General features: G+C 65.8%; 37 protein-coding genes and 2 pseudogenes. 12 read left to right on the top strand and 27 right to left on the bottom strand.

The window, feature by feature from the left end; genetic code table 11:
- The coding region (locus IG65_RS39445) for a hypothetical protein (protein WP_030518588.1) at positions 1-191 on the top strand (191 nt) is incomplete at its 5' end.
- A 371-nt stretch (positions 192-562) separates the two neighbouring features.
- Here IG65_RS39445 and IG65_RS0131455 read toward each other — a convergent pair.
- Positions 563-817: a MerR family transcriptional regulator gene (locus IG65_RS0131455; protein WP_051757262.1), complete on the bottom strand. Its 255-nt coding sequence runs from the start codon at positions 815-817 to the stop codon at positions 563-565.
- 542 nt (positions 818-1,359) lie between these two features.
- Here IG65_RS0131455 and IG65_RS0131450 point away from each other — a divergent pair.
- Complete coding sequence (locus IG65_RS0131450) at positions 1,360-1,563, top strand: cold-shock protein (RefSeq protein ID WP_030518586.1); 204 nt, start codon at positions 1,360-1,362, stop codon at positions 1,561-1,563.
- Positions 1,564-1,967: 404 nt separating this feature from the next.
- Here IG65_RS0131450 and IG65_RS0131445 read toward each other — a convergent pair whose 3' ends face one another.
- From IG65_RS0131445 to IG65_RS38735, 4 genes are all read right to left on the bottom strand, one after another.
- Positions 1,968-2,201: a DUF6374 family protein gene (locus IG65_RS0131445; RefSeq protein WP_030518585.1), complete on the bottom strand. Its 234-nt coding sequence runs from the start codon at positions 2,199-2,201 to the stop codon at positions 1,968-1,970.
- Between the two features lie 258 nt (positions 2,202-2,459).
- Positions 2,460-5,063 (bottom strand): S8 family peptidase, encoded by a 2,604-nt coding sequence (locus tag IG65_RS0131440; RefSeq protein ID WP_030518584.1) that lies wholly within the window; start codon positions 5,061-5,063, stop codon positions 2,460-2,462.
- Positions 5,060-6,016, bottom strand: a complete 957-nt coding sequence (locus IG65_RS0131435) for an AAA family ATPase (protein WP_030518583.1) — start codon at positions 6,014-6,016, stop codon at positions 5,060-5,062. Before IG65_RS0131435 ends, IG65_RS0131440 begins: the two co-directional genes overlap by 4 nt.
- 75 nt (positions 6,017-6,091) lie before the next feature.
- Positions 6,092-6,328 (bottom strand): hypothetical protein, encoded by a 237-nt coding sequence (locus IG65_RS38735; RefSeq protein ID WP_197039988.1) that lies wholly within the window; start codon positions 6,326-6,328, stop codon positions 6,092-6,094.
- On the opposite strand from IG65_RS38735, the gene IG65_RS0131425 reads away from it, so the two are divergent.
- Positions 6,329-6,661 carry a hypothetical protein gene (locus tag IG65_RS0131425; protein ID WP_156055875.1) on the top strand — a complete coding sequence of 111 codons (333 nt, stop codon included), beginning with the start codon at positions 6,329-6,331 and terminating at the stop codon, positions 6,659-6,661.
- Positions 6,662-6,704: 43 nt separating this feature from the next.
- On the opposite strand, the gene IG65_RS0131420 is transcribed toward IG65_RS0131425, so the two are convergent.
- From IG65_RS0131420 to IG65_RS0131375, 10 genes and pseudogenes are all read right to left on the bottom strand, one after another.
- A complete protein-coding gene (locus IG65_RS0131420) occupies positions 6,705-7,115 on the bottom strand; it encodes an arsenate reductase ArsC (protein ID WP_030518580.1) in 411 nt (136 codons plus the stop codon).
- A 16-nt stretch (positions 7,116-7,131) separates the two neighbouring features.
- The gene (locus IG65_RS0131415) at positions 7,132-7,497 is read right to left on the bottom strand and encodes a low molecular weight phosphatase family protein (RefSeq protein ID WP_231509556.1); all 366 of its coding nucleotides are present in this window, start codon (positions 7,495-7,497) and stop codon (positions 7,132-7,134) included.
- Between the two features lie 68 nt (positions 7,498-7,565).
- Positions 7,566-8,540 (bottom strand): annotated as a pseudogene (arsB, locus tag IG65_RS0131410) (ACR3 family arsenite efflux transporter); the annotation flags it as partial.
- The gene (locus IG65_RS0131405; protein ID WP_030518577.1) at positions 8,537-8,908 is read right to left on the bottom strand and encodes a helix-turn-helix transcriptional regulator; all 372 of its coding nucleotides are present in this window, start codon (positions 8,906-8,908) and stop codon (positions 8,537-8,539) included. The pseudogene arsB and the gene IG65_RS0131405, both read right to left, overlap by 4 nt.
- A gap of 321 nt (positions 8,909-9,229) precedes the next feature.
- Positions 9,230-10,045: an alpha/beta fold hydrolase gene (locus tag IG65_RS0131400; RefSeq protein ID WP_051757261.1), complete on the bottom strand. Its 816-nt coding sequence runs from the start codon at positions 10,043-10,045 to the stop codon at positions 9,230-9,232.
- A gap of 37 nt (positions 10,046-10,082) precedes the next feature.
- A complete protein-coding gene (locus IG65_RS0131395; RefSeq protein ID WP_030518575.1) occupies positions 10,083-11,642 on the bottom strand; it encodes an AMP-binding protein in 1,560 nt (519 codons plus the stop codon).
- A 10-nt stretch (positions 11,643-11,652) separates the two neighbouring features.
- Positions 11,653-12,585, bottom strand: a complete 933-nt coding sequence (locus IG65_RS0131390; RefSeq protein WP_030518574.1) for a nitronate monooxygenase family protein — start codon at positions 12,583-12,585, stop codon at positions 11,653-11,655.
- 47 nt (positions 12,586-12,632) lie between these two features.
- Complete coding sequence (locus tag IG65_RS0131385; protein ID WP_030518573.1) at positions 12,633-13,682, bottom strand: NAD(P)/FAD-dependent oxidoreductase; 1,050 nt, start codon at positions 13,680-13,682, stop codon at positions 12,633-12,635.
- A complete protein-coding gene (locus IG65_RS0131380; protein WP_081879894.1) occupies positions 13,679-15,004 on the bottom strand; it encodes an MFS transporter in 1,326 nt (441 codons plus the stop codon). The genes IG65_RS0131385 and IG65_RS0131380 overlap by 4 nt, the downstream gene beginning before the upstream one ends.
- Before the next feature lie 11 nt (positions 15,005-15,015).
- On the bottom strand, positions 15,016-16,353 hold the full coding sequence (locus tag IG65_RS0131375; RefSeq protein ID WP_030518571.1) for an NAD(P)-binding domain-containing protein: 1,338 nt from the start codon (positions 16,351-16,353) through the stop codon (positions 15,016-15,018).
- Between the two features lie 100 nt (positions 16,354-16,453).
- On the opposite strand from IG65_RS0131375, the gene IG65_RS0131370 reads away from it, so the two are divergent.
- On the top strand, positions 16,454-17,293 hold the full coding sequence (locus IG65_RS0131370; RefSeq protein ID WP_030518570.1) for a metalloregulator ArsR/SmtB family transcription factor: 840 nt from the start codon (positions 16,454-16,456) through the stop codon (positions 17,291-17,293).
- Between the two features lie 253 nt (positions 17,294-17,546).
- Here IG65_RS0131370 and IG65_RS0131365 read toward each other — a convergent pair whose 3' ends face one another.
- From IG65_RS0131365 to IG65_RS0131360, 3 genes are all read right to left on the bottom strand, one after another.
- A complete protein-coding gene (locus IG65_RS0131365) occupies positions 17,547-17,993 on the bottom strand; it encodes a hypothetical protein (protein WP_030518569.1) in 447 nt (148 codons plus the stop codon).
- Positions 17,921-18,181 (bottom strand): NAD(P)-binding protein, encoded by a 261-nt coding sequence (locus tag IG65_RS38150; protein WP_156055874.1) that lies wholly within the window; start codon positions 18,179-18,181, stop codon positions 17,921-17,923. Before IG65_RS38150 ends, IG65_RS0131365 begins: the two co-directional genes overlap by 73 nt.
- A gap of 66 nt (positions 18,182-18,247) precedes the next feature.
- Positions 18,248-18,766: an ArsI/CadI family heavy metal resistance metalloenzyme gene (locus IG65_RS0131360; RefSeq protein WP_036526284.1), complete on the bottom strand. Its 519-nt coding sequence runs from the start codon at positions 18,764-18,766 to the stop codon at positions 18,248-18,250.
- Between the two features lie 96 nt (positions 18,767-18,862).
- On the opposite strand from IG65_RS0131360, the gene IG65_RS0131355 reads away from it, so the two are divergent.
- Together IG65_RS0131355 and IG65_RS0131350 are read left to right on the top strand one after the other, a co-directional pair.
- Positions 18,863-19,222: an Rv2640c family ArsR-like transcriptional regulator gene (locus tag IG65_RS0131355; RefSeq protein WP_030518567.1), complete on the top strand. Its 360-nt coding sequence runs from the start codon at positions 18,863-18,865 to the stop codon at positions 19,220-19,222.
- A 182-nt stretch (positions 19,223-19,404) separates the two neighbouring features.
- Positions 19,405-19,716, top strand: a complete 312-nt coding sequence (locus IG65_RS0131350; protein WP_156055873.1) for a hypothetical protein — start codon at positions 19,405-19,407, stop codon at positions 19,714-19,716.
- A 10-nt stretch (positions 19,717-19,726) separates the two neighbouring features.
- On the opposite strand, the gene IG65_RS35335 is transcribed toward IG65_RS0131350, so the two are convergent.
- Positions 19,727-20,122: a hypothetical protein gene (locus IG65_RS35335; RefSeq protein ID WP_036526277.1), complete on the bottom strand. Its 396-nt coding sequence runs from the start codon at positions 20,120-20,122 to the stop codon at positions 19,727-19,729.
- 135 nt (positions 20,123-20,257) lie between these two features.
- Here IG65_RS35335 and IG65_RS0131340 point away from each other — a divergent pair, with 135 nt between their 5' ends.
- Both IG65_RS0131340 and IG65_RS0131335 read left to right on the top strand, forming a co-directional pair.
- Positions 20,258-20,602, top strand: a complete 345-nt coding sequence (locus tag IG65_RS0131340) for an HIT family protein (protein ID WP_030518565.1) — start codon at positions 20,258-20,260, stop codon at positions 20,600-20,602.
- A 191-nt stretch (positions 20,603-20,793) separates the two neighbouring features.
- Positions 20,794-21,459: a class I SAM-dependent methyltransferase gene (locus IG65_RS0131335; RefSeq protein ID WP_197039989.1), complete on the top strand. Its 666-nt coding sequence runs from the start codon at positions 20,794-20,796 to the stop codon at positions 21,457-21,459.
- Between the two features lie 165 nt (positions 21,460-21,624).
- Here the strand turns inward: IG65_RS0131335 and IG65_RS0131330 are convergent, their stop codons facing one another.
- The 4 genes from IG65_RS0131330 to murJ all read right to left on the bottom strand — a co-directional run bounded on the left by IG65_RS0131330 (position 21,625) and on the right by murJ (position 25,817).
- The gene (locus IG65_RS0131330) at positions 21,625-22,059 is read right to left on the bottom strand and encodes a DinB family protein (RefSeq protein WP_051757264.1); all 435 of its coding nucleotides are present in this window, start codon (positions 22,057-22,059) and stop codon (positions 21,625-21,627) included.
- Between the two features lie 357 nt (positions 22,060-22,416).
- Positions 22,417-23,100, bottom strand: a complete 684-nt coding sequence (locus IG65_RS0131325; RefSeq protein WP_030518562.1) for a GAP family protein — start codon at positions 23,098-23,100, stop codon at positions 22,417-22,419.
- 170 nt (positions 23,101-23,270) lie between these two features.
- Positions 23,271-24,086, bottom strand: a complete 816-nt coding sequence (locus IG65_RS35330) for an SMP-30/gluconolactonase/LRE family protein (protein ID WP_231509554.1) — start codon at positions 24,084-24,086, stop codon at positions 23,271-23,273.
- Positions 24,087-24,251: 165 nt separating this feature from the next.
- A complete protein-coding gene (murJ, locus tag IG65_RS0131315) occupies positions 24,252-25,817 on the bottom strand; it encodes a murein biosynthesis integral membrane protein MurJ (RefSeq protein ID WP_255359496.1) in 1,566 nt (521 codons plus the stop codon).
- 893 nt (positions 25,818-26,710) lie between these two features.
- Between murJ and IG65_RS38730 the strand changes: the two genes are divergently transcribed.
- The gene (locus IG65_RS38730; RefSeq protein ID WP_197039987.1) at positions 26,711-28,084 is read left to right on the top strand and encodes a hypothetical protein; all 1,374 of its coding nucleotides are present in this window, start codon (positions 26,711-26,713) and stop codon (positions 28,082-28,084) included.
- A 717-nt stretch (positions 28,085-28,801) separates the two neighbouring features.
- On the opposite strand, the gene mobF is transcribed toward IG65_RS38730, so the two are convergent.
- The 3 genes and pseudogenes from mobF to ssb all read right to left on the bottom strand — a co-directional run.
- A complete protein-coding gene (mobF, locus tag IG65_RS0131300) occupies positions 28,802-34,360 on the bottom strand; it encodes a MobF family relaxase (protein ID WP_051757259.1) in 5,559 nt (1,852 codons plus the stop codon).
- Positions 34,361-34,816: 456 nt separating this feature from the next.
- Positions 34,817-36,238 (bottom strand): hypothetical protein, encoded by a 1,422-nt coding sequence (locus tag IG65_RS0131295; protein ID WP_030518558.1) that lies wholly within the window; start codon positions 36,236-36,238, stop codon positions 34,817-34,819.
- Positions 36,239-36,645: 407 nt separating this feature from the next.
- Positions 36,646-37,161: pseudogene (gene ssb, locus IG65_RS37335) on the bottom strand (single-stranded DNA-binding protein); the annotation flags it as partial.
- Positions 37,162-37,668: 507 nt separating this feature from the next.
- On the opposite strand from ssb, the gene IG65_RS0131285 reads away from it, so the two are divergent.
- The 3 genes from IG65_RS0131285 to IG65_RS0131275 all read left to right on the top strand — a co-directional run bounded on the left by IG65_RS0131285 (position 37,669) and on the right by IG65_RS0131275 (position 40,416).
- The gene (locus tag IG65_RS0131285) at positions 37,669-38,400 is read left to right on the top strand and encodes a tyrosine-type recombinase/integrase (RefSeq protein ID WP_231509552.1); all 732 of its coding nucleotides are present in this window, start codon (positions 37,669-37,671) and stop codon (positions 38,398-38,400) included.
- Between the two features lie 22 nt (positions 38,401-38,422).
- A complete protein-coding gene (locus IG65_RS0131280) occupies positions 38,423-38,722 on the top strand; it encodes a helix-turn-helix domain-containing protein (protein WP_369801626.1) in 300 nt (99 codons plus the stop codon).
- A gap of 305 nt (positions 38,723-39,027) precedes the next feature.
- The gene (locus IG65_RS0131275; RefSeq protein WP_156055872.1) at positions 39,028-40,416 is read left to right on the top strand and encodes a hypothetical protein; all 1,389 of its coding nucleotides are present in this window, start codon (positions 39,028-39,030) and stop codon (positions 40,414-40,416) included.
- Positions 40,417-40,461: 45 nt separating this feature from the next.
- On the opposite strand, the gene IG65_RS0131270 is transcribed toward IG65_RS0131275, so the two are convergent.
- Positions 40,462-40,977, bottom strand: a complete 516-nt coding sequence (locus tag IG65_RS0131270; RefSeq protein ID WP_030518553.1) for a single-stranded DNA-binding protein — start codon at positions 40,975-40,977, stop codon at positions 40,462-40,464.
- Positions 40,978-41,311 lie beyond the last annotated feature (334 nt).

Genomic DNA, 41,311 nt, shown 5'->3' with positions numbered 1-41,311 from the left:
AGCAGGACTCGCTGGAGAAGGTTCGGGTCACCCGATTTGCCCTCGCGCTCGCCAAGTGCCCCGAATGCGACGCCGTATGGCCTGTGGACGGCCCGAAGTTGAGTGTGAACTTCGTGCAGTTCCAGCTCTTCCTGGATCTGCTGGGTGAGACCGAGATGACTGTCCCCTACGAAGTCTTGGGGATGCTCTAGCCGACATCCAGTCACGCGCGTAGGGCCATGATGACGGGTTACCGCCGCACCCTGAATCAGGGAACCGAACCGGCGCTGCGGCTGCGTCGATGCCGCGGTCTTCTGGTCCTGTCCTACGGGGACTAGCCGAAACGCCGCCAGGTGATACCTGGCGGCGTTGGTGTTGGTGAGCCGACGTCCAACATGCGCCTCTCGGCGAGTGGTCGCTCGAAGCGACGAATGGAGTGCGGCCCGGGGCTGTCCGGACGCCGACAGCGCATACAACCTGGCAGACCGGCGAACTATTCCACCGGCTGCAGGCCGCCCATCCTGTCGACCTGGGCTGCACTCCCGGCGCCACAGCCGGGACCGTGCTGTCAGGTCAGCCGGGGTCAGTCTTGTTGGGTGAGTTTGGCGTTCAGTTCGAGAGCTTCGGTGAGCTGATCTTCGAGGATGATGATCCGGCACGCCGCCTCGAGCGGGGTGCCGTGGTCGACGAGTTCGCGGGCGCGAGCGGCGATACGCAGCTGGTAGCGCGAGTAACGGCGGTGCCCGCCGGCAGAGCGTTGCGGGGTGATCAGTTTCGCCTCGTCCAGGCTGCGCAGAAACGCTTGGGTAGTGCCGAGCATGTCCGCGGCCCGGCCCATCGTGTAGGCGGGGTAGTCGTCATCGTCGAACTTCTCGTTCGCGGTGGGTGATTCAGAAATCGTGCGGCCTCCATACGCCGAAGCGCCCCGGTGTCATGGGACACCGGGGCGCTGAAAGGGGGGAATGTACTTTCGTCTTCCGACATGTAACCGAAGCGTCGGAGATCACACGGACCAAATGTGCTTCCGAGTGACCCGACGGGCAACTCCTCCCTTCTCCTCACGGGGTTACTTCTTTCCGTTGCACTTCATTTCTTGCCCGGCGGGCGGCGAGACCGTCGTAGTTGCTGGTCCCGCAATCGCGCCCGCCGTCTTTCCTCTCACGGGCAGTTCATCTTCTCCCGTGCCATCTGGACACTTTCTTTGCTTCCGACAACATAGAAGCTACCGCACCATTCGATGAATGTCTACTGTCTCCGCTACAGATTTTTGGGTCCGCCTCGCGGGCATCGCGCTGGTTCACGGGGTGTGGCATGGTGGAGGGTGGGTACGGGTTGTTGCAGTGATCGCCCCGGCTCGCAACAGGAAGTTACGAAAAGTACATGTCACAAGGCACCGTGAAGTGGTTCAACGGCGAAAAGGGCTTCGGGTTCATCGCCCAGGATGAGGGCGGCCCCGACGTTTTCGTCCACTACTCCGAGATTTCCGGCTCCGGCTTCAAGTCCCTGGATGAGGGCCAGCGAGTCGAGTTCGAGGTCGGTCAAGGCCAGAAGGGCCCCCAGGCCCAGAGCGTCCGCGCGATCTAGAGCCGACAAAGAGTGAAGCCCGCACCGATGGTGCGGGCTTTCCTGCTTTCCGGACCCAGTACCGGCGGCTCACGCTGGGCGGATCTGACCGGCGCGGGCCGTATCGACTCGGGTAGGTGGCTGTTGACCGGCAGGTTTCAGGTCAGGGCACGGTCCTGCGGAGCAGTGTTCGCGTGTGGTCTGGGTGTCGTGCCGTGCGCGGTGGCCGTTGGATAGCCACCGCGCACGCCGAGCGAGCTGTGGTCGGCCGAACGTGCGCGCCAGCAGATTTGACATTCGAGCTTGAGTCCACCGGTCCGCCACGGCGGCGCGCTGCTCGCTGGTCATATCCCGTGGAGTGCTCATGCGAGATAGGACGGCACCACGAGCGGATTGGTTGCACCGCAACGGCAGCCGCACCCCGTTCAGCGCGCCGGCCGTTTCGCTCCCCGGTAGTCGATACACGCGGCGCCGGGCGGGCCGGCATCGGCGGGCTCGGTCTCCTCGCGGTAGATCCGCAAGCCTTCGCCGATCTTCCGTGCAGCATGTTCGAGCTGTTCGGGCGGCAGATACTTCGCGAACGCGGCGGCGTCGAGTAGCTGGGCTCTGACCTGCTCGAGGTTCGTCCGCGCCCATTCCAGACGTGTTTGTTCGGGCATGCTCAGCAGACTACTCGATATCGAACATACTTTCGATATCGGTCGGTCTCAGTTGGGGATTATCGGCGGCCAGAACGTGTCGGAAGCTACTGATTGAGGTTCGCCGCGAGGTCGCGGCGTTCGGTGACGATCTGCTCGAGTTCAGCGGAGGCCGAGGATTTCGGCTAGCAGCACCGTACGACATGGGCCGAGAACGGTGTGGACGCACATCCGCCCCGCGAGGAAGACTGGGGTGGCGCTGCGATGCAGTTCGATCGGTCAGAAGCGCACTCGCGCTGGCGCCTGCGCTCTGGCTTGTGCCTGAAGTCTCGTACGGATCTCGTGGTGGATCGTTGTTGAAGTGGTGGCTGCGGTTTCCACGGAAACAACCAAGCCATAGCGAATCGCGTCATCCTTGCGCAGGTTCTTTGCGTCGTTCATACACTCCACGTGAACCGGCAGGGACGAATCCCGACCGATCACCATCGCTTTCGCGCCGTCGATGACCTCATGTTGGCAGCTTCCGCGGCGCACGGCCCTGTAGTCGGCCTGGGCACGGGCTCCCATCGCTGCATTGAGCTCGATATCGGTGTATATCTTCGCACCGCGGTAACGGCTGAGGTGGCCTTCGGTCGGCGCCATGTAGGCGAGAGTGACTGTCAGCCTGCGCCATTGGGCCTGCGCATGAAGTGATTGTGGGAGCGGAATGCGGTGAGTATGGCGTTGATCGCGGCCGATCGAGCCTGCTGCTACAAGCACCGCTCGGTTTGTCGCCGCGAGACCCAGACGTGCCGGGTCCAAAGGCCCGTACCCGAGAAGGGTCGTCAGTTCCTTTCGCGCGTTTTGCGCGCTGAGGTTGAGGATTCGGCGCAGCTCACTCGCAAGGCGGTCCCAGTTTCCGGTATGGACAAGCAGTGCTTTCACCAGGACAGGATGATATTGCGGATCGGGGAACGGAAGGTCGCCGAGTTCTGTCGGCCCGCTTTCGAGCACGTCGAACAGCCGGCTGGCCTCTCTGCTGACCAGGGCGGTCGCATTGCTTGTTCCATGGGTGAACATCGTCGCATCGGTCGCACCGAACCGCCCCGGCGCGGCGACGAGGTTGCCGGGCCCCATTTGTTCGGTAGGAGCCAAGGGCACATCGATGTCACCGTCGCCGTGGGACCCGGTTGGCGGCCGAACATAGAGGGCCCGGCCTCCGGCGTGATAGATCTCGGGCTTGATCGAGCGCCCTACCCCGGGACCTACTCCTCCATACAAGGCGGGCATCCCGGGATCGACGATGTCTACAACGGTGTCGGGTATTGGAATGTCGCCTGCGGCGTCGGCGTGTGTGGCGCCGACGGTCAAGCAATTGAGTGCGTCGCCGGGAGGCAGTATTCCCCGGTACCTGGCAGTTTGCCGAGCGGCGCGTAGCGCTTCATCGCGCATGTCTCGTTCGTTCTCGAAACATGTCGCGGGGACGGTGATTGGCATCGCGGGGTGGTTACCAGCGCTGACGATGAACAGTACGTTGTACTTCACCGCGAGCCAATCCAGCAATCGCCCGACGGGGCTGATGCGACGAACAAGGGCACGGGAGCTGGACCCGATCGACAAATTGACGATTCGGACGCTGGGGGCGGTGGCTGGTTGGCTGCCCTCTCCGTCGTACATGCGCCGTATCGCACGGTGCACCAGATCGGGAAAGAGCGCCTTCGCTAGGACCTGCTCTCTCCCGAAGTCGTTGGGCTGCATGATCGGGCGAACATATAATGGCCGATCCAGAGCTGGGCCAGGGTTGGACAGGTCTCCATGGATGATGAGCGAGGCCATGTGGGTGCCGTGGCGGCGGCTCATAACCCCGTAGCCAGAAGCGAGATTGTCGGGATCATCGACGCCCAGCCGACCAGCCAAAACATCATGGTTGACGAACGGAAGCCCGTCGAGTAGGGCGATACGCGGCTTGCCTTCAACTCGGCCGCCTGCGGGTGCGCCAGGAAGATTCGGCGTCCGCAGAGGTTCGATTGTCGGGTCGGACACGCTCATCGGAGTGTACGGGCTGACGAACATGATCTCTTCAGCGGAGAGGAGCTGAATTGTGCCGGCACCCTCGCGGACGACTGATTGGACTTGCTGGATGGAAATCGTCGCGAGTATCGCGTGGTAGCCGATCTGAGGGATCTGCGAGGTGGAGACAACTGTGCCGTTCGCTGCCTCGATGAGCTGCTCGACGTGAGCCTGCGCGGCAGCGCGCTGCTCGCCGTTGTGTCGGAACCACAGTTCGATCTCCACGGCAGCGGGGCTATAGGACTGGCCGGCAAGCTCCAGCCGCTGTTCCCAATCGTCGATGAGGCCGGTGTCGCGAATCCGGTCGGACACATCCCATCGTCGGACCGACCGTAGCTGCTCGAACGCGGATTTGAACTTCCCAAGGCCATGGTCGAACTTTGCCTGCGGGTTGCGTGTCCATCGCTCGAATAAACTCAGCAGCTGCCCGACTGCTGCTGCATTGGACATGACCAGATACAGCGAATGGGGCACCCGGCCGTCGTCGCCTTCGACGAAAAAGTCCTCGTCCGGGTCAGTGTCCTCGTCCAGGTACTCGGCAAGGAACTCGAGCCCCTCGACCTTTGCGACCGCGTTCTGAAAGTCTTTGACGCTGCCTGCGAGGTCGAAGACGACGACGAGCTCCGGATCCAGTTCCTTGACTGGCCCGTCCGACAAGCGAGCCCGCTGACCGTCGAACGCTTCCGCGAGCGCGTTGAACTGGGGCGACAACCGGTCGCCTTGGCGCTGGGCTCCAGGCTTTTTCAGCCGCAGCCCCGGATTGGGGGATCCTGTCGAGCGAGGACCGACCTCAGGAACCGGTAATGCCAGCAGTGGACGATGATCCGTGGTCACTCCGCCGCCTGATTTCGGCGGTGTTCGAGTCTTTCTTGGACGATCCGGCGCAGGTCAGTGTCGGGTAGCTCCAAGATTGCGCGCCGTCGCACATCGAGAGCGAACTCTTCCAGCTCGGCGAAGCTCGCTCCGGCGAGCTTGTCAGCGATGGTCCGTGGCGCAAAGCCGAGGTCGCCGCCGAGTCTCGCGGCCAGCGCCTCGAGATATTTCGTTGCCTGTGCGCGACTCGGGCAGCGAAGTTCGGCGCGCACCTGGAATCGCCGCCACGCTGCGCGGTCCAGCAATTCCCCATGGTTAGTGGCCCCGATCAAGATGACGTGGGGTGGCAAGTGGTCGACCTGAAGCAACAGTGTAGAGACCACACGTTTGATCTCGCCGGTTTCGTGCTCGTCGGATCGTTCCTTGGCGATTGTGTCGAGTTCGTCGAAGAACAGGACGCAGCGGCGGGTGCGCACGAATTCGAAGGCGCTGTCGAGCCGCGCTGCTGTCTCGCCGAGGAAGCTGGAGACAACTCCCTCATACCGAATGACGTAGAACGGCAACATCAATTCGGCGGCGATGGCTTCGGCCACACTGGTTTTGCCATTGCCCGGCGGCCCTGCGAGCAACAGGCGGTTACGCGGCTCGATCCCGTAACTTCGCAGCAGCTCAGCCCGCTTCTGCTCCTCGACCAACTCGTTCAGCACGCGTCGAGTGGCCGGTTCGAGTTCGAGTTCGATAAGGCGCCGCTGTGGAACGATCTCATGCACGAGATCACGGACCGAAGTTGCGTGATCGTCGCGAGGCTTGCTCTGTCCCGTAGTTGTAATCAACTCGGACAGGCGGTCGGCTAGCAAATGGTGCTGATTGGCTCGCTCCTCAGCAATCACAGCTTCGACCAACAACCGGAACCGGTCACGGTCACCGCGACGTTCAGCCTCTACCAAGTCCAGCAGAAGGTCGGAACGAGCCATCTCCCCACCGCCTCCCTAGACCAGTTGAATGAGTTTACCTGTCAACGACATCCGTCGAGCGTCAGCTGATGTTACTCAGGCGCGTTTTTCGTGTGCGGTCTGCGCTGTAGGAAGGGCGATGCAGCTCGCAGACTTCAGACGGCGCGAGATTTTTGGCGTGCTGCGGTGTCCGGACCGGTCGTAGACGGAAAGTTCGGCGCTGGGTGGGGCGGTGGCCAGTTCGTACGCGGTGTCCACGGGACAGCTCAGGTCCAAGTGGCCGTGTACCAGGACGCCGGGGATATCGGCCAGGGCGCCGGCGTTGGCGCTCACTTGGTCGTCATCCTGCTGCGGATCCGACATCTGCCCGACAGCCCACCCGCGTCGGTGATCACACATCGACGTGTCAGTGCAGAGTGTAATAGCGCCGGTATGGGCGAAGAGTTCGTGGTGGGCGATCGCATCGAGTGGTGGCGCGACATCGACGGCCGCCCCGTCGCGCCCGGCGACCCCGAGGCGAAGAAGTACAGCGGTACGGTCGAGAGCGTGCATCGGCGTCCGAGCGATGACAGCCCGATCATCGCGTACCTCGTTTCCTGCCGGGACGGCGTCGCGGGTGCTGGTAGGGCGACATATCAGATCGTGTCGGATGGGTGGCTTTGTTGAAAGCCACTGGTTCTCCGGTTGCGTGGTCGGGCAGCCGGGAGGGTCAGGCTGGGGATGGCAGTAGTTCGGCGATGAGTTTTTCGACGCGGCTGCGGATTTCGTCGCGGATGGGTCGGACGGCGTCGACGCCGAGGCCGGCGGGGTCGTCGAGTTTCCAGTCGCGGTAGTCGACGCCGGGGAAGTAGGGGCAGTTGTCGCCGCAGCCCATGGTGATGACGATGTCGCTGGTCTGGACGGTGTCGGGGGTGAGGACTTTCGGGGTTTGGGCGGTGATGTCGATACCGATTTCGGCCATGGCTTCGATGGCGGCGGGATTGATCGCCTCGGCGGGTTCGGTTCCGGCGGAGCGGACGTCGATGCGGTCGCCGGCGAGGTGGGTAAGGAAGCCTTGGGCCATTTGTGAGCGTCCGGCGTTGTGGACGCACACGAATAGGACGCTGGGGGTGGATGCCATGTCGAGGGATGGCCTTTCAGGAGACGGGTGAGCTGGTGAGCTCGGCGTGCAGGGCGTTGACGCGGGTGGCGAGGTCGTCGCGGATCAGGCGCATCCGCTCGATGCCGTCGATGCCGCGTTGGGATGGTTCGTCGGTGTCCCACACCAGCATTCGCGGCCCGGGTGGCGGGTCGAGGTGGGCTTGGCGGCCGATTACCACGATCACGTCCACGTCGGCGGCGAGGGCGGGGTCGATGGGTTTGGGGTGCTCGCCATAGACATCGATCCCGGCCTCGGTGAGGGTCTGTACCGAGAGCGCGTTGAGGGCTTCGCCGGGCTGGGTGCCGGCCGAGTGCACCTGGATCTCGTCATGGGCGCGGTGGCGCATGAGCGCGGCGGCCATCTGTGATTTGCCGCTGTTTTTCACGCACACGAACAACACGGACGGCGTCGCGCTCACCGAGTCACCTCGAGGGCTTGGCCGGAGGTGGCGCCGTAGGTGGCGATCGCGACGGCGATGGCGAGTTCGAAGTTGTTGCCCGCGGCGGTGAACGCGAGGGTGGTGGTGCGTTCGTAGCCGAGACCGGCGAGGCGTCCGTAGAGGTAGCCGCCGCCCCACATGATCGCGAAATAGGCGAGCAGCGGGACAGCGATCCGCACGACATCCCATGGATGTGAGGTGATTTGGTGGCCTTGCAGGGCGAACAGGATCACGATCGTGAACAGCAACCCGTACAGCGCCCAGGGCCCGATCCGTGGGATCAGTTTCGACTCGTACCAGTCCCGGCCGCGCGCCTTTTCGCCGAGGCGGCGGGTGAGGAATCCGGCGACCAGTGGGATGCCGAGGAAGATCAGCACCGATTTCGCGATCTGCCACGGCGAGGTGTCGATGGTGGTTTGTTCCAGTCCGAGCCATCCGGGCAGGACCGAGAGGTAGAACCAGCCGAGGACGGCGAACATGACGACCTGGAAGATCGAGTTCAAGGCGACGAGCACGGCGGCGGCTTCGCGGTCGCCGCACGCGAGGTCGTTCCAAATGATCACCATGGCAATGCATCTCGCGAGGCCGACGATGATCAGCCCGGTGCGGTACTCGGGCAGATCCGGTAGCAGCAGCCACGCGAGGGCGAACATGAGCGCCGGCCCGATCAGCCAGTTCAGGATCAGCGAGCCGATGAGCAGGCGGCGGTCGCCCGTGACCGAATCGAGGCGGTCGTAGCGGACCTTGGCGAGTACCGGATACATCATGACCAGCAGTCCGATCGCGATCGGCAGGCTGATCCCGTCGACCTCGACCGCAGAGAGTCCGTCGCCGAGGCCGGGGATCAGGCGCCCGAGCAGCAGACCGGCGGCCATGGCGACACCGATCCACACCGGCAGGAACCGGTCCAGTGTCGACAACTTCCCCACCACCGCGGGGTGGGTGTCGTGTTCGGTGGTCGTCACGCGAACACCTCCATTCCCGCGTGGCGGCTCAGCACCAGCGACAGCCGCTCCAAGGCCTGCGGAACGACGCGGTAGTAGACCCAGGAGGCGCGGCGTTCGCTGGTGACCAGCCCGGCCTCGCGCAGCACCTTCAGGTGGTGCGAGATCGTCGGCTGGGTGACGTCCAGGCCGTCGGAGACGTCGCACACGCACGCTTCCCCACCGTCGCGGGCGGCGATCGCCGAGAGCACGCGCAACCGCACCGGGTCGGCGAGGGCTTTGAATATCACCGCCAGCTCGGTTGCTTCCGCACCGGTCAGCGCGTGCCCCACCGTGGGGGTGGGCGCGCAGCCGGCCGGCGCGGCCAGCGCTACCTCTGGTTTAGACATACCTCGATATTGACTGTTGTCGATACCATTGGGCAAGCGAACAGCCGGTGAACATGCTCACCTGGGCCAATGGGCTGAGGTGACAGGTGCCTGTACTTCGGACGGGGAGCACCTCGACCGGAAACTCGACGACCTCGTGATCGCCGCGCCGGTGGCGGATTCAGGCGGGAGACCGACGCTGCTGGGCAGAGTGGACGGTGTGTGTCCGATCCATGACGGAATCCGCTCTCGCGCCGGAGAGTTCAGAACTGTTACCGGCTCGTGTGTGGGGGTGGCCGGCCGCCGAGCCGGGATTTCGATGCGTGGTGTGAAATGTCTGGGCTACTCGGCGTGGAGGAATGTGCGTAACGATTGCGCGAGGAGTTGGTGGTCGACGTGATGACCTTGCCCGTGCAGGGTTTCACGCGTGAGGTTGGGCAGGGCATCGGCGAGCAGGTCGGCGCCGGCCAGGATGTAGGGGGCGCTGGTGGTGCCGACTATGAGTTTCGTGGGGGTGGTGACCTCGCTGTATTGGTCGACCGTTGGCGCAAGGCTGGCGAGGACCTGCATTGTCGGGACGAGTGTGGGTGCGTGGGCGATCTTGGACAGCCAGAGTGGGTCCTCGCGGATCGTGGCTAGTTCGGTATCGGACAGTCCGCCGCTGCCTGGTGTGGCGTCCAGCAGTAGTTGTTCGTAGAGTCCTGCGGTGATGGCCTTTTCGATCAGTGCGGGGTCCGGTATCGGATAGGTGACCGGCAGGGGCGGCTCGTAGAGAGCGAGCGCTGGGATCAGATCGGGTGCGGCGAGTGCGGTTTCCAGAGCCAGCACTGCACCGAAGGAATAGCCGAACAACGCACCGATCGGCCCGACGGCGTCGCAGATGGTCAGGATGTCGTCGATTTCGTGGGTGATGTGTGGCGGAGACTGGCCCCATTGGCTGGTCCCGTGACCTCGCAGATTCACGGTCACGACTTCGAACTCGCCAGCGAGGTGATCGGCGAGCGGTGCCAAGCTCAGGGCGCTGCCCAGGCCGCCGTGCAGGCACACGATGACCGGTCCACTTCCGCGGGCCAGATAGCTGATCATGGTTCCATCGGTTGAGTGGACACGGCCGCCGCGTACGAGGTTTTCGTGGCGGGCCGGCGTGGTGAGGGGCATGTCGGGTTCTCCCTGGGATCGCGGTGGCGTGGAGTGGTCAGTGCACTTGGCGGGCTTGGCCGTCCCAATGGCGTTGGCGCAGAGTCTTTTTGTCGACTTTTCCGGACGGGTTGAGTGGCAGGTCGGTGACGAGTTCGATGGATTTAGGTGCCCATACGCTGCCTTTGGCGTCGCGGACGAGCTGGATGATTTCGTCTGCGGTGACCGGGTTTTCGGAGTCGGTGACGATGTAGGCGTGGACGGCTTCGCCCCATTTCGGGTCGGGTATGCCGATGACCGCGCTGTGCCGCACGGCGGGGTGGGTGTCGAGGACGTCTTCGATCTGGCGGGGGAAGACGTTGAAGCCGCCGGTGATGATCATGTCTTTTTTGCGGTCGACGATGAACAGGAAACCGTCGTGGTCGAGGTAGCCGATGTCTCCGGTGCGTACCCACCCGTCGTGGATGGTGTCGGTGTTCAGTGCGGGGTCGAGGTAGCCGGTCATCTGCCCGGCTTGGCGCACCCAGATCTCGCCGGGCTGCCCGGTCGGCATCGGGTGGTCGGTGTCGTCGCGGATGTCGAGGTCGACGTGATACATCGGGCGCCCTGCTGAGGCCAGCCGTGCCCGCTGAGCGGGTGTTTCGGTTTGGTGATCGTGTTTGCGTAGGCAGCTGATGTAGCCGGGCTCGGTGCCGGCATATGCCTGGGCGAAGATCGGCCCGAATACCCGTAGCGCGTGGTCGAGTTCGGAGGGGGCCATGGGGGATCCGGCGTAGATGATCGTGCGCAGCGAGGACAGGTCGTAGTCGGTGAGATCGGTGCGCGCCAGCAGCAGATAGATGATCGTCGGGACCACGGCAGTGGCGGTGACTTTGTGAGTGCTGACCGCGGTGAGCAAGGTGTCGATGTCGAGGCCGGGAAGGATCAGGTTGGTGCCGCCGCGCATCAGGGTGGGCATGATGAAGGTCTGGGTGAAATGGGTCAGCGGGGCACCGTGGGCGAACACCTCGCCGGGGCGGGTGTCCCCGATTTCCAGGCCCGCGGTGACGCTGTAGTGCAGCCATGTGGCGTGGCTTTGCAGCACACCTTTCGGGATGCCGGTGGTGCCGGAGGTGAAGCCGATGAACGCCAGATCGCTGTCCTCGATCTGTAGGCGCGGCGCCGCGGAATCGGCCTCCTCGAACACTGCGGTGTAGTCGAGGATGTCGTCGCCGCTCGGTCGGGATCCGAGCCGAATGACCGTGTCGAGGGCTGGGCAGTCGTCACGAATGCCGGTCAGGGCGGTGTCGAAGCTGTCGTGGTGGATCAGGGTGGTCGCGGCAGCCGAGCCCAGGAAGTAGCGGAAGTCCGATGCCGATGCGCGGGCGGGCATTTGGGTGACCACCCCGCCGGCACCCCAGATCCCGTAGATGGTAGGGATGTATTCCAGGCAGTTGGGCATGAGCACACCGACACGGTCTCCGGGGCGCAGTCCGGCAGCGAGCAGGCCGTTGCTGACTCGGTTGGTCGCGGCGGCGAGTTCGGTATAGGTCAGTGATCGGTCGCCGTCGATGAGAGCGGTGCGGTCGCGATGATCGGCGGTGACGCGCTGCATCAGCCTCGGCAGTGTTCCCCACATGGTCACTCCTTCAGTGGGTTTGGATCGGTGGTGTCGCAGTCCTGACGCCCGCCTCGCGGGCCGCGTGATACTGCTGGGCAAGCTGCGCGACGAGAGCGGCGGTGGACTGTTCACCTGTCACCGCGCTCACGCTGTGCCCGGCGCTCCACACGTTCTTGTGGGCGAACAAGCGTCGTTGGTGGTAGCTGCCGGTGGTGTCGGGCTCGATGTCATGGGCGGCGAGCCATTCGCGCAGGAAGTTCGCGGGCAGCCCGCTCGGGCCCGAGGTGGTGACGATGTCGTCGAGGGTCGCGCCGATGAGCGCGGCCTTGAATTCCGGTGCGGCGAGGCTTTCGTGGGTGGTGATGAACGAGGTGCCCAGATATCCCAGGTCGGCGCCGAGAACCTGTGCCGCCCACAGTGCCCGGCCGTCGGCGATCCCACCGGCCACGGCGATCGGGCCGTCGAATCGGGCACGGACAGCGGGCACGAACGCCAGCGGGCTCGCGGTGCCGGTCTGGCCACCGGCGCCGCTGCACAGCAGCACGAGCCCGTCGACACCGGCGTCGACCGCGCGCTGGACGTGGCGCAGGCTGGACACATCGGCGAAGACCAGTGCGCCCGCGTCGTGGAGGCGGTCGAGTACCGGCACCGGGGATCCGACGCTGGTGATGACGATCGGTACCCGATGCTCGATCAGCACATCCAGGTCCGCGTCGAGCCGGTCGTTGCTTCGGTGCACGATCAGATTCACCGCCAACGGCGCCGAGCCCGCAGTGGCAGCCCGCGTGATGGCGCCGAGCCAGGAGTGCAGCTCGGGCGTCGAGGCGGCATTGTGGGCGGGAAAAGCTCCCACGACACCGGCCCGGCAGGCCGCGATCACCAGCTCGGGTCCGGACACATCGGTCATCGGCGCCGCGATGACCGGTAGCGCAAGAGAATTCAGCAAGTCGGGGACAGTCATCGGCGGTTCCTCGGTTCGGTCGATCCACGAACGCGCGCTCGGGCGGGTCACGGCAGGCGTTTGGCGACGTAGGTGGCGTCGCGGCCGACACCGCGCAGCGACGCCGACGACAGCGAGCGCTGCCATTCCAGCCCCACGAACCCCAGGCCGGGATGGGTGGTGGACAGACCGCGCCGCTGGCGCGGGTGACCGGTGTCGTCGAGCGCGCCCAGCGGCGCCAGATAATCGAGGTCGGGCAGATAGCCGGTCGCCAGCACCACCGCGTCGACGTGCTCACGACTGCCATCGGCCCACACGACATCGTGGCCGTCCACGCGCGTGAACATCGGGCGGCGATCCGGACGGGCGGCAGTGATCGCGGCCCGGTAGCGGCCGGTGTCGAACACCGGTGCCGTGGGCGGGCGTCGCAGCCATGGTCCGACCGGCGCGGTGTCGATCCCGGATATCGTGAACCAGAAGTGCATGTCACGGCCCAGCGGGCGTTGCGGCACATAGTTGATCGGACGGCGGGTGGCGAGACTGACCTCGGCGACGTCGGCGAGTTCGACAGCGATCTGGATCGCGGAATTACCGGCACCGACGACCACGATCCGTTGTCCGGCAAAAGGACTCGGTTCCCGGTAGTCGCTGGCGTGCAGCACCTGCCCGCCGAAGCCGTCCAGGCCGGGAAGGGCGGGGCGGTGCGGGCGCGCGAATCCGCCGGTGGCCGCGATCACTCGCCGGGCCGGTAGCTCACCGCCGTCGTCGGTGGTGACGGTGAAACTGTCGCCGGTGCGGTGCACGCCGGTTGCCCGAGTGGCAGTGAGAATTTGCGCATCGAGTCCCTTGGCGTAGGCGCGCAGATAGTCGACCACTTCGTCGCGATGCGGGTAGTGCTCGGGGTCGCCGGGAAACGCCATCCCGGGCAGAGAGCTGTAGCGAGCCGGGCTGAACAGGGTCAGGCTGTCGTAGTAGTGCGGCCAGGACCCGACCGGCTCGGGACCGGCTTCGAGCACGATCGGTGCGAGCCCGCGCCGGCGCAACGCCCAGGCAGCCGCCAGGCCGGATTGCCCGCCGCCGATGACGACCGCGGAATGGAAAGGACTGTCGGTGTTCATCGCGATTGTTCCTTCTCAGATCTCGCGCCGACCGAGTCGGGCGCCGGGTGTGACGATCCGGACTCCACTATCGAAGCCCCAGGTGTGGTGGGTTGCGAATAGTGTTGTGGTGCCGGATGTTTCGGGATAGTGGCCGCTGACAAGGCGGCGCCGATGGCGGCGAGAATACCGAGGATGACGAAGGTTCTCGCATATCCGTGCAGCAGGTCTGCCATAGCGGTCGCGGCGAATGGTGCCAGCGCCATGGAAATGGTCAGCGGCGCCGACAGCAACGCGGTGAGGTGCCCGTAGTGGGACGCGCCCCACCGGTCGGTGATCGCTGTGGCTTGCAGCAAGGTGAACACGCCTCGCGCCATCCCGGCCAGGATCGCGGCGCCGATCAGCGCAGCCGTCGTGGTCAAGATACCGAGCAGCGCGGTGGTCGCCGCGACTCCGGCCACGATCACTACTGTGCGGGCGCGCACGCTGGTACGCGCGGCGAAGCGGGTATAGCCGATGCGACTGGCGACCTGCCCGGCACCGCCGAGGCCCAGTGCCACCGCTGCGGTTCCGGTACCGACGCCGCGTTCGGTCATCAACCCCACCATGGTGACCACCACGGCGAACGAGGCAAGCGCGGCGATCGCCAACGACACCGCCAGCACGAGAAATTCCCGACTGCGCGCCACCGAGCCCGGCGCGGCGAGATACGCGTGTCCGGGCTCGGGGGCCGGTCGCGGCGGCCACGGCAGCCGCAATCCGAGCCAGTGACCGGGAACGGTCACCACCGCCAGGATCGCCGCCAGCACCACGTAGGTGCCCCGCCATCCCAGGTGCGCCGACAGCGCAGCGGTCAGCGGCGCGAACACGGTGCTGGCCAGACCGGCTGCCAACGTCACAACCGTCAACGCGCGCACCGGGTGCGGGCCGTGCCAGCGGGTCAGTGCGGCGAACGCTGGCGGGTAGAGCACCGCACCCATCGCGACACCGATCAACATCCACCCCGCCGCGAACCACACCAGGCTCTGGGCTGTCGCCACGATCACCACTGCGGCGACCGCGAGCAGCGAGCCCGCGCCCATCACCGTGCGAGGTCCGTGCCGGTCGAGATACCGGCCGACGGGGATACCGACCAGCGCCGACAACAGTTGCGCTCCCGAGAAAACGGCGGTCAACACGGTGGCCGACCAGCCGGTCGAGGCGCGCATGTCATCGAGCAGGACCGGGAAGGCGTAAAACAGCACACCCCAGCTGGTGATCTCGGTGACACACAGCACCACCAGCACCCGCCCCACCCCCGCTCGGGCGGAACCAACTGCGGTCGACGTCGACACGGTATGCATCGCTCCGGGTCTCACCGCACCGGCGTCGGCGATAGCGTCAGATCCTGCACCGCTGCAGGGGTCGCGCAGCATCCACCGGCGGAGTCCTCGGCGGGAACGTCGAACAGTCCCGACCCGCCGCACACGCCGGTCTCGGGCAACCTCAATTCCACCCGCTCAGCAGCCTCGTGGTCTCCGGCCAAGAACGCCGCGATCGACCGGACCTGCTCGTAACCGGTCATAGCCAGAAACGTCGGGGCCCGCCCGTAGCTCTTCATCCCAGCTACGAACACTCCCGGTTCCGGATGCGAGAGTTCCTTCACCCCATGGGGATAGACCGTCCCACACGAGTGCATATTCGGATCGATCAACGGCGCCAACGCAACCGGTGCCTGTAAAGTCGAATCCAGACCGAGCCGGATCTCCGACAGCCACGACAGATCCGGGCGGAAACCGGTCGAGACCACCACTTCGTCCACCTCGGTGATCGGATCGCCGACAGTAGGAACCAGTGCCATGCGCCCGTCCTCGGTGTGGTTCACTGCCTCGGTACGGAACCCGTTGACCACGCGGACGTTCCCGTCCTGCACCGCTGCTCGGGCCCGCAACCCCAACGCGCCGCGCGCGGGTAGCTCATCGGCGTCACCGCCACCGAAGACCGACCCGGCCTCCCCGCGTCGCAACAACCAAGTGATGCGAGTGGATGGGTGCTCGGCCGCGAGGGCGGCCAGACCGGCCAACGCGGTCAGCGCCGAATGCCCACTGCCCGCGACCACTACATGCTTATCCACATACCGGGCGGCAACCGCAGGATCGGCGAGGTCGGGAACCCGATAGGAAATCTGCTGCGCGGCAGCGTGTTCCCCGATCGCAGGCAACCCGTCGCCGCCGAGCGGGTTCGGTGAGGTCCACGTCCCGGACGCATCGATGACCGCACGAGCAGCGAGCCGATACTCCATCCCGTCTGCGGTACGGACATGCACCGTCAGCGGTTCAACCTCGCGCCCGGCGTCGACAACCCGGTCACGTCCGCGTCGTGCAACGCCAACGACCTCGCTGTCGAGCCGGACCCGCTCACCGAGGGCATCGGCGAGCGGGCGCAGATAGTGCTCGAACCAATCGTGGCCGGTCGGATAACCATCGGGATCGGGATGAGACCAGCCTCGCGGCTCCAGCAGTCGCGCTGCTGCGGGAGTCACCAACTCCGCCCATCGTGAGAACAAGCGCACATGCTGCCACTGAGTCACCGCCGCACCGGCATGGGCGCCACGCTCGACGACCAGGACCGGTACCTCACGACCTGCCAGTTCAGCCGCTGCGGCCAACCCGATCGGCCCCGCCCCGACGACAACGACAGGTAGCTCATTCATCCCCACACCTCATTCATCGATCATCTTCGATTAATGGAGGCGACTCTATCGACCGGCATCGATGAAAGCAACCATCGATCCAGATCGATATAATGAGGTCATGCCCATCGCGTTACCCCTCGCCCAGGTCCTGCCCCAAGACGAGGCCACGACCTACGCCGAATGGTTCGCCTGCCTCGCCGAACCTGTGCGAGTGCGGCTGCTGCACGCGATCGCGACCACCCCCAAGGGCCTCACCGTCGGCGCACTGACCGAGGTCTTGGGCACCAGTCAATCCACCACCTCGCACCACCTGCGAAAACTCGCCGAGATCGGATTCGTCCACCTGCGCAGAGAAGGCACCACCACCATCGTCACCATCAACGAAGCCTGCTGCGCCGGGCTACCCCACGCCGCCGACGCCGTCATGGGACTGCTCGCCCCACGGCCCTGCTGCCCCTCCGACATCCCCGCCAACGTCACCGTGCGAGCCATGAAGCCCGGCGACTGGGACGCGGTCCGACGCATTTACCGCGAGGGCATTGCCACAGGGGTCGCCACCTTCGACACCGAGGTGCCAAGCCGTGAAACTCTCGACAACGAGTGGCTGCCGAACCATCGCTGGATCGCCGAGATCGACGACACCATCGTTGGCTGGACCGCCGCCAGCCCGATATCGACCCGCGACCAGTACTCGGGCATCGCAGCGACCGAGGTCTACGTCGCCGAGGGCCACCGCGGCCGTGGCGTAGGTAAAGCGCTGCTGTTCAAACAGGTCATCGCCGCAGACGAAGACGACCTGTGGACTCTGCAGACCTCGATACTCACCGAAAACCGCGCCGCACTCGCCCTACATCACAGCGCCGGCTACCGCACCGTCGGCATCCGCGAACGCATCGCCCAACGCGACGGCATCTGGCACGACACCGTCCTACTCGAACGCCGCTCACCCATTCGATAGGGGCAACCACCGACACGGCACCACGCCGTCGAGAAGCGCAAAATAGTGACGCGATCACTCGCAACGCCTACCGACACGGCCGCGCCAGCCCGTCATGCCGCGGCTGCGCACTGGCGGATCCTCGACACAGCATTCCGCAAGTCATAACCGCCGCTTCAAGGCCCACTGCCACTATCGCCGGACCCTGCACGAACCCCGAAACCACCCCACCACCCCTGGCGGATATTCAGCATAGTTCGCTGGGTTGGTTCGATCAGTCCCGCGGAGACCGGTTCTCACTGGTAGAGCGGTGGCGACGGGTGAGTTCGGCGGCGTAGGTGTCGCCCCTGGCGTCGGCGAGTTTGCCCCCACCGGATCGCCGTGGTGACCGAGAGGCCGAGAAGGTCGGCCAGCACCTTGGCGGGCAGGGCGGCGGCGTGCTCGGCCAGTGCGGGGCTGCGTCCGGGGCGGCTGGGCCCGCCGATGCGGCGTAGCCGCGCGCAGTCAGTTCGGTCGGGTGGATGGCGCTGCCGGGCAGACCGCCCGGGAACAGCCACCGATTGTGGTCGTCGTGATGGCCGAGCGCGGCCATGCTGCGGCGGGTGAGGACCAGCTCGACCAGCAGCCCGTCGAGCGGGCTAGCGACGATCAGGGGTTGACGGCCGAGCCGCAGCTGCACGCTGTCGTCGGTGTGGGTGACGTCGGCGGTGGTGAGGCGCACGATCCGGGCGACGGTCTGGCTGTAGAGCAGGATGAGCAGGCCTGCGACCCGGTCGCAGGTGGTGAGGCTGTCGTCTCGGGACCGGCCTCGAGCTCGGCGACGGCGTGGCTGCGCCGCGACAGATATTGGGCGGCGGCGAGTCCGGACTGGCCGCCGCCGACGACGAGAGCGTCGTATTTACTTGTCACAAGCGTTCTTTCGTTGTCGATGATGCTGCGCGGCCGCGCCGACGACAGCGGCCGCGCCCCGATTCCTCAGCTGCAGCAGGACGCGCCCGAGGCGATGGCCTTCTCCTTGGCCTCGCTGCCGCAGCAAGCCCCCTCGGCGGCGGCTTCGGCGTCGGTGCCGCAGCACGCCTGCACCGCCTCGGCATCACCGCCGGCGAATTGCGGTGCGGTGCCGAAGTTCTCGGTGTCGGCGAGCACGGTGTAGACCTCCCAGCGCTCCCCGTGCGGGCCGGTCACCCACACCTTGTCCTGGGTGGCGAAACAACACGTGGTCGCGATCTGCTCCTCGGTGAACAATCCAGCCTCCGACAGGCGGGCGATCTCGCCGTGGACCTGCTCGGAGGTCTCGACCTCGACACCGAGATGGTTGATCGTGCCGCCGGAACCGGTGTTCTCGAGCAGCACCAGCTTCAGGGGCGGCTCGGCGATGGCGAAGTTGGCGTAGCCGGGCTTGCGCTTGGCCGGGGTGGTGTTGAACAACGTCGAGTAGAACGCGATCGCCTGCTCGAGGTCGTCGACATTCAGGGCGAGTTGGACGCGGGACATCAGAACCTCCATAGTGAGACATATGTCGAAGAAGTGGACGAGACCGAGTCTGCCACCTTTTCGACATATGTCAATATTGCAGCTAGGATCGGTTCCATGCCCAAGACGTTGCCCGTGATCGACATGTCCGCGCCGGTGTGCTGTGCGCCGGTAGCCGCAGGCCCGGTCGACGACACCGCCGCGCTGGAGGTGGCCCTGCGACTCAAGGCCCTCGCCGACCCGGTCCGGGTGAAACTGATGTCCCTGCTCCTGGCCAGCCCCGAGACCGGCGAGAACAGCGGCGACCTCGCCGCAGCAGTGAACTTGGCCGAATCGACGGTCAGCCACCACCTCGGCCAGCTCCGCAAAGCCGGACTCGTCGACTCCCGGCGCACCGGAATGAACATGGTCCACCACGCCAAACGCGACGCCCTGTCGGCGCTGTGCATCGTGCTGGATCCCAACTGCTGCCGCTGACATTCAGTGGTTAGACCTGTTGTAGCGCAACCTGTTTAGGCTCGAATCCTTGCAGGTCGGATCATGCCGCACTCGTCGTGCGTATGCAGGGTCTCACGATAGCGTCCGGGCGACCGGCTGTTGGCGTGGCGCAGGTCCGCTCGCGCGAAAGGGCCGACTGTCCGAGGTTGTCGAAGGGTAGCGTGAGTTTGATGATCCGCGATGCGAACCCGAGCTTCGAAGCGCAGGTGAAAGTCGAGTTCGATTGGCAGGAAGCCGAAACCGACCACGGCGCAACCTTGGTTGCCGGGATCGATGGCGTGCTGCATGCGACGATCACGCCCAAGGGAGACGGATGGTTCGATGTTGTTGTCGGGCGCGCGCATTACGGACTCAACCTGATGACGATGTGCTCCGACCTCGATAAGGGCAAGGACCAGGCCGCCCGAATGGCACGCCAGCTGCTCGCCGAAATGTGCGCCGTAGCCAACGAAGTCCGCGACGAACAGAAGTGATCCGACCCGCTCAGCAGGGGTCGAAGGTCTTCGCGTGCGCGCGGCGCCGCCGCCCGGCCTCGAGATCTGCGACCGGAGCTTTTGTCTCTGCAGCGTTCTTCTCGAGCGTGAGGAGCTGGATCACCGATGCGTAGAGCTCTAGCTGGATTTCGAGGTCGGCGCAGTGCGCGAGTAGCTCGGCGTGTTTGGTTTTCAGTTTCTCGTAGTCGTTGGGTTCGGTCGCCGCGGCGGCTGTCTGGGCGGCTTTGACGCGGGCTTGGAACAGTTCTTTCAGGTCGGTGTGCTGGTGGGTGAGTCGCCACCGTTCCAGCCCGGCCTCGACGGCGAGCTGGGAGATGCTGAGTCGGCCGGTGGATCGCAAGGGTTTGCCGGCGAGGAGGCGGTCCATGGCGGCGAGGAGATTCATCTGGCTAGGGCGGCGTCGTCTCTCGGTGAATTCCGACGTCGTTGGGTGGCTTCGGGCTCGTCTCGTATCGGTGGAATGTGACGTCGCCCTGCTCAGCGTGTCGCAGTGGCAATGTCCGGCCGTAGGGTTGCAGGAGTGACGGAGCCGGATTGGTATTGCGATGAGGTCATACCCGGGCTGATCAAGGTTGCCGTTGTCCGCGAGACCGAGCAGGTGTTGGCGTTCCGCCCCCCGATTCAGGGGTTCGGGACCGATCACGTGATCGTGGTCCCGAAGCGTCATGTTCGGTCATTGCTGGAGTTGGAACCAGGATTGGGGGCTGACTTGCTGCAGGTGGTGCAGGAGGTCGCCCAGGGTGTCGTCGATGCGCATGGTGGTTGCCAGGTTCTGACCACGCTCGGCGATGAACAGCACAACAGGCACCTTCACGTGCATGTCGCCGCGGGAGAAGGGTTGGCGCGGTTCATCTCTCGCCGATAGCGTGGGACGCTGGCTCTGGCGATTTCGCCGGGGCGCTTGCTAGGCGAACCGGCCACACCACAGTCACAAAATTGCACCACGAAACCTGCAGCGTAGCAGCGCAATCACTTCATCACGGCGTCTATACCAACCGCTGCGAGTGAAATGAGGGCCGTTCCGCTCGAGCTCGTGGGTAGTGTTCGACCGTGGGAATGGGATTGAACGCTGATGGCTGGCTGGATGACACGCAGAGGTCCTACGACGCCGTTGCGGCTACCTATGCAGACCTCACTCGTCACCTTCTGGATGAGACGCCTGAGGAGCGCTCAGCCTTGGCGTTGTTCGCCGAGAGGGTGTGTGCCCAGGGCGGGGGGTTGGTTGCGGATGTGGGTTGCGGCGCGGGGCGGATCACCGCTCATCTGCGTCATTTGGATGTCGACGCATTCGGAATCGACCTGTCGCCCCAGATGGTCGAAGTCGCCCGCCGCGATCACCCCGGTCTCCGGTTCGAAGTCGGTTCCATGACGAACCTCGCCCTCGCGGACGCCTCGATAGCCGGCCTGGTCGCGTGGTATTCGCTGATCCACATCCCCGATGACGAGCTCGGTTCCGTCTTCGACCACTTCCAGCGAGTGCTTCGCCCAGGCGGACCGCTGTTACTCGGTTTCCACGTCGGAGACGAGTCGGTCTTGAAGACCCACGGCTACGGCGGGCACCCCGTGCATCTCTATGTCCATCGTCGCGAGCACAGCCGAATGCGCGCATGCCTCGACGACGCCGGCTTCGTCGTCGAGGCATGCAAGACTCTGACCTCAGCCGAGAGTCCCCTCGGCGGGATCATTCTCGCGCGCCGCAAGATCGCCGACCCCGAAAACTGAGCCGCTACCGGATACCCAGGCGAGTCGACATTGCCCGTGTGCGCGGCAACTGTTACAGAACCGGCCTGCGCAAACATGTTGCCGCCGAGGGTGTCTCGTGAAGGGTCGTTGGTGAGACAGCGACCATTGCGGGAGATCCGGTTGGGTGGCCGGGCTGTAGGTACGTCATCTTCGGGCCTCGATCTGTTCGCGCAGGATGTCTCCGTGGCCGGCGTGCCGTGCGAATTCGGCGGTCATGGACACATAGATCCAGCGCAGGCTGACGGTGGCTCCCGTGTGTGGATGCTCGCAGGTGTCGCCTAGGGGGATCGGCGCGGCGACGGATCTGGCTCGGGCGCTGGCGCGTTCAAACTCCGCGATCACCTCGATCACGGTCTCGTCCTCGCCCACCTCGAACCCTCCGTGTGTCCACAGCGGGCCGTCGCAGGCGTCGTCGGTGAGTTGTCCGAGCGTGCGTTGGAACCACATCCGCTCGGCGAACGTGGCGTGTTTGATCAGGGATATCGGGGTTGTCAGCGAAGGGACGAGCCTGCTCCTGGCATCGGTTTCGGACAGGCCGCGCACGGTGTCGATGAGATCGGTGCGTGCCTTGTCGAGCATGGTCTCGAGCAGTACTCGTTCGGTGTCGGTGGTGTGGATTGAAGCGGGCACGGCAGACGGATCCTTCCTCGGCCGGTCCGGCACACGCCAGACAGACCGATCTGCTGGTGGTGGTTCGGAAACGGTTCGCCGGAAGAACTGGCGCCGGGAATCCTGACTCGGGCCGCCAAAGATGTTGCAGCTCATATGAGAGCGAGCGCGGCGGAACCGATTAAGAGTCTACCGCTGTCGCAACGGCCCCGCGCCCCAGGACGGCACCTCGTCGTGGAAGAGCAAACGGTGGTGGGCTCAAATGGTCAGTGCGTCACCCCTGTCAGGTGCTCAGCGTAGACCTCTTGGTGGCTGCGGTAGGGCCCCTCATCGCAACGGTGGACAGTTCCTCACCGCATCGACGATGAGAATGGCACCGAAGGCGATGAACAGTACGCGGATCGAGACCGGTCCGAAGCGCCTGAGTATCCGCACGAGGGCGCGGTAGAAGCGTTGTGCCCGGGCCGAAGAGCGGGTGGCGGTGAAAAGGACCAGCGCCGGTGGCAGTAGGGCGATCATGCAGTAGACGACGACGATCAGCGGCCATAGACCGGGTCGGGGATCTCGCGCGGAGATCATCGCCAACGCAGCCAGATATGGAACCGCGGTCGGCGCCTGCCCCAGGCCGATGCCGACTCCCGCCAGCCCCAGCAGCCATGGCCGCCTCCGCGCCTCCAGCGCCCAGGGTGGCACCGTTCGGTTTTGCCCGGACAGACGGACGCTACCCAGCAACAACAGCGCCGCGCCGATGCCGAGTTCACCCCAGAGGCGAATTGTCGGGGTCAGCTCGAAGTGGACGAGGTCGGTGAGGAAATGCAGCCCGAGCACGGTGCAGATGCCGAACACCGTTGTGACAGCGAAGACTCCCACCAGGAAGCTTGCTGCCCCGGGCACGGGAGATCGACGACTCAGCCGGCTGTCGAGGACCACTGCGGTCGTAACCCCCACCAACAGAACGTCAAGTGAATCCAGAAGCGCGAAACCCGCAAGCGCCAGCAAGAAGATCACCATGGCTCCACCGAACTTACGGGGTGCCGCTTGCCTTTTCAGCGTCGACCAATTCGCGGTGCAGCGCCATCACGTTGCCGCGCAGACCTCGCGGACAAGTTAAGGGCTAAGTACCGGTGTCAGGTCGGTGTCGGCTGGGGGTCGCAGCCGGCGCAATGTGCCGTCGGATCCGGTCACATACAGGCCCTGGCGATCGCGTCGGGGGCGATCCGCACCGAGGTGGGGCCGTCCCATCCTGCTGGTAGTCCTGTGTCGATCGTGCACATGTCGTCGGTGTGGGGGTCGACGCGGTAGATGAGGCCGGCGAGATGCGCGGCGACGTAGAGCTCACCTGAGCGTGACGCGGTCAGGTCGTCGAGGCCGGGCAGTCCGCCGGGCACTGTCGCAACAACGGTCCATCGGTCGGGTGAGGCGAGGGGGATGCGGATGATCTGGCCGGTGAAAAGGTCGTCGGTGTAGACGAATTGGTGGTCAGGGCTCAGGGCAAGCCCTTCCGACCGTGGCGCCGGTGACCAGTTCGGCTGCACGGTGGCGGTGTCGTGGTGGTAGCGCGAGACGCCGGTGTCGGGGACGCCGATGTCGGTGCCGACCCATGTGGTGAGGATGTCGCCATCCGGGAGGCGCAGCAATCCGTTCGGGACGGTCATCGTGGCGAGTTTGGTGATGTGGCCGGTGGTGATGTCGTACCGGGAGACGGCGCCGTCGCGGCCGGTTGCCAGGTAGAGGTCGGTGCCGTTGACCTGCAGACCGCGCGGCACCGGCAGATCATCGAGGACCGTGCGTACCTGTCCGGCCTCGTCGACGTGGTAGAGGCGTGATTCACCGGAGACGTAGAAGCCGTCATGGCCATCGGGTGCCAGGTTTTCCAGCTGTTGCAGGCCTGAGGCGACGGTATCGACTTGCCAGCCATCGCATTTCGGTACCGGTGTGGCCTGTGCTGCTGGTGCTGTCGAGCAGATGCCCGCAGCGATCGCAGCGGCTGCGCACATGTTCCGTAGGTTGTTTCTCCCCACCTTCGTCATCGGCTCAACCTACGCCAGGCGAACTCTGGTTAGGAGTTGCCGAGTCGGTGTCGATCCGGGGTTCACTTGGATACTGCCAGGCTCCCTCGATACGAGGAACCCGCCACACGATCGGCATGCAGCATGCCCTGGTCAGGGGGTCAGGAGTGTTCGGGCGACGCGGATTTCCGGTATCCCGATCGCTTTGGCGGCGGCCAGGAAGACGCCCGCGCCGACCAGTGTTCCGGCGGTCAGGGTGACCAGGTGGCTGGCGGTGACGCCCGAGACGGTGTGCTGGGTCAGCACCATCGCGGCCAGGGCGCCGCAGCCGGCGATGGCGGTAGCGGCCATGACCTGGTTGAAGGTTGTTGCGACAGTGGCGAATCCGAGCAGCCCGTAGCGGCGCCGCAGCAGTATGTGTCCGGTTACTGCTCCGGCGAGGTAGGAGATGGAGGCAGCTACGCTGAGCATCACCACGACCGCACGGTCGGGCAACACTTCAGCCGACACGGTGAGGACCGCGAGCTTCACTACCACCATCACCACGTTGATGACGGTGGGTGTGCGGGTGTCGTTGCCGGCGTAGAAGACCCGCATCTGCAACATCACCAGCGCGAACGGCGCCAACCCGAACGCCGAGGACGCGATCGCCGCACCGATCAACCGTGCGCTGCCGGGGTCGACCCGCCCGGCGAACACCAGAGAACACACGATCGGTCCGAGCAGCATCATCGCCATCGTCATCGGCATCAACGCCACCATCAGATATCTGGCCCCGCGGCCGAGGTCCGCGATCACCGCGGCCCGGTCACCGTCCGCGGCCGACCGCGACAGGCGTGGCATCAATACCGTCAGCAAGGACACCGCCAGGACGCCGTAGGGGACCTGGAACAGCAGGTCGGCGTAGGTGTAGATCGAGACCCCGTGGTGGTCGAACGCGATCCGCATAGTGACCGCGACCCCGAGCTGGCTGATCAGCGCGTACCCCAGCAGCCATCCCAGCAGCGGCACCGCCGCACGCACCGGTCGCCACGTGTACGGGATCGGGCGCACCCGCCAGCTCCACCGGAACCCGCTACGTCGCAACGCCGCAACCGTCCACGCGGCCTGCCCGGCGATCCCGGCCAGGGTGCCCACACCGAGAATGAGGACCTGCATGGTGGTCATCGACGCCGGGGTCAGCGCCACCGGGCCGGGTAGCAGCACGAACACCGCGCACGTGGCCAGCACGATCACGTTGTTGACCACAGGTGCCCACGCCGCCGCGGCGAAACTGTCCCGCACATTGAGCACCGCGCTCGCCAGGACGGTCACCCCGTAGAAAAAGATCTCCGGCAGCAGCAGATAGGCGAACACCGTGGTCAGGTGCCGCTGCCCGGCATCAGCGACGAACATCCGCACAATCCACGGAGCGCACAGCACGGTGAGCACCGTGATCACTGCCAGCGCGATCAATGCGGCCAGCAGCAGACGCTGGGTGAACTCGCGAGAGCGTCGACGGCCGTGACGGTGCGCGCGAGCCAGCAGCGGCACCACCGCGCTGGCGAACACACTGCCCAGCAACAACTCGTACACCATGTTCGGCAGGTTGTTCGCGCCGTTGTAGGCATCCCCCACAGCCGCCGCACCCAGCACAGCCGCCACCACCAGCGTGCGCGCGAACCCCGTCACCCGGCTCACCACCGAGGCAACAGCGACATGTCCTCCCGCCCGAGCCAAACCACGCCCACCGGCCGCCCGGCCCGCCCGAGGAACACCAGTTGCCGCCTGCGGCCGCCCCCCGCGGCGGGGCGATTCGTCCAGGACCGGCAATGGCACGGTGGGGAAATTGTCAGCGCTCCGGCGCCCGGCTCGGACCGCGCGCGGTGGCGGACCGGCCAGAATCGGCAGCGGCTGAGTGGGGAAATTGCCGTACCTGTCGGTCATCACGCTCACTTCCCTTCCTGGACACCAACACTCGGATACTGCCAGACACCTCGAGACGACGAACCCACCACACGACAGACACACTCACCCGTCTCCACCCTGACCGGAGCGCAGAGCAATTCAGGCCCGCCGGCAAGCTTCCGTCACTGACATCGAAGTGGGAATCACTCACCGACATTCCGGTGGGAAGTCGCAGGGTGAGTGGATTGTGGGTGCGAGTTCCCACCAGATTGTCAGTGGCGGGTATGGATGGGATTCGGGCGCTGGCCTTGCGAATCTGTTGGAAGACGGCCGTTTGAGAAGCCTTCCGCGGACGGACATCGGCGGTGGGGACAGCTTGGATCATCGCCGGTCGGTTGTGCCCTCGTCGCCGACTTCTAACCGTTTGATCCGTAGTCCAGCAGATCGGCGCGGGCTGGTGAGACCGCCGGATTCCGAGCGGCTCTCCGGACAATGGGCCTCGGGTGTGTTGCTCGGTATCGGTGTTGTTGGGATTTATCCGAATTGGTGACGGCGTGTGTGCGTTTGAGTGATCATGGTTGAGCGGGGGGTCGGGCCGGCGCGGACCGGTAGGTCCGGTTCGAGTCCCTGCTTTTCACGATCATCGTTCCGCAGCCATATGCCGATGCTGTCGAGAGCGTGTGAGGCTCGGCGGGAACGGCATCCGACGTACGGAGGGTGTCGATATGTCTGTTCAGCAGAATTCCCACACAACGGTTGGTGCCGATGGATCCGTACCGGCCGTGGACGTGTCCTATATCCCGGAGGATATGACCCCACCCACGGTCGAGGCCATCGAGGCCGGTAGGCAGGCGCAGGTCGAGCTGGCCCAGATACAAGGCAATCCCGAGGTCTCGGCGGAGGCGAAATGGTGGGGATTCCGAGTCTTCCTCAACCATGAGGCCGTCAACCTGTCTGCCGAGATCTACCCTCGCATCGCCACCCTCGTCGGGCAGTTCCTGCCGGCCCCCATCGGCACCATTGTCGGCGCGTATTGCAAGGCCCACAGCGTGATCATGAAACGCGTCGACAAAGGCCGCGGTGTGGTGCTGACTTCGCCATGGGTCGCTATCGCCGCGCTGGTTCCGACTCCGATGGGGTGGCCTTCCACCGACACCAGCTTGTGGTGGACGGTGTTCGAGGAGGAACACGGCTGGAGCCAAGACGAGGAGTTCCCGAAGCATGCCAGCGAAGCCAACCCGGCGCTGGCCGCGTTCGAGGGCAAGCTGTTCTGCGTGCATCGCGGCGGCGGGTCGGACAAGAGCCTGTGGCAGACCCTCTACGACCCCGACACCGGGTGGAGCGAAGACAGGCGCTTCGCACAACATGCCAGCGACGCCGGGCCCGCGTTGGCCGTGTTCGATGGAGCCCTGCACTGCGTCCACAAGGGCAACGGCACCGTCGACTCGTGGTGGACGAAGAAGACGAGTTCCACCGGCACCTGGTCGCAAGACCAGGTGATCGCGCGTCACGCCACCGACGCCGGCCCAGCACTGGCGGTGTTCAAGAACAAGCTGTACTGCGTGCGCCGCGGATCGGGCAGTGACAAGAACCTGTGGTGGAGCACCCTGGCCAGCAGCAGCTCGAACTGGTCGCGCGACGCGGCGATCCCGGGAGCGGCCTCGGACTCCAACCCGGCGCTGGCGGTGTTCCGCGACAGCAGCGGGGTCGAAAAGCTGTACTGCGTCCACAAGGGCAACGGCAGCGATAAGAGCCTGTGGTACACCACCACCACCGACGGCCAGAACTGGAGCGCGGACAGGAAATTCCCCAACCACGGCACCAACGCGGGCCCAGCGCTGGCGGTGTTCAAGAACAAGCTGTACTGCGTGCACCGCGGAAACCGCGACCAGAGCCTGTGGTGGACCCGCCTCGACAGCCACAACTCCACCTGGACCCCGGACCGTGAACTCAGCCAGCACGCCAGCCACGCCGGACCTGCACTGATCGTCTACCGCGACAAGAACAGCACCAAAGACCAGCTGATGTGCGTCCATCGCGGCTACGGCCCCAAAAAGGCCACCCCAGACGGCGACCCCTCAGCGGTAGACGCAACCTGACGGTGACGCCCGCAACCTACCGGCAAGCTCGCGCTCATCCGGGGGCAGCTGCTGCTGGCCTCCGGTGAGTTCGGGCAGGTGTTTGTAGACCGTCGAGCGGGAGACACCGAGCAGCCAGCGACCGAGGAGACGGTTTCCTCCGGTCGGGTGAGGATGGCGCTGGCCCGGCGGATCTGCTCGGCGGTCATGGCCGGTGGCCGGCCCAGGCGCTGCCCGCGAGCGCGGGCAGTGGCCAGGCCCTCCTGGTCCGCAGCCTGGCGCAGCGCGCGCACGGTCACGTCAGCACACCGACCTCCCACCGCGGGCTCCCTCCGGACCGGAGCATACGACCGCGAGTTCCACCGCGCGGCAGCGAAATTCAGGCCCGCCAGCCCGACTTCCGTCACTGACATCGAAGTGGGAATCACTCACTGACATTCCGGTGGGAAGTCGCATCACGGCTGACCGCACCAACGGCAATTCACTGGGCCTTTCGATCATCGCCGCGTTGCGCGCGGCGATGATCGAAAGTACGTAGCGGCACATCATGTGGTGAAGGCGCGAGGCCGCGGGGCTGACTTACCGGTGGCCCGAAACATGTACTGGTAGCAGTGACTATCTGGTTCGGACGCGATGCTTGGGTTCCATCGTGACGTGGTGGTGCGGCCTTCCCGCTCACTCACTCTGATTCGAGGCGGCAGCGGTGCTGGGGTCGGGCAGCGGGATCGTCGGATGTTGCTAGAGCTCAGGGCCGTCGGTTTCGGCAGCTGCGCTGGTGTTCAGGCCGGTGTGTTCGTGGGCAGACCAGCGATCGACGCCGCCTTCGCGGTTGGCGCGCTGTGCGTGTTCGGCGGTGGTTTGTTCGGGCGTGAGGTGGGCGCGGCGTGTGCGTTCGGCGTGTAGTTCGGTGAGTTCTTCTTCCAGCCAGCCGGTATCGATCGGGTCGCCCGCGTGGGTGGTGCCGCGTGGTGGGCCGTAGATGATGGCCTCGTCGTCGGCGAGTTGAATGCGGAGCTCGAGGGTGCCGGTCGCTTGGACGAGTTCGGTATCGGTGAGCATGTGAGTCGGGTTGGACGGATCGAACCCACTGTCGCCGCCAAGATCTTGCGATGAATTGTTCTGACTGGCTGGGGTTTCGGCTGTCAGGAGCGCGTCTGCGAAGGCTTCGATGGTCGCGCGCTCGGCTGGTTTTCGTGTGTGGCGCCAGTCTTTTCGCAGTAGTGCTAGTGCCGCGGTGGGTGGGTGCCGGTCGGTGATGAATGTGCAGCGGGCGGCGACGTGATCGGCGGGGTTGTGGTCGGGGAGGCCGAGTTGTTTGTCGTCGCGGCAGGTGCTGCAGAGTCCGTCGTCGCAGTGGTGTTGGTGGGTGTCGGTGCGGGCGCGTTCGAGTCCGCAGGCGAGGCAGGGGAGTTTGTGGTGGTCGGGGACTGCGTAGCGGTCGTAGTCGACGGTGTGCCCGGTGCCGGCGAGGAAGCTGGTGATGTCGGAGCGTTGTGGTGTCTCTTTGCCGGGCCGGTGGCGCGTGGCGCCGGTTCCTTCGGGGACGGGTAGGTGGGTGGGGTCGGCGTCGCGGTCGGCGAAGAATTGGGTGTAGGCGTCGAACGCGTCGCGGCCTGGGTCGGGACGGGGTGGACGCCGCCGTGTGGGGTCCATGTATTCGCGGTGATCGCGTGCGGCGGTGCGGGGGTCGCGGCCGCTCGGGGGATTGTCGGGGTGGGGCTGGTGGAGGCGGGGGTCGGTGGCAGGGATTGCGGCGAGGATGAATGCGCGGTGTTCGGGGTAGCGGTCGGCGGCCCATCTGAGCCGCGCAGCCGCGATCGGGTAGGAGCGGGTTGTCAGGGTCGTGATGACGCGTTGGAGGATGTCGCGTTCGGTGTAGTCGAGGTGGGCGGTGAGGCGGGTGAACGTATTTCGGGCATCGTCGATCCTGCCGGAGGACACGAGGTCGCCGATCGCGTGAACGATGTCGGCCGGTGAGGGACCGACGCCGTCGGCGGGGGTTGAGTCGGTGTCGCGGGGCTCGGGTGTCGGTTGTGTCATGGCGGTCGCGGTTCCATTTGTGGTGTGGGGGTTTTCGGGCTCGGGGGCTGGGTGGGTGAGTATCTCGATGCGCCAGGCCAGAGCAGTGGCGAGTTGATCGGCGCGAGGGAGGGTTGTCGCGTCCTCGGCCGCGGTGAGGAGAAGTTCGCGGGCGGTGGCGAGCAGGTCGTGTGGTGTCCAGTCGGCGGGCGCGGTGTCGATGGCAGCGACCAGGCGCGGCCAGGTCGGATCGGCGATGACGTGCTCGGCGAGGTCGTGGCCGAGGATGTCGTGCAGGTGCGATGTCCAGTCGGGGCGTAGGGGCTGTTCGGTGCGGGTGGTGAGTGCTGAGGCGTCGAGGCGTAGACGGGACCAGAGGGCGGCGGCGGGCATGTCGTCGGGCAGTGCACGGGTTGCGGCGGCGTCTGTGAGCAGGGTGTCGATGTCGAGTCCGGCCGCGGCGGCGGTGTCGAGATAGTTGGCGAGGACGGGCCACCAGGGGTCGCTGGTGATGCGGGTGTCGAGCCGTTTGACCAGTGGCTCCCAGGTATGGGTGGCGGTGTGCAGGTCCCCGATCGCGTCGGTCACCCGAGTGTTGAGGTGTGTTTGGTGGTCGCGTTCGCGGGCGGGGAAACGGGTGGGGCCAGTGGGTCGTAAGTCGGTGTCGGGGACATGGTTGGCTGCGCGCCACACCGCCAGCTCCGCGATCAGTTCGCGGTTGCCGAGTAGGGGGCGCGCCCATACTGGTGTACTGGTGGCGGTCCAGGCTCGGGCGTCGGTGGTGATCTGGGTGGCGAGGTCGGCGACGATGCGTTGGCGTGCGCGTAGTTGTGCAGCGATCGTGGGGTCGGTGATCTGATGGGGGAGGCCGAGGAGCCAAGGCAGGGGACCGGTTCCGGTGGAGTGTGCGCCGCTGGTGTCGAGGCGCCAGTCCAGCACGGCGGCGGGGTCTTTCGCCGTGTCGAGTTCGCGGTCGCCGATCGCCTCATACAGCGCGGCGACGGGATCGTGGCCGGCAAGGGCGAGGATCGCCAGGTGCTGGCGCAGGGTGGGGTAGGCGGGTGCGTCGGTGAGTCCGGGAAGCAGGGTTTCGGCGTCGTGGTCGAGCTGGGTGAGCGCGTCGGGTCCGAGGAGGTGTTCGGTGGCGACGCCGATGGCGTCGAGGTAGATGTCGACAGCGCGGCCGAGCCGGCGATGGGGGTCGAGGGCGTCGCTCAGGGAGGTGTGGGCGCTGGTGTGGGTGGCCTCGCGGGCGAAGATGTGTTGCAGGACTTCGACGGCGGTGCGGGGGAGGATGGCGGGTTCGGTCCAGAAGGAGGCTTCGCTGCCGTCGATGGTGGTGGGGACGTAGAGGTGGTTGGCGTGGATTCCGCGGGTGATCGCGACGTAGAGCTGGTTGCGGGATTCGCTGCCGGTGAGCACGGTGTGGCAGGTGTCGGCGGTGGTGCCCTGGGCGGAATCGATCGTCATGGCATACCCGAGACGCACATGCAGGCCGACGTATTCGGGAGGAAGTACCGTGGCGGCGCCGGGCCGGCCGCCGGGGCGCAGGTGGGTGACGGTGAGGCTGCCGTCGGCGTGGACGGTGTCGACGCGCCATCGGTAGCCGTTGCGTACCCAGTCGCCCTCTCCGAGGGGCAGGCCGCGGTTGTTGCGGCGGGTGCAGATGATGTCACCCGCAGACGCGGACAACGTGTCTCCCAAGAATGCTGTTGCTGAAGTGGTTTCGGTGGTGCGGGCGAGGCGGTCTGCGCGGGCGCGATTGTTGAGGTCGGTGACGATGTCGTGAGTTGGGGCGAGCATGATCGTGTCGCGTCCGTCGTGTTGGTCGGCGAACCAGGCGGCATAGGCTTTGTCGGCGATGGTGGCGGCGCTGCCGGAATGGATGCGCTGCTGGTCGAGGTAGAAGCCGAGACCTGATGGATCTCCCTCGCGTAGTGTGAGTCCGGCGGTGGCTTCGGCGGTGTCGGCGAAGCGCACCACGTGGGTCAACGTGATCGCGTCGGGGGTGTGGGTGGTGTCGATTCCGGCGCCGCCGGCGTCGATGGCGGGCAGTTGTTTGTCGTCGCCGACACACCGGATGGTGGCGCCGCGGGCGGTGAGGAATTCGAACAGCTGCAGCCGTTTTCGATCCGAGAGTTTGATGTGTTCGTCGATGATCACCAGCGTTCGGTTGTCGATTTGTGTCACCCATGGCGGTACCGCCGCGGGAAAATCCCGGTCCGCGATCCGTGGATCCTGCCCGTGGGATGGTCGGTGTTGGTTGAGGATGTGTAGCAGTCGGTCGACGGTTTCGACGCGGGCTCGGGTGGCTTCGGCGAGGATGGCGGCGGGTGCGGCCTCGGGGGCGAGGCCCAGCACTGTGCCGCCGGAGGCGCGCCAGGCGTCGACGAGGACGCGCATGGCGGTGGTTTTTCCGGTGCCGGCGGGTGCGGAGGCGACCGCGATGCGGGCGGGGGAGGTGGCGAAGTGGGTGACCATGGCTGTCTGGCCGGCGTTGAGCTTCTTGCCTTGATGCGCGGGATCGGTGTTGTAGTCATCGATGGCGGCGGTCACGAAACTCTCGTCGATCGTCCGTCCGCCGGGCTGCACCGACATCTCTGCGAGGCGGTATTCGATGTCGAGTTGGTGGGCGGAGGTGTAGGTCTGGGTGCCGGAGCGGGTGTAGACGCTGGCGCCGTCGCGGCGCCCGAACGGCTCAGCAACCGTGGCGAGAGCGGGTTCGGCGGTGATGTCGGGGTCCCCGCGAGCGAGGGAATTTCGGGGCGAGAGTGCTTCGGCGACTACGGCGTCGGCGACGGACGCCCAGGTGTCGCGGTCGGTGAGCGCGCGGATGCGGCGTTCGGTTTCGGCGCGGATGTGGTGGTGCTGCCACACCGCCCGCTGCGCCGACACCACCTCGACGACCGCGCGGGCGATGTTCGCGACGCGAGCCTCATCGACCACGGGTGACGGTGCCGACGCCCAGTTCAGCGTGGTGGCGACGACCCGATCGAGGGCGTTTCGGCCGGCGAGGACGGTGACGGCCTCGGTACGCCAGTCGCGGCGTTGTTCGGCCCATGAGCGGGACAGGTGTTTGGCCGGGCGGGTCTGTAGGGTCGCGACCTGCGCGAGGTTCCACATCTCGGTCGGGGTGGGCTCGCGGCCGAGTTGCTGGTGGAAGTCGACGGTCAGTTCGTCCAACCGTGTTCGGATGGCGGCGTCGCGTCGCGACCAGTAACGGATCAATACCGCAGGGATGCCGTCGATTTCGCGGATGGGGCGCTTGTTCGGGTTCGTTCCGGCGCGTTCGGCGAATTCGACACCGAGGTCGGCGCGCAGGTGATGTTCGAGGCGGGTGTTGTAGATCTCGCTAATGGTCACGTTCAGCCGATAGATCACCGCCGCGTCCACGGTGCGCCACCTACCATCGGCGCTGCGTACCCGGTTGGCGATCAGGACGTGAGTGTGCAAATCCGGGTCGCCGCAGCGGGATTCGCGGTGGATGAACCGCGTCGCGATGATGCCGTCGACATCGAGCTGACGCACCCCGTTGCGGCCCGCGCGGGTGAAGATCCCGTGTTCTTGCAGCCAGCCGAGTGCGTCGTCGACGGCGGCATCGTGGGCGCTGGCGACGCGTTCGGAGACCTCGATCGGTGCGATGGCCCACAGCGCGGACACGCTTTTGACCGGAGAGAACGTGATGTCGAAACCGGCGACCGCCGCGGATTTCGGGCGCGAAATCTTGGCGACGAACCCGGACAACTCACGATCATCCAACGGCGCCCGATCGTAATGTTCGGTGAACATTTCCGTCGCCACCTCGGTGCGAATCCGCGCGCGAACCGCGTCGGGAATCGCCGCACGAGCGTCGACTCCGGCAGCAATATTGTGTTCGGCGAACGCCTTGCCGCTGCGTTTTCGGAACTCGTTGTCACCGGAATAGGTGCGATACGGGTTGCCCAACCGTGTCGCGCGTTCCGCGATTTCCTTCGCGGCTTTGAGGCTGGTTCCTTGCCCAGTTTTGGAGGCGATGACGCGTGCGATGATCGCGTCGGTGTCGGGGTGGCGGCCCTGCCCGAACAGCGCGCGCATCTGTGCCTCGGTGACTTCGTCGCCGGGTGAGAGGTTCAGGGCGGCAAGTCCGTTGCCCCACCACGTACCTGGTTGTTCCCCGTGGGCGGAGTAGTAGTCCGATAGCGTTCCGGGGCCGCGGTCGGTGGCATCGGCGGCGGCGACCTGGCGAAGGTAGTAGCGGTAGCTGTCGCCCGCGAGAATTTTGTGGAGCGTCGCGGTCACCTATCCATCACAAGCCCATTGCATCCAGTATTTCCAGGTTTGGAAGGGAGGTAGTTTGTATCAAAACGCGCCATTTCCCCACGATGTAAGGAAATTCTCAGATTCCGCGATGCATGAGGTGTGCGAGTGGTGAGTGAATGTGAGGTGAGGGGGTTATGGGGGAATGGGGGTTATGGGGTTATGGGGTGAGTGGAATAGGTGATGGTGTGAGTGAGTGTGTGGGGGTGAGTGGGTGAGAGTGAATGTGGAGAGTGGTGGTGGGGCCTGCGGGCTGTCGCAGGCCCCACATCGACGCAAGCGAGCGGGGCTGCGCCGCGGTCGTGTGGCGCAGCCGGTCAGTCGCGCGGGCGCTGGTTGGCGCGTGGTGGGTGGGTGTCGGAGACGGTCGTGAGTCGGTGGCCGGTCCGTCGCGGGAAACACGTCACCGCGACGGACCGGAGATCGAGACTCGCGCGTTCAGGCGGCGACGGTCTGGCGCGCGGGTGGGGTGACGAGGCCGAGCCAGACGCGGCATTCGGTGCAGAACCCGTCGTCGTGGATGGCGCGGATGCGGGTGCATCCCTCGCAGCGGGCCTGGCGCTGCCCGGCGCCGGTCACCGGGCCGCGACGACGACGGGTCGCAGGCTTCTCCTGTGCTGCACGGGTTTCGATGTCGGCGGCGTGTTCGGAGTGGGGAAGGTGTTCGTCGATGATGGTGGTCAGCCAGCGCGGTGCACGTCGGCGTGTCTCAGCGAGCAGGGCGGGCGCGGCGCCCGGGTAGGTGGTGGTGAGGAATCGGCAGTAGGTGCGGGCGAGGTCGGTGGCGGTGAACCCGGCGGGCAGTTCGGGCAGGCGCGGTGTGCGCTCGTCGCTGCGGCAGTAGTCGCACAGACCGTCGTCGCTGCGCAACCGGCCGCCGTCGCTGTGGAGGGGGTGCTGGTCGACGGTGGAGCGTTCGATGAAGCATCCGATACAGCGCCACCCGGAGATCGGTGTCATGGCCTCGCGGGTGTAGTCCACACTGTTGCCCTGGAACGGCAACTCCGGTCGCAGATCTCCACGCACACCGGTGCGGGCATCGGCGTAGGCGAGCGCCTCGTCGTGTGAGACGCGGCGGGGGCGCTCGGCGGATGCGGCGGCGTGGGTGTGCTGTTCGGCGACGTGGTGAACGAACTCGAGATCCCACCGCGCCCGCACATCCTCGTCGCTGCGCGGCTGCGCACGCTGCACGCGCTCCGACGATGCCGGGGTGGGTTCGGGGAGCAGGCCGAGGTCGCGGAACCGCTGCTCGCTGGCGCGGCTACGCGCGAGCTCACCGGCCATGGTGTCGCGGTGCATAGTGTCGGCGGCGTAGGCGGTGACCACATCGGGTTCGACGAGCACAGGGCGGCGTTTGCCGCGGGCACGGACACGCGCGGTGATCTGCGCGGGCGTCATCCGCGACTTATCCGTTTCCCGTGACGGCGCGAGGTAGACGCGGGCAGGCGGGTTGCGCCACAACCGGATCGAGGTCCGCTCGGCTTCGGCGGCAGTGAGCGGGGCGTAGTCGCGGAAGGCTTCGTCGTCGACGCTGCTGGCGTTGGCGTGGGAGCGCTGTTCCAGGATCGCGATGCGCTCGGCACGCTCGCGCACATACAGGCCGGGGTCGGTGTCGGGCAGCAGCCGCGCCAGCAGTGCGCGTTTGGGTTCGTCGTAGCGGAAGGCGGCGTCCAGGCGCAGCAGCGCGGTGCGATACGGGTAGATGGTGAAGGTGTCGACCATGGCGTCGAGCACGTCCCGCTCCGCCGGGGTGGCGTGGGCGAGGGCGGTGGTGAAGGTCCGGCGCGCGGCGCGGCGGTCGCTGGTGATGCTGTAGTCGAGTTCGGCGATGGCGTCGAGGAAGGTGCTGGTTTCGGTCACGAGTTCGTCCTGTCGTCAATCGAATGGTGTGCGAGCACCCGCTGGGACCGTCACGGTCCCGATCGAACAGGCGGGTGTCGGGCCGGTCGTGGTGACCAGCCGAGGGCGCGAGAACCGGGGCGGGACACGATGCGCGGGTAGGGGGCGGAACGCGCCGGGGCGTGCGCGGGCGAATTCCCGCGCACACCAACCCGGCCGGCGGGAGGGCGTGGGGTCGGCGCGCCGGGGAATTCGTGCGCGCCGGGCGCGGGCCGTCACGCGCGGCGCGGCCCGCCCTGGTAGCCCTCGGATGGCTGGTCACCACAACCGGCCAGACCCCCGCCCCACAACGCAACTCACCCCACCCGGAACCGACAGTTCCGAGCGGGGTGAGCGAGCCGAGCAAATGGAATTAGAGAGGCAGTGCGTTAGAACGGGGGCGTGTCGTCGCCGAATCCCGCGCCGGCTCCGGCCATCGCCGGTTCCCGCCACGGATCCGAACTCTCCGACGGAGAAGCCGGCGGCTGATCGAATCCTGTGCCGGTGGCTGTGTCGGGGTTGCCGAACCCGTCGCGGTGCGTGGTTACCGCTCGCCGTGTCCGCGGGCCGCCGGATCCATTTGCGGTGGCGCGGGTGACGGTCGCGGTGGCGTAGCGCAGGGAGGCGCCGACCTCGTCGACGTCGAGTTCGACGACGGTGCGTTTGTCGCCCTCGCGGGTGGTGAACGAGCGCTGCTTGAGTCGCCCGGTGACGATGACACGCGCACCGCGCGCCAGGGATTCGGCGAGATTTTCTGCGGCTTGGCGCCACAGATTGCAGCGCAGGAACAGCGGATCGCCGTCTTTCCACTCGCCGGCGTCGCGGTCGAAATATCGCGGTGTCGAGGCGACGGTGAAGTTCGCGACCGCCGCGCCGGCTATCGCAACTGCCGTGGGTTGGTCGGCGTCTCCTTTCTGCTGTTCATGTGATGGTCCAGGCCAGCGCGGGTTCGTGCGGACCTGGTCGAAGTTCGATGGTTGGTCGGAAATCTCGACGGTTCTCTGGTATTTATGACCGGTGAGCTTCGTCAGTGAACCCGTGGCGGTGCCGGGGTGGTGAGACTTGCCGCGGTTCGGGATTCGGGCGTGGTCCAACGGTTGGTGTTGCCGCAGGAGCTCGATGACTTCGAGCAGGAGCTGGTGGATCAGTATGCGTTGGCGTTCGCGGCGGCTGGTGTCACCGACGACCACATTGCTCAGGAACGGTCGGTGATCTTCGCGTTCATCTGGGCTCTGGGCCGGTATGTGTGGACCGCGCAGCCGCAGGATGTGGATCGGTTCCTGGAACAGCAGCGCCGCGACAAAGACCTTGCCCGCAGCACGGTGCATAGCAAGGCGGGGACGCTGGCGCGGTTCTTCGATTTCTTGATCAGCCGGTATCAGGGTGAGATCCACAGTCTGACAGGTCATCTCGTGGTTCAGCCGGTCGATGAGTTCAATCGTCCGATCAAGGCGGATTACGGCGGTGTGATCCGAGTGCCGCCCAGCGAGGACGAGGTGGATGGGTTGTTCCGCCGATGGCGCGAGGCGTTGCCGGAGGCACGGAAGTTCCTGCCCGCTGCCCGTGACTATCTCGCGGCGTCGTTGTGGCGGCGCGTTGGTCTGCGGATCAATGAGACCGTTCATCTGGATATCCGTGATTGGCGTCAGGATCTGGGCCAGCACGGCAAGCTGCATGTGCGGTTCGGCAAGGGCAGTATGGGCCGTGGGCCCAAGGCGCGGCTGGTGCCGACGATCAACGCCGCGGGCGAATTGTTGGAGTGGTGGCTGACCGACATTCGTCACCAGTTCGGCGACGACTGGATGGATCCGGACGCGCCGTTGCTGCCGAGTGAGCGCCGGGACCGAGATCTTGGGCGCTGCCGTCGGGTTGGTGACGACGCTCTGCGCAGCGGTTTGGCCGGCGCGGTGAATCGGTGGCTGCCTGCGTGGGAGGGGCGGTTGACCCCGCACGGGCTCCGGCATTTCTGTGCGTCGTCGATGTATGCGCGTGGCGTGGATATGAAGGCGATTCAGGAGTTGCTGGGGCACGAATGGTTGTCGACGACGACCCGATATATCCATGTTCACGATGAGCATGTCGAGACCGCGTGGGCGAACGCGAACGAGCGCGTCGCGTCGCGGCTGATCACCGGGACGGAGTGAGCGGATGCGGTGGAACCTGCGGATGAAAGCAGCAGAGCAGGGTATCTGGAAGTCGACCGAGTTGCGGCGCCTGCTGGCCGAGGCGGGTCTGGAGATCAGTGCCGGAAAGATGTCGGCGTTGTGGACCGGTGCCCCGACCACGATCAGGCTCGACGACCTCGACGTGATCTGTCACGTGCTGGGCTGCGAGGCCAATGATCTGCTGATCCGGGAGCCGGACAAGGTGGCTGCGCGCAGACCGCGCAAGGCCGCCGACAACAGTGCCGGCGTAACGGCGATCACGCCGCGTCTGGGACGGAACCGGACACTGCCACCGGCATGAAACCACCGAGAACGTGTGTCGGGTGCGGGCAGCGGCCCGTGGCCACGCCCAGAGATCAGCACTGTTATCGATGCATGCCCGGTGGGCCGTTCGCGCCGTTGCCTTGCCGCAAGTGCGGCTCGACGCGCGACTACTACTCCGCCGGACTGTGTCAGCGCTGCCATCGATTTGCTCCGCCGGTGATCGACAGCTGCATGGACTGCCTCGGCTGGGGCGTGAGCGGCCATTCGAGGTGGTTGTGTGAAGGCTGCCGGGCACTGCGGCGACGATTCCCAGTGCCGAAGCCGTGTGGTTCGTGCGGACGCGTGATCGCGGTGAACGCCGAAGGGTTCTGCCGCTTGTGCTCTCGGCAGGCCGTTGGGGAACGTCCGCATGGCATCGGGCTCAGCGTCGTGGAGGCGAACCGACACGGCCAGCAATTGTTCCTGGCTGGCCTGTTCTGGGGTATGCGCCGGCCGATCACATCGAAAACCCCTGAGCGGCTGTGTAGTCGCCAGTACCCGGTCGCCTATCGGCAACTGGCGTTGATCGACCTGCCGCGGGACCTGGTCGCAGGGCGCGCGCACGGGTTCGCCGATCCACCGGATCCGGTGCTGGCCCAGCAACTCGACGAGGTGGCCGTGGAACACGCTCGCAGGCATGGGTGGAGCAAGACTCGGTTGGTCGAGGCCCGCAAGGGCATCCGGATCCTGCAAGCGCTGCAGGACACCCCCGGCGCTGCGATCAAGGCCAGCGAAGTCACTCGCCTGGATCAGATTTCGCTGGCGGTGCAACCGATTCGGGAGATTCTCGCGACAGCGGGAATGCTCGATGACGATCGGGAACCCAGTGTGCTCGCGTGGTTCGCACGCCAGATCGAGGGCCTTCCCGAACCGATGCGCAACGAAATGTCCCTATGGTTCGAGGTGTTGCGCGTGGGCACTACTACGGCGCCGCGGTTCCGTCCTCGAACAGAAACCACGGTGCGCGGGCGGATCCATCACGCCATGCCCGCCGTGCACGGGTGGGCCGCGGCCGGGCACGAGTCGCTGCGGGAGATCACCCGCGATCACATCAAGGCGGCCCTGCCTGACAGTGGCAGCCAGCGAGCACTGGTCGGTCAGGCCTTGCGATCGCTGTTCGGTGTGCTCAAAGCGCACCGCCTTGTGTTCGCCAATCCGACAACGCATTTCCGCACCGGTAAACCTGAAACCCGTGTGCCGCTACCGGTCCCAGTCACACAATTGCGTGCCGCGCTCGTCTCCGAGGATCCGGCGCGCGCCGTTATCGCCGCGCTCGTTGGTTTCCATGGTCTGCGCAGTACCCAACTCCGGTCGCTACTGCTGACCGATATCCGCGACGGACGCGTCTATTTGCTGGATCGGACGATCCTGCTGGCACCGCCAGTGCGTGAGCGGGTGGCGACTTGGCTGGATCGTCGTGCTGCCCGCTGGCCCGACAGCGTGAACCCGCACCTGCTGATCAACACGAGAAGCGGTGTCCGGACCGGACCGGTCAGCCGCAACTGGATCAATGGAGTCCTCGGCATGGCATGTCAATCCGTGCGTGAGGACCGGATCCTCTACGAAGCCATCACCACCGGCGGCGACGTCCGCCGACTGTGTGACCTGTTCGGACTGAGCGTGAAAGGCGCTGAACGCTATACCGACACCGTCAATCACCCCGATCTCGACGGCAGCCCCGGCTCGCCATGACCTGCTCCACGCCACCAACGGCCGGAGCAGCGCAACCGACTCGACTCAGAACGGCGGCTCGTCGCTACTTCCGCCGCCGAACCCTGCGGCAGCACCAGCGAATGCCTGGCCAGCGTCACCCGCCGCCCACGGATCGTCCCCACCAGTGCTGCCGAAACCGTTACCGTTGCTGCCACCACCGTTGCCGCGGTCGTTGCGGTTGACTCGAGTGACCTGAGCTGTCGCGTACCGCAGTGAGGGACCCAACTCGTCGACGTCGAGTTCGGTGACCGTGCGTTTCTCGCCCTCGCGGGTCTCGAAGGAGCGCTGCTTGAGACGTCCACTCACAATCACACGCGAGCCCCTGGTCAAGCTCTCCGCGGCATTTTCCGCAGCTTCTCGCCAAATATTGCAACGCAGGAACAGTGCACCGCCGTCTTTCCATTCGTTCGTATTACGGTCGAACATACGGGGAGTCGAAGCGACGGTGAAGTTGGCCACCGCCACCCCCGAGGGCGTAAATCTGAGCTCAGGCGAGGCAACCAGATTACCGATGACAGTGATGACCGTATCTCCGGACATGATGATTCTCCTCAAAGTCGTTGTCGTGTAGGGGATCCCTGACTAGGCAGACGGACCTGATCCGTCGGTTCGCCGAACCGACGGCGCGGATAGCTGCAGGAACGCGCCCGGCGCTTCAGTTCCGTGCAGAGGACCCTTCGGAATTCATGAACCCACCGGAAACGGGGGTGAACCGGAGCTCCGGCGAGTCAGTCAAATTTCCTATGACAGTCAAGACCGTGTCACCGGCCATGGACGTCCTTACCTTTCTTTCGTGGTGATAGAGCCCGCAGCCATCGGGTTCCGAATCACCTGGGAGCGGTGGGTTTGGCTTCATGGTCGTTGCCGAGGTTCA

Source organism: Nocardia sp. NRRL WC-3656, assembly GCF_000720265.1.
GTDB classification, from domain to species: Bacteria; Actinomycetota; Actinomycetes; order Mycobacteriales; family Mycobacteriaceae; genus Nocardia; species Nocardia nova.
Note: the sequence above shows the minus strand (reverse complement) of the source record. Positions and strands in the feature narration are given on the sequence as shown.

What these genes read in the sequence shown, in the direction of transcription:
- IG65_RS0131455 (WP_051757262.1), bottom strand. Translation starts at nt 817, where the DNA reads ATGGGCCGGGCCGCGGACATGCTCGGCACTACCCAAGCGTTTCTGCGC.
- IG65_RS0131450 (WP_030518586.1), top strand. Translation starts at nt 1,360, where the DNA reads ATGTCACAAGGCACCGTGAAGTGGTTCAACGGCGAAAAGGGCTTCGGG.
- IG65_RS0131445 (WP_030518585.1), bottom strand. Translation starts at nt 2,201, where the DNA reads ATGCCCGAACAAACACGTCTGGAATGGGCGCGGACGAACCTCGAGCAG.
- IG65_RS0131435 (WP_030518583.1), bottom strand. Translation starts at nt 6,016, where the DNA reads ATGGCTCGTTCCGACCTTCTGCTGGACTTGGTAGAGGCTGAACGTCGC.
- IG65_RS0131420 (WP_030518580.1), bottom strand. Translation starts at nt 7,115, where the DNA reads ATGGCATCCACCCCCAGCGTCCTATTCGTGTGCGTCCACAACGCCGGA.
- IG65_RS0131415 (WP_231509556.1), bottom strand. Translation starts at nt 7,497, where the DNA reads ATGGCCGCCGCGCTCATGCGCCACCGCGCCCATGACGAGATCCAGGTG.
- IG65_RS0131405 (WP_030518577.1), bottom strand. Translation starts at nt 8,908, where the DNA reads ATGTCTAAACCAGAGGTAGCGCTGGCCGCGCCGGCCGGCTGCGCGCCC.
- IG65_RS0131400 (WP_051757261.1), bottom strand. Translation starts at nt 10,045, where the DNA reads ATGCCCCTCACCACGCCGGCCCGCCACGAAAACCTCGTACGCGGCGGC.
- IG65_RS0131395 (WP_030518575.1), bottom strand. Translation starts at nt 11,642, where the DNA reads ATGTGGGGAACACTGCCGAGGCTGATGCAGCGCGTCACCGCCGATCAT.
- IG65_RS0131390 (WP_030518574.1), bottom strand. Translation starts at nt 12,585, where the DNA reads ATGACTGTCCCCGACTTGCTGAATTCTCTTGCGCTACCGGTCATCGCG.
- IG65_RS0131385 (WP_030518573.1), bottom strand. Translation starts at nt 13,682, where the DNA reads ATGAACACCGACAGTCCTTTCCATTCCGCGGTCGTCATCGGCGGCGGG.
- IG65_RS0131380 (WP_081879894.1), bottom strand. Translation starts at nt 15,004, where the DNA reads ATGCATACCGTGTCGACGTCGACCGCAGTTGGTTCCGCCCGAGCGGGG.
- IG65_RS0131375 (WP_030518571.1), bottom strand. Translation starts at nt 16,353, where the DNA reads ATGAATGAGCTACCTGTCGTTGTCGTCGGGGCGGGGCCGATCGGGTTG.
- IG65_RS0131370 (WP_030518570.1), top strand. Translation starts at nt 16,454, where the DNA reads ATGCCCATCGCGTTACCCCTCGCCCAGGTCCTGCCCCAAGACGAGGCC.
- IG65_RS0131360 (WP_036526284.1), bottom strand. Translation starts at nt 18,766, where the DNA reads ATGTCCCGCGTCCAACTCGCCCTGAATGTCGACGACCTCGAGCAGGCG.
- IG65_RS0131355 (WP_030518567.1), top strand. Translation starts at nt 18,863, where the DNA reads ATGCCCAAGACGTTGCCCGTGATCGACATGTCCGCGCCGGTGTGCTGT.
- IG65_RS35335 (WP_036526277.1), bottom strand. Translation starts at nt 20,122, where the DNA reads ATGAATCTCCTCGCCGCCATGGACCGCCTCCTCGCCGGCAAACCCTTG.
- IG65_RS0131335 (WP_197039989.1), top strand. Translation starts at nt 20,794, where the DNA reads ATGGGATTGAACGCTGATGGCTGGCTGGATGACACGCAGAGGTCCTAC.
- IG65_RS0131330 (WP_051757264.1), bottom strand. Translation starts at nt 22,059, where the DNA reads ATGCTCGACAAGGCACGCACCGATCTCATCGACACCGTGCGCGGCCTG.
- IG65_RS0131325 (WP_030518562.1), bottom strand. Translation starts at nt 23,100, where the DNA reads ATGGTGATCTTCTTGCTGGCGCTTGCGGGTTTCGCGCTTCTGGATTCA.
- IG65_RS35330 (WP_231509554.1), bottom strand. Translation starts at nt 24,086, where the DNA reads ATGTGCGCAGCCGCTGCGATCGCTGCGGGCATCTGCTCGACAGCACCA.
- IG65_RS38730 (WP_197039987.1), top strand. Translation starts at nt 26,711, where the DNA reads ATGTCTGTTCAGCAGAATTCCCACACAACGGTTGGTGCCGATGGATCC.
- IG65_RS0131280 (WP_369801626.1), top strand. Translation starts at nt 38,423, where the DNA reads ATGAAAGCAGCAGAGCAGGGTATCTGGAAGTCGACCGAGTTGCGGCGC.
- IG65_RS0131270 (WP_030518553.1), bottom strand. Translation starts at nt 40,977, where the DNA reads ATGTCCGGAGATACGGTCATCACTGTCATCGGTAATCTGGTTGCCTCG.